Raw genomic sequence first — 56,509 nt, 5'->3', positions numbered from 1 at the left:
GCCATGGCCTCGCGCGCGGCCGCGGCGAAGCGCTCGGCCTCGGCGCGGCCCGGCTCCGGCGCGGGGCGGGGCGCATCGAGGCGCGGCTCCTCGGGAAGGGCGAGGCAGACCGGCGCCTCCTCCCGGCGCCACCAGCGGCGGCGGGCGGCGGGCGCGCCCTCCCGCTTGTGACGGCGCCGGCCGCGCCGCCCGCCCCAGGTGGCACGGGCGCACGAGACGCAGAAGGCGTTGAAGGAGGACACGAGCAGATAGACGTAGAGCGCCGCCACGAACGCCCACCACACCAGCTTCAGCAGCGCGCCGGTGATGAGGATGGCGCCGCGCCCCAGCGTCTTCAGGATGGCGAGCGTCTGCGGGCCCTTGGCATCGGCGAGCCGCGCCACCCGCCGGAGGTCGTTGCCGTTGTCGGCGATCCGCAGGCCCTCCAGGGCGGCGCGGGTGCCGGCCTTGGACTGCACCACCGCCACGTCGTCCAGCATGCGGGTGAGCGAGGCGAGGCGGTCGGAGCGCACCACGCCCTTCAGCGCCGGCCCGTCCACCGCGCCCGGCGCCTTCAGGAGGCGCCGCAAGGCGACGAAGTCGACGCTCTGCCGCACCGCGCGCATGAAGCTGCGCCCCAAGGCGGCGGAGAGCTTGCCGGTGCGCTTGGCGACCTTCACGAGGGTGATGCCGGCGCGCAGCGGCAGGCTCGCACCCACGGTGGCATAGGTGCCCGCGGTGACGGCGATGCCGACGGCGGACAGACCGAGGATCAGCTCGTCCGCGTCCTCGCCGTGGGCCAGCTTCCAGCCCTCGCGGCCGGCGTCGCGGATGTCGCCCCACACCATGAGGTCGCCGGTAGCGGCGCCCGCGAGCCCGGCAAGGTCGGACGGCTCGCCGGTCAGGAAGCCCATGCCGAACTCTTTGGCGCCCCGGAGCGTGCTTGCGAGCGCGCCGTTGGCCGCGGCGACGCGCTCCCGCAAGGCGGGATCGATTGTGATCCCGCGCGCATCGGCGAGCGCGACGAAGGAGGTGGCGAGGGCGATGTCGTCGGCCGCGAGCGCGCTCTCGGTCTCCTTCGCCACGCGCGCGGCGTCGAGGTCCGCGAGGCCGAGATCGGCGACGGCGGCGGGATCGTCGCGCGCCTCCACGAGGCGCACGCTCTGCTTGGCCAGCGGCACAAGCCAGGGCGCAAAGCCCAGGAGAGCCGCCAGAACCGTGAACAGCGCGAAGATGCGGGCCATCTGCCTCTTATGTCCGGTCCCCGAGCCCGGCGGCGTGTGCCAAGGGTGGCGTGTGCCGAGATCGTGTATTCGCCCCCGGCGACGGACCCGTCTTCCTGCGTTAGACTGGAAGAAAGGTCAGAAGCCGCATCCGGGCCAGCTTGATACTTAGGGTTTCTGCTGGCGGGCACAAGCGGTCGCGTGCCAATGTTGGAGGAGCGTCATGATCCCTTCCACCATCCAGCCGGCGTATGCCCGCCCCGAGACCGCCTTCGGCGGCGTCGCGCTGCGGGTGCGGCGCATCTCCGCCGCGGACCTCGTCGACTGCCTCCGGGCCGGGGTGTCCGACTTCCTGCGCCATCCGAGCCAGTTGATCTTCCTGGCGCTGATCTATCCCATCGTCGGGCTGTTCCTCGCCCGCCTGTCGTTCGGCCAGGACGTGCTGCCGCTGCTGTTCCCGCTGGTGGCGGGCTTCGCGCTGCTCGGGCCGCTCACCGCCGTCGGCCTCTACGAGATGAGCCGGCGCCGGGAAGAAGGGCTGCCCACGGGCTGGGACCACGTCTTCGCGCTCGCCCGCTCGCCGGCGATCCTCTCCATCGCCGCGATCGGCTGCATGCTGGTGGCGACCTTCCTGCTTTGGCTGGTGGCGGCGCTGGAGATCTATCGGGCGACGCTCGGCAGCTACGTGCCGCCCACGCTCGCCGCATTCGCGCGGGAAATCCTCGCGACCCGCGAGGGCTGGATGCTGATCCTGGTCGGCAACGGCGTCGGCCTCGGCTTCGCTCTGTTCGCCATGTGCCTGTCGGTGGTCTCGCTGCCGCTGCTGGTGGACCGCAACGTGAGCACCGCCACCGCCGTGCGCACCTCGTTCTCGGCGGTGCGGGCGAACCCGGTGGTGATGGCGCTGTGGGGGCTGATCGTGGCCGTGCTCCTGGCGCTGGGCAGCCTGCCCTTCTTCATCGGCCTCGCCGTGGTGCTGCCGGTCCTCGGCCACGCCACCTGGCACCTCTACCGGCGCCTCGTGGTGTGATACGCCGCCCGCCGGACGAACCGGCGGGCTGTGGTTGCCGCATCAGGCGGCCAGGCCGCGCATGAGCTCCAGGGCCTGGCGCTCGAACAGGCGGCGATAGAGGCCGCCCTCCTTCGCCACCAAGGCGTCGTGGTCGCCCTCCTCGATGATCCGGCCCTTGTCGAACACCAGCAGCCGGTCGAGCGCGCGCACCGTCGAGAGGCGGTGGGCGATGACCAGGGTGGTGCGCCCCACCATCAGGCGCTCCATCGCCTCCTGGATCAGCGCCTCCGATTCCGAATCCAGGCTGGACGTGGCCTCGTCCAGGATCAGGATCGGCGCGTTCGCGAGGAACGCCCGGGCGATGGCGACGCGCTGGCGCTCGCCGCCGGAGAGCTTCACGCCCCGCTCGCCCACCAGCGTGCCGTAGCCGCGCGGCAGCTTCTCGATGAAGCCGGCGGCATTGGCGAGCTCCGCCGCCCGGCGGATCTCCGCGAAGGAGGCGTCGGGCCGGGCGTAGGCGATGTTCTCGGCCAGCGAGCGGTGGAACAGGATCGGCTCCTGCTGGACCACCGCGATCGCCCGCCGCAGCGCGCCCTGGGAGACGTCGCGCACATCCTGCCCGTCCACCGTGACGCGGCCGTCCGTGACATCGTGTAGCCTTTGGATCAGCTTCACGAAGGTGGACTTGCCGGAGCCGGAATGGCCCACCAGACCCACCCTCTCGCCGCCCTCGATGACGAGCGACAAATCGCGGTAGAGCGGGTCGCTGTGGCCGCCATAGTGGAAGGTCACGTCCTCGAACGCGATGCGTCCGTCCGTGACCTTCACAGGCCCGGCGCCAGGCCGGTCGGCGATGGCGGCGCTCTGCTGGTGGATCTCCACCAGTTCCTCCAGGTCGTTCACCGAGCGCTGCAGATTGTGCACATGCATGCCGATGTCGCGCAGGTAGGAATGCACCACGAAGTAGGTGGTGAGCACATACGCGACGTCGCCCGGTCCGGCGCGGCCCTCCCACCACAGCCACAGGGCCATGCCGATGATCACCGCCCGCAGGCCGAGCAGCGCCACGAGCTGCGCCGTGCCCGCCCAGGTGCCGGCCATCCAGGTGCGGCGGGTGCGGGCGTTCCACTTGCCGAGCACGCGGTTGAGGCGGTCCTCCTCGCGCGCCTCGGCGCCGAAGCCCTTCACCACCGCATTGCAGCTCACCGCGTCCGCGAGCACCCCGCCGACGCGGGTGTCCCAGGCGTTGGACAGCCGCGCCGCCGGCGCGACATAGTTCAGCGACAGCACGAGCGTGAGCACCACGAACCCTGCCGCGCCGAGCGCCACCGCAAGGCCCATCACCGGCCAGTGCCAGCCGAGCAGGAGCGCCGAGCCCACCAGCGCCACCGCCGAGGGCAGCAGCGCCACCAGCAGCGTGTCGTCGAGCAGGTCGAGCGACCACATCCCGCGCGAGATCTTCCGCACGGTGGAGCCGGCGAAGGTGCTGGCGTGCCAGTCCGCCGAGAAGCGCTGCACCCGGGCGAACGCTTCCGACGCGATGTCGGCCATCATACGTAAGGTGAGGCGCACCAGCGCGACGAAGGAGAGGTGGCGCGCCGCCACCATCACCGCGCCGAGCGCCAGCATGGCGAGGAAGGCGTCCATGGCCGCGGCATAGGCGGCGGCGCGGTCGCCGGTGGACGCCACCGCCTCCACAAGGCGGCCGGCATAGACCGGGACGAACACCTCCGCGAGCGTCGAGACCAGGACGCAGGCGCCGGTCGCGCCGATCAGCGCCGGCCGGCGGCGCCAATGGCTCCAGAGAAAGGCGAAGACGGCGCGGGTGGAAACCCCGCGCTTGTGGGTGCGATAGAGCGACATGACGTGTTTCCGGCCGCGCGCGATGCGCGAAGAGCCGGCCTTCGGAAGACGGAGGAATGCGCGACGCAGGCGCCGCGGGCGGGCGAGCGGTCCAGGCGGGGATGTCGGCTGAAGGCCGTCCGGCCGGGCGCACAGGCGCCGGCGAGGGACCGCAGGGGCGGCTCAGCTAGCCGTTGGCGGCCACAGGGAGGGCGCCGAAGGCGGACATGCGTTCGTTCATGGATCGCCCCTCCTCTTGCTGTTGCGGCGGCGGTTCATTGTGCCCTTCGGCGGGAATGCGGGCAAGGGCCTCGCCTTCCCCCCGGCGCGACGCCGAAGTGACGCGGCGCGCGGGCCTTTCATGGCGGCGCATGTGGGGGTAAGGTCGCGGCGCTTTTTAGGAGAGGCTCGGGCGGAACCATGGCGCACGCGGACATTCCCCACTTCTGCAACGACCTCGGCGTCACCGTCATCGAGGTGGGCAGCAAGGAATTCATGTGCATCGGCGCGAAGCCGCCCTTCGACCACCCGCACATCTATTGCGACCTCGGCGACGACACCGAGATCGTGTGCCCCTATTGCTCCACCCTCTACCGCTACAACGCCGCTCTGGCGGCCGGCGAAGCCAAGCCCGAGGGCTGCGTGTGGCATGGCGCCGATGCACCGAGCGCCGCGGCCTGAGCCGAAGGCCGCTCCCCACGATCCGGCCGCACCGGCCGGCACCGGCCCAAGGGCCGGGATCTGCGAGACCGGCCTGAGCGCCGGCATGGACCAAGCCGGCACCGACATGGCCGTCATTCCCTTCCAGCCCCGCCGGCCGCTTGCGGCCCGCAGCGCCGTCATCGTCGGCGGCGGCATCGGCGGGCTTGCCTGCGCCTTGGCGCTGCGGCAGGCCGGCATCGCCGTCCAGGTGCTGGAGCAGGCGCGCAAGCTGAGGGAGGTGGGCGCCGGGCTCCAGCTCTCCCCCAACGCCACCCGCATCCTGCGCGACCTCGGCGTGCTGGAGCGCATCGAAAAGGCGGCGGTGGCGCCGCGCGCGCTCCTGGTGCGCGACGGGCGGACCGGAACGACCCTGTCGCGCTCGAACTATGCCCCCGCCGCGCGGCGCTGGGGCGCCCCCTTCCTGGTCATCCACCGCGCCGACCTGCAGGACGCGCTCGCCGCGGCGGCGCAGGAGGCGGGCGCGGCGGTGGCGCTCGGCGTCGACCTGCGCAGCATCGAGCGCACGGCCTCAGGCGTGCGGGCCGTGGTGGGCCAGGGCGACCAGCTGGTCGCCCATGGGGCGGACGTGCTGATCGGCGCCGACGGCGTGCGCTCGGCCGTGCGCTCCCATCTCGGCTTCGCCGCGCCGCCGGTATTCGCCCGCCGCGTCGCCTATCGCGCCACCATCGAGATGCCGGACGGCCACCCGCCCGAGGTGCATCTGCACCTGGGCAAGAATGCCCATGTGGTGGTCTATCCGGTGCGTGGGGGCAAGGCGCTGAACCTTGTCGCCATCGTCAAGGAGGAGCGGGCTGTGACGCGCTGGAGCGCGCCGGGCGATGCCGGCTTCGTCCATGCCGCCTTCGAGGGCTGGAACCCGGACCTGCGCCGCCTGATGGCGCGCGCCGGCCACTTCCTGTGCTGGGGCCTCTACGACATCGACCCGCTGGCGCGCTGGGGCGAGGGACGGGTGACGCTTCTGGGCGACGCGGCGCACGCCATGCTGCCCTTCCTCGCCCAGGGCGCAGCCCAGGCGATCGAGGATGCGGCGGCGCTGGCCGGCGCCCTCACCCGCGAGACCCAGGCCGAGCCCGCCCTGCGGGCCTACGAGGCCGCCCGGCGCGAGCGCACCGCCATGATCCAGGGCGCGGCGCGGCGCAACGGAGTAGTTTACCACCTCTCCGGACCGCCGCGCATGGCGCGTGACCTGGTGCTGCGCCGCACCGGCGGCGACAGCCTGCTCAAGCGCTACGGCTGGATCTACGGGGTCTGAGCCGCGGCGAACGCCGCCGGGCCGCGGTCGTGCGGCGCGTCGAGGTCGAGCGCGGGGCCGACCGGCACGATGCCGGTGGGATTGATGGTCTTGTGGCTCTCGTAATAGTGCCGCTTGATGTGGGTGAAATCCACGGTCGGCCGCACCTGGGGCAGCTGATAGAGCGCCCGCAGATAGCCCGACAGCGCCGGATAGTCGGCGATGCGGCGGATATTGCACTTGAAGTGTCCCACATAGACCGCGTCGAACCGCACCAGGGTCGTGAACAGCCGCACGTCCGCCTCGGTGAGCACGTCGCCGGCCAGGTAGGGCTGGCGGGCGAGCCGCTCTTCCAGCCAGTCGAGGCGGCGGAACACCTGGGCGACCGCCTCCTCGTAGGCCGCCTGCGTGGTGGCGAAGCCCGAGCGGTAGACGCCGTTGTTCACGTCCGGATAGACGAGGTCGTTCACCGCGTCGATCTCGGCCCGGAGCGGGGCGGGATATAGGTCGATCGCCACGTCGGTCACCGCCGCGAAGGCGGAATTTAGCATCCGGATGATCTCGGCGGATTCGTTGCTGACGATGGTGCCGCGCGCCTTGTCCCACAGCACCGGCACGGTCACCCGGCCGCTATAGGTGGGATCGGCCGCGGTATAGACCTCGTGAAGGCGCGTCTTGCCGAGGATCGGGTCCGGCGCGGCGAAGGTCCAGCCCTCCTTGCCCATGAACGGGTCCACCACGCTCACCGAGATGGCGTCCTCCAGTCCCTTCAGCGCGCGCACGATGAGCGTGCGGTGCGCCCAGGGGCAGGCGAGCGACACATAGAGATGGTAGCGCCCCGCTTCGGCCCGAAACCCGCCCTCGCCGGTGGGGCCGGGCCCGCCGTCGGCGGTGACGAAATTGCGGAAGCGCGAGGCCTGCCGCTCGAACCGGCCGCCGGTGGACTTGGTGTCGTACCACTGGTCTTGCCAGACGCCGTCGACGAGCAGGCCCATGGGATATCCTTTTTTCCGCACGGCGCGGGATCGGCGCCGAGGGTTGAGATGGCGACCCGGCGCCGGAAATGCAACGCGTGAAAGGCTCGCGAAAATCCGGCTTGCGTGGATGCAATGCGCGCCCGTCCGTCATCGCCAGCGTGAGGAGCAAGCCGGACCATGACGGCGGCGAGACGGCGGCCCGCCGGGCGCTGTGACCGGGAATGCGCCCCGTGGGAACCTGCGCACGGCGCCGCGCTTGTGCTAGAAAGAGGGCAAGTCGTTTCATCCGAGGAGGCAGAAATGCCGCAGACCCCCATGACCGTGCTGCCCGCCGTGTCCGTAGCCGAGCCGTCCGGTCCGCGCCTGACGCGCACCGGCACCGAGCGCTGGCACGAGGTCGTCGATCCCGTCTGGGCGCGCCTGCGCAACGAGGCGGACGAGGCCAGGGGCCGCGAGCCGCTGATGGCGAGCTTCCTCACCGGCGCCATCCTCGGCCAGCCGAGCCTGGAGGCGGTGATCGGCGAGCGCATCGCCGCCCGGCTCGACCATCCGGACATTCCGGGCTCCGCCATCCGCGCCGCCTTCTTCGAGGCGACCAACGACGACAAGACCATCGCCCAGGCGCTGCGCGCCGACATCATGGCGGTGGTGGACCGCGACCCGGCGGCCACCCGCACGCTGGAGCCGGTGCTCTATTTCAAGGGCTTCCACGCGATCCAGACCCATCGCCTCGCCCACTGGCTGTGGACCCACGGCCAGCAGAACTTCGCGCTCTATCTCCAGAGCCGGGCCTCGGCGGTCTATGCGGTGGACATCCATCCGGCGGTGCCCATGGGGCGCGGCATCTTCTTCGACCACGCCACCGGCATCGTCGTCGGCGCCACCAGCGTGATCGAGGACGACGTGTCGATCCTCCAGGGCGTGACGCTGGGCGGCACGGGCAAGGAGAGCGGCGACCGCCATCCCAAGATCCGCCGCGGCGTGCTGATCGGCGCCGGCGCGAAGGTGCTGGGCAACATCGAGGTGGGCCGCTGCGCCCGCGTGGCTGCAGGGTCCGTGGTGCTGAAGCCGGTGCCGCGCAACACCACGGTGGCGGGCATCCCGGCCAAGGTGGTGGGCGAGGCGGGCTGCGCCGAGCCGGCGCGCTCCATGGACCAGATGTTCGAGGACAACATCTTCGCCGGAGCGGATATCTGAGCGTTTTTTAGCGCCGCGCCCTTGAACCGGGCGGCGCGGCCCGCCACAAGGCGGGCCGGTGCATTCCAGGAGGAAGCGATTTGGACAAGACGGAACTCGAGCGCGTGCAGCGGTACCTGCGGACCCTGTTCGGCAATCCGCAGATCAAGGTGACCGCGCGCCCGAAGAAGAAGGACAGCGCCGAGGTCTATCTCGGCGAGGAGTTCATCGGCGTGCTCTTCAAGGACGAGGAGGACGGCGACCTCTCCTACAACTTCCAGATGGCCATCCTGGACGCCGACCTGGAGTGATCCGGCCGAATTGACCGAGGCTTTCCGCGGCGCCGCGCCTGCGTTGCATCCTGGAGCCCGTATCCAGGATGACCGAGGCGGGGGCGCCGTGGCTTTTCCGGCGCGCGTTTTTCCGGCGGAGCCCTTCGGATGGAGCCCTTCGGGCGGCCGTGAGGCGTCCGGCGTGCCGGCTCAGGCCGCCTTGACCGCAGGCAGGCCTTCCAGGGCCTCCTTGGCGATGGGCGAGAGGCCCTCGCCGCCATGGGCCACGCGCTCGGCGATCTTTGCGCGCATGCGCGGGTCCCAGAACTTGGCGATGTGGGTGCGGGTCTGCACCACGGCCTCCTCATGCTTCAACTGCGCGAAGGCGGTGGCGATCTGGTTGGCCATGTAGACCAGCTTGTCCTCGGTGCTATGCGACATGGGTTTCCTGCCCCTCGTGCGGCCCGAGCGCGACGCGCTGCGGATGGGTGAAGATCTCGAAGCCGTCGGCGCGCACCACCGCGCAGAGCGTGATGCCGGCCGCCTCGGCGGTGCGGATGGCGAGCGAGGTGGGCGCCGAGACCGCGGCGATCACGCCCACGCCCAGCACGCTGGCCTTCTGCACCATTTCGATGGAGACGCGGCTTGTGAGCAGCAGCAGGCCGCGGCCGGGGTCGAGGCCGAGCCGGGCCGCGGCGCCCACCAGCTTGTCGAGGGCGTTGTGGCGGCCCACGTCCTCGGCGAGCGCGATGAGCCCGGCGCCGGGTTCGTAATAGGCCGCGCCGTGCACCGCGCGGGTCTCGTGGTTCAGCGCCTGCGCCGGCGCCATCGCGGCCATGGCCGCCAGGACCTCGGCGGACGTGAAGCGCGTCGCGGCGGTCACGTGGGCCGCCGGCTTCACCGCCTCGGCAAGGCTCTCCACCCCGCACAGGCCGCAGCCCGTGGGGCCAGCCAGCGCCCGGCGGCGGGCCGCGAGGCGCGCCATCTTCTCCGGCGCGATCCACATGCGCGCCTCGATGCCTTCCTCCACCACGATCACGTCGAGGCTCTCGATCTCGGCCGCCGCGCCGACGATGCCTTCCGTGAGCGAGAAGCCGAGGGCGAAGTCGGCGATGTCGGTGGGGCTCGCCATCATCACCGCGTGGGTGGTGCCGTTGAACGTGAGGGCGACCGGCGTCTCCTCCGGCACCGCGCGCATTCCCTCCGCCACCGCGCCGTCGCGCAACTGCGCACGCGCCACCCGCCGTGCCGGCGGAGGCGTCGGCAGATCGTCGGGCAGGGGGCAGGCGGGTTCGTCGGTCATGGGTTCGGCTCGTGGGCCTCAGGATCGAACAGCGTATCAAGTTTCACGTGGGAGCGCCCCGTCCGCATTGGAAGGGCATCTTCCGCATCGCTTGCCACTCCGGCGCTCCTCCCCTCTCCCCTTGCGGGAGAGGGGGCGCGAACGGGGAGACCGGTTCGCGCCGGAAGCGTTGCCCGCCTGGACAGCCTCGGTGTCCTCCCGCCTCACTCCGCCGCGATGCGGCGGCTCTTGCGCGAGAGGTCCTCGTAGTCCTCCTGCCACTGGGTCGGGCCGTTGGAGGGCGAGATCTGCACCGCCGTCACCTTGTATTCCGGGCAGTTGGTGGCCCAGTCGGAATAGTCGGTGGTCACCACGTTCGCCTGCGTCACCGGGTGGTGGAAGGTGGTGTAGACCACGCCGGGCGAGACGCGGTCGGAGATCACCGCCTTGAGCGAGGTGGAGCCGGCGCGGCTGTCCAGCTTCACGAAGTCGCCGTCGCGGATGCCGCGGTTCTCGGCGTCGTGGGCGTGGATTTCCAGCACGTCCTCCGCATGCCAGGCGGTGTTCGCGGTGCGCCGGGTCTGGGCGCCCACATTGTACTGCGAGAGGATGCGCCCGGTGGTGAGCAGCAGCGGGAAGCGCGGGCCGGTGCGCTCGTCGGTCGGCACATACTCGGTGAGGATGAACTTGCCCTTGCCGCGCACGAAGCCGTCGATGTGCATGATCGGCGTGCCCTCCGGCGCCTTTTCGTTGCACGGCCACTGCACCGAGCCCAGTTCGTCGAGCTTCGCGTAGCTCACGCCCCTGAAGGTGGGGGTGAGCGTGGCGATCTCGTCCATGATCTCGCTGGGGTGCTGGTAAGTCATGGGGAAGCCGAGCGCGCTCGCGAGCATCTGGGTCACCTCCCAGTCCGCATAGCCGTTCTTCGGCGCCATCACCTTGCGCACGCGCTGGATGCGGCGCTCGGCGTTGGTGAACGTGCCGTCCTTCTCCAGGAACGAGCAGCCCGGCAGGAAGACGTGGGCGTAGTTGGCGGTCTCGTTCAGGAACAGGTCCTGCACCACGAGGCATTCGAGGGCGGCAAGGCCGGCCGAGACGTGCTTGGTGTCGGGATCGGACTGGAGGATGTCCTCGCCCTGCACATACATGCCCTTGTAGGTGCCTTCGACCGCCGCATCGAACATGTTGGGGATGCGCAGGCCCGGCTCGTTGTCGAGCGGCACGCCCCACATGGCTTCGAAGGCGGCGCGGGTGGCGTCGTCGGAGATGTGCCGGTAGCCGGGCAGCTCGTGCGGGAACGAGCCCATGTCGCACGAGCCCTGCACGTTGTTCTGGCCGCGCAGCGGGTTCACGCCCACGCCGTTGCGTCCCACATTGCCGGTGGCCATGGCGAGATTGGCGATCGCCATCACCGTGGTCGAGCCCTGGGAATGCTCGGTGACGCCGAGGCCGTAATAGATCGCGCCGTTGCCGCCGGTGGCATAGAGCCGCGCCGCGCCGCGCACGAGGGCCGGATCGACGCCGGTATATTTCTGCACGGCCTCGGGCGAGTGGCGCTCGTCGGCGACGAAGGCGGCCCACTCCTGGAACTCGTCCCAGTCGCAGCGCTCGCGCACGAACTGCTCGTTCACGAGGCCTTCAGTGACGATCACATGGGCCAGCGCCGTGACGATGGCGACGTTGGTGCCGGGCTTCAGCGGCAGATGGAAGGCGGCCTCGACGTGGGGCGAGCGCACCGCGTCGATGCGGCGCGGATCGACCACGATCAGCCTGGCGCCCTGGCGCAGCCGCTTCTTCATGCGCGAGCCGAACACCGGGTGGCCGTCCGTGGGATTGGCGCCGATCACGAGGATGACGTCGCTTTCCTCGACGCTGTCGAAATCCTGGGTGCCGGCGGAGGTGCCGTAGGTCTGCAGCAGGCCGTAGCCGGTGGGCGAGTGGCAGACGCGGGCGCAGGTGTCGACGTTGTTGTTGCCGAAGGCGCCGCGGATCAGCTTCTGGACCAGATAGGTCTCTTCATTGGTGCAGCGCGAGGAGGTGATGCCGCCCACCGCGCGGCGGCCGTACTTCTCCTGGATGCGCTTGAACTCGGAGGCGGCGTACTGGATCGCCTCCTCGTAGCTCACTTCCTTCCACGGCTCGTGGATGGACGAACGGATCATGGGCTTGAGGATGCGGTCCTTGTGGGTGGCGTAGCCATAGGCGAAGCGGCCCTTCACGCAGGAATGGCCGCGGTTCGCCTTGCCGTCCTTATAGGGCACCATGCGCACCAGCTCGTCGCCGCGCATCTCCGCCTTGAAGGTGCAGCCGACGCCGCAATAGGCGCAGGTCGTCACCAGCGAATGCTCGGGGGTGCCGATGTCGTACATGGCCTTTTCGTTGAGCGTCGCGGTCGGGCAGGCCTGCACGCAGGCGCCGCACGACACGCACTCCGACGACAGGAACGGCTCGTCCATGCCGGGCGAGACGCGCGAGCCGAAGCCGCGGCCGGAGATGGTGAGCGCGAACGTGCCCTGCACCTCCTCGCACGCGCGGACGCAGCGATTGCAGACGATGCACTTCGACTGCTCGTAGGTGAAATACGGGTTGCTCTCGTCCTTGCCGAGCTTGGTGTGGTTCTCGCCCTCGTAGCCGTAGCGCACCTCGCGCAGGCCGACGACGCCGGCCATGTCCTGAAGCTCGCAATCGCCGTTGGCGGAGCAGGTGAGGCAGTCGAGCGGGTGGTCGGAGATGTAGAGCTCCATCACCCCGCGCCGGATCTGCTTCAGGCGCTCGGTCTGGGTCTTCACGACGATGCCGTCCATCACCGGCGTGGTGCAGGAGGCGGGCGTGCCGCCGCGGCCCTCGATCTCGACCAGGCACAGCCGGCAGGAGCCGAACGCCTCGATCATGTCGGTGGCGCACAGCTTGGGGATCTGGTTCCCCACCTCCATGGCCGCACGCATGATGGAGGTGCCCTCGGGCACCGTCACCGTCATGCCGTCGATGGTGAGGGTGACGAGCTTCTCCGACTTGGAGACCGGGGTGCCGTAGTCGATTTCATGGATGAGGGACATCGGGCGTTCCTCTCAGGAATGGGTGAGGCGCGCGGTGCGCCGAGAATGGAAAAGCGGCCAGCGGCCACGGGCGACCTGCCCCCTCTCCCCTCGCGGGAGAGGGTTGGGGTGAGGGGGCTTAGCCGCGTGCGAGAACATCTCCGGCCGTGCGCAAGCGGCGCCGTACCCCTCACCCGCCTCGCTCCGCCCGGCACCCTCTCCCGCAAGGGGAGAGTGGATCACCCGCGACTGTCGCATGAGGAGCCGGCCCATCGCCCTCACTCCGCCGCCTGCGGCAGCTTCGGCGCGGCGCCGAAGTCTTCCGGGAAGTGGTTGAGGGCGCTCAGCACCGGGTAGGGGGTGAAGCCGCCGAGCGCGCACAGCGAGCCGAGCTTCATGGTGTTGCAGAGGTCGCGCAGCACCACGAGGTTGGCGTCGCGCCGTTCGCCGGCGATCACCTTGTCGATCGTCTCGACGCCGCGGGTGGAGCCGATGCGGCAGGGCGTGCACTTGCCGCAGCTCTCATGGGCGCAGAATTCCATGGCGAACTTCGCCATGTGCGCCATGTCCACCGTGTCGTCGAACACCACGATGCCGCCATGGCCGATCAGCGCGTCCTTGGCCGCGAACGCCTCGTAGTCGAACGGCGTGTCGAACTGCGAGGTGGGAAGATACGCCCCGAGCGGCCCGCCCGCCTGCACCGCGCGGACCGGACGCCCGGAGGCCGTGCCGCCGCCGATGTCGTAGATCAGCTCGCCCAGAGGAATGCCGAAGGCGGTCTCGAACAGGCCGCCATGCTTGATGTTGCCGGCGAGCTGGATCGGCATGGTGCCGCGCGAGCGGCCCATGCCGAAGTCCTTGTAGAACTTGCCGCCCTTCTCAAGGATCACCGGCACGGTGGCGAGCGAGATCAAATTGTTGATGACGGTCGGCCGGCCGAACAGGCCCTTGTGCGCCGGCAGCGGCGGCTTGGCGCGCACCACGCCGCGCTTGCCCTCCAGGCTGTCGAGCAGCGCGGTCTCCTCGCCGCACACATAGGCGCCGGCCCCGAGCCGCATCTCCATGTCGAAGTCGACGCCCGAGCCAGCGATGTTCCTGCCGAGCAGCCCCGCCTGGCGGGCGATGGCGATCGCCTTCTCCATCACCGCGTAGGAGAGCGGATATTCCGAGCGGCAGTAGACGAAGCCCTTGGTGGCACCCACCGCGAGGCCGGCGATGGTCATGCCCTCGATCAGGCAGAATGGGTCCGCCTCCATGATGAGGCGGTCGGCGAAGGTGCCGCTGTCGCCCTCGTCGGCATTGCAGACGATGTAGCGCTGGTCGGCCGGTGCCGCGGCGACGGTGCGCCACTTGATGCCGGTGGGAAAGCCCGCGCCGCCGCGCCCGCGCAGGCCGCTCTCGAACACCTCTTCCACGGTCGCCGCCGGGCCGAGCGCCACGGCGCGCTCGAAGCCCTTATAGCCGCCATGGGCCTTGTAGTCGTCGAGCGAGAGCGGATCGATGATGCCGCAGCGGGCGAAGGTGAGCCGCGTCTGCTTCTTGAGGAACGGGATCTCCTCCACGAGGCCCACGCACAGCGGGTGCGGCGCGCCGTTGACGAAGCCGGCCTCCAGCAGGCTCTCCACGTCCGAGGGCTTCACCGGGCCGTAGCCGACGCGGCCGGCCGGGGTCTCGATCTCGATCAGCGGCTCCAGCCAGAACAGGCCGCGCGAGCCGTTGCGCACGATATCGTAGGTGACGCCACGGGCCGCCAGCGCATCCTTCAGCTTGCCGAACACCTTGTCGGCGCCGCAGGCGATGGCGGTGGCGTCGTTGGGAACGAAGATGCGGGGGGTCTTCACCGGGCCATCTCCTTCGCGCCGTCACGGGCGATGTCGTGAGCGATCTCGTCGATGGCGGCCGTGTCGAGGCGGCCGAGGAGCTGGCCGTTCACCATGGCGGAGGGCGCGCAGGCGCACAGGCCGAGGCAATAGATGGGCTCCAGCGTCACGCGGCCATCCGCGGAGGTCTCGCCCATGGCGACGCCGAGCTTCTCCTCCGCATAGGCGGCGAGCGCCGTGCTGCCCATGGACTGGCAGGCCTCCGCTGCGCACAGCTTCACCACGTGGCGGCCGGCCGGCTCGCGGCGGAAGTCGTGATAGAAGGTGACGACGCCCCACACCTCGGCGCGCGAGAGATTGAGCGTCTCGGCGATCATCGGGACGGCGGGCTCGGGCACGAAGCCGAAGGTTTCCTGGAGCGCGTGGAGGATCGGCATCGCCGCGCCGTCCAGATGGCGATGCTCCTGAATGACCTGCGCTGCGCGCTCGGTGCTCCACGGTTCATGGACCGCCATCGCTTCCACCCTTTTGAAACCGGGAGCCGCGCCGCGCGCTGCCCCTTTTTGTGATCGTTTCAAAAGAGGATCGCACAGCGGGACGCGGGATCAAGCCAGCTGTGGGATGTTGCGATAGAACATCTCTATCGACCGTGCCCGCCGCGCGGAGGTAAAATTACGTGGTTCCTCGTCTCGGGCTGCGGCGAAATGGGCAGTTTAGGGTCGTTCTTGGTATTTCAATCGCGTTTCTCTATGCATCGCCGGTCTCAAGACCCGTTTCCGGCGCCATCAATGCTGCAGTGCAGCAATTGCGGGATCGGTGAGGGTGGAGGCTTCGAGCTTCGGCGCGATGCGGCGCGCCTCGGCCACCAAAGCGGCGGTGATCGGCGTGGTCGGCTCGCGGTGCGGCACCACCAGGCCGATGGAATGAGAGATGTCAGGCTCGACGATGGGGATCGAGCGCACCAGCGTGGTCAGCCCCAGCGAATCCGCCAGCATCGCCGGCATCACGCTCGCCCAGTGGCCGGTGCGCACATGGGTGAACAGCACGATCATGGAGTTGGATTCGAGCGTCGGCTTCGGCGGGCCGCCGGCGGCGGTGAGCAGGCTGTCGACGATGCGGCGGTTCTGCATGTCGGGCGTGAGCAGCGCCAGCGGCAGCTCGGCCACCTCCGCCCAGCTCACCTGCTCGCGATCGCCGAAGCGCGCGCTGGCCGAGGTCACGAGGCGATAGCGCTCGCGGTAGAGCGGCACCGTGTTGACCTTGCCCAGCGGCTCGTTGTCCAGATAGGTCAGTCCGGCGTCGATCTCCAGATTTTCCAGGTGGTTGAGGATCTCGATGGAGGTCCGCGAGATGACCGTGAAGCGCACGTCCGGATGGCGCTCGCGGAACGGCGTGGTGAGCGCCGCCACCATGGGCAAGGCGGTGGGGATGGCGGCGATGCGTAGCGGGCCGGACAGTCCGCGCTTCAGCGCATCGATGTCCTGCCGCATGGCGCGGTGGTCGGCCACGATGCGGCGCGCCCATTCCAGGGTGCGCTCGCCCTCGGGCGTGAAGCCGAGAAAGCGTGAGCCGCGCTGCACCAGCAGAACGCCAAGCGTGTCCTCCAGCTGCTTCACGCCGGCGGACAAGGTTGGCTGGGTCACGCCGCAGGCTTCGGCGGCGCGGCCGAAATGACGCTCACGAGCGAGGGCGATGAGATATTCAAGCTTGTCGATCATCGCCGCATATCAAGGCGTTCGCAGGCGGCGCGCAACTGGAGATCGTCGCCGCGGTGCCGCAGGGCGTTAACCGCGCCGCAACCATGTTGAGCGAAGCCGGCCGCGCCGCCGGGCCGGGGGCGGAGGCGGCGATGGCGTTCCCCGGCAAGGAGAATTCCCGCCGGCGCCGCTGCGATGTCTCAGAACGTTACAATTGCCGGCTTGCCGCCGCCCGATCCTCACCGCCAAAACGCCATGACGTGGCTGCGCAATCCCTTGGCCGGAGATCGGCGATGCGGGCGCGCGAGGCTTCGGGAAAGCGGGAAGATCTTGGCGGAGGAGTCATGATGAAGCGACATGCCGTGCGGGCGGCGCTGGGCGCCGCATTTCTTGCTATCGGTTTCGCCTATGCTGGCGCAGCGAGCGCCGCGCCGTTCTCGCCGGGAACGGTCGCCGCGGCCGAGCGGGCGGCGCCTGCCGCCGCCGAGACCGTGCGCTGGGTCTGCGGTCCCTATCGCTGCTACTGGCAGCCGGGCGCGCGGGTCGTGGTGCCCGGCTACGCCGCGGGATGGCGCGCGCCGCGCTATCCCTGGTGCTACTGGTCCAAGGTGCGGGGGCCCTATGGCGGCTGGCGCTGGGTTCAGGTGTGCCGTCGCTGAGGAGCGGCCGAGTGTTCGGACGGCGGATATTTGCGGGGCGGCATCGGCGGATGCCGCCCTTTCTTGCTTCCAATCGCGCAACCGTGAACGGAACCATGGGAACCAAAGGGGGTTATTAACTTTTTATTTACGTCTCCATTCGGAGCGGTGGCCGAATCTGGAGGATGTGAGTCGCAGAGGTTTGTGCCATGCCCAGCTTGGCTCATGGATCCGTCCTGATCTCTCTCGTGGCGTGCCTGTTCGCCGCCGTCCTGATGGCGACCCCGGCCATCGCTTTGCTCAACGCGCCACACAACGCGCCGCCGATGCACGTTCCGGGCATCACCAGCCACGTGTCGGCCCTGGCGTGAGGCGCGCGGGCCAACAGGGCGGAGCGAGTGTCCGCATAGGTGGATTCGCCGAGGTGAAGGCTTCATCCGGTCGTAATCTGCTGCGCCCGCGGCTTCAGGCGGCCGCCTGAAGCCGACGTTTCGTACCGCATTGCTGCGAGCGGCATCGTCAGGGGAGGGCGGGCGGATGGGTCATCTGCGGATCATGGTCGCCGCCCTGGTCGCCTGCGTCGCCTGGCCGGCGAGCGCAGGGGCGCAGGAGAGCGCCTTCGAGTTCAACCGCCAGGAATGGCTGCGCCGCTCCGGGGCGCCGCCCGCGGCGGGTGTCCGGCCGAGCCCGGCCGCTGCCCCCGCCGCGGCGCGCCAGGCCTCCGCGCCGCAGGCCTATGCCGCGCCGACGGACTTCTTCTCCGCGCTGTTCGGCCCGCGCTTGCCGTCGAACGATGGCCGCACCTCCATCACGATCACGCCGGGCGGGCGTTCCGGCGAGGGCTATGGAGAAGGGATCGAAGGGCCGATGCGCGGCGGGGTGGGCAGCTACGCCTTCTGCGTGCGGACCTGCGACGGGCGCTATTTCCCGCTCCAGGGACGGGCGGAGGCGGGCGGCGAAGCCGCGGCGCTGGCGCAGTGCAGCGGCTTCTGCCCGGCGGCCAAGATGGACGTCTATTATACCTACGCCTCGGACAAGGCGATCGACGGTGCCGTCAACGCCAAGGGCAAGACCTATACGTCGCTGGCCACCGCCTTCGTCTATCGCGAGCGGCTCGTTCCCGACTGCACCTGCACCGCCGATGGCCGGGCGGGCGGCATGCGCTATGTGGACGTCACCCAGGACCCCACGCTCCGGCGCGGCGACATCGTGATGACCGCAGCCGGCGCCAAGGTGTTCGCCGGCTCTGCGAAGGCGAGGCCGCCCTATCGCGAACGGGACTTCGTCTCGCCGGACCGGTTCCCGGAGCTCGGCTCGGCGATGCGCAAGCGGATCGCCGAGTTGACCCAATTGTAGGAAGAGGGCCCCGCGTGGCCGGGGCGCAGGCACAGAGCCGCGGGCGACGCTCAGCTCGCGCGCCCGCCGCCGCTCCCTGCGGCCCGGTCGCTGCGGTCAGGCGCCCTTGCGCTTGCGGGTGCGCGCGGCGGCAACGATCTCTGCGTCCTCGCTCGGGGCGGCTGCGGCCTCCGCCTCCGCGCCATCGGACGCCAGCAGCGCGCGGATACGGTCTGCGAGGCTTGATCCGCCGTCCGCGCTGCCGATGAGCGCCGGCAGGGGCGAGGCCGCGCCCTCCATGCGGGCGGTGAGGGCGACGACCCGCGCGGCGAGATCGGCGAGCGCGTCCTTGACCGGCCCGAGGTCGGCGGGCGGCGGCGGCGCCTCGCTCGGCCCGGTGACGGAGCGGGCGCGCACCAGCGCGTCCTCCATCAGCGAATGGTCGGCGCGCAGGCGATCGAGGTCGGCGGCGATGCGGCGGGTTTCCGCTTCGGCATCGGCGAACTCGCTGGCGCGGCGGTGCTCGAAGGCGTGGACCACCGAGCGGGTGGCGTCGAGATCGGTGCGCGCCGCCCCAAGCTCGCTTGTGGTGCGCTCCAACTCGGTGGAAAGCCGGGCAATCTCCTCGCCCCGCGCAGCGCCGAGCGCCTTCGCATCCGCAAGCTCGGCCCGGACGCGCTCCAGCTCGGCCGACAGGCGCGCGGTGCCGTCGCGCTCGGATTCCAGCGCGGTGGTCGTGGTCTCCAGGCGGTGCGTGGTGGCGGTGAGATTGGTGGTGAGGAGCGCGGCTTCCGCCTCCAGGTCGGCCACGCGGCCCAGCTCCTGGGAAAGGCTCGCTTCGCGATCGGCGAGGGTCGCCGTCAATTCGGCGACGCGGGCATTCAATTGCGCCACCGCGGCTTCCTGGGCGGCGATGGTCTCGCGCGCGGCCGAAAGGTCCTGGTCGAGGCCGGCGCCGCGCGCCGTCAGGTCGCTCACCTGGTCCTGAAGCTCGCCGATCAGCACGGCCCGCTCCGCGCTGACGGCGGCCGCGCTGTCACCGGTGCGGCTGAGGTCGGCGACGATCTGCTCCAGCTCGAAGGTGCGCTGGCGCTGGGTCTCGATGGTTGCGGCGTGGGCGACGATGGTGGCGCGCAGCTCGTCCACCTGCAGTTCCAGCCGCCTTTGGCTGAGGGCGAAGAAGGCGCGCTGCTGGTCCTTGTCGGCCTGGATCTCGAACAGCGAGACCGGCACCGCCGCCTCGACGCGGCGCGTTGTGAGGCGCACGGCGCGGTGCCAGACCGCCGGCAGCACGAGCAGAGCCACGAGCGTCGCGAGGAGGACACCCAGAAGGAAATACAGGATCTGCTCGATCACCCGCGCACGCGCCCTTATCGCTCCACGAGGGCTCTTTCATGCCACGCCGCGCTGGCGCCCGCCAGAGCGGCGGGCGGGTCCTGGCTCAGAAAGGGTTCCAGGTGGGGGTGGAGGTAAATTTGAGGTAGCCGAGATTGGCACCGAGGCGCACGCCGACGCCCGAGCGGATCGGCACCACCACGATGCCGTCGGCGCCGAGCGCCGTCATGCCGAAGCCGGCCACCAGATAGGCCGAGCCCGAAATCCCGCCGAAGCGGCGGAAGATGTCGTCCACGCTGCGCATGTTGTAGACCAGGATCATGGTGCGGGCGCCGTCGCCGCCGAAGTCCCAGCCCACCGACGGACCCTGCCAGTAGACCTTCAGGTCGCCGGCGTTGCGGGTGTAGAGCACGCCTTCGCCGTAGCGCAGCCCGCCGATGAAGGCGCCGGCGCCTTCCTGGCCGAGGATGTAGCCGTTGGGCTGGCCCCACTGGCTCACCGCCTTCTCGATCGACAAGGCGAGCCCGCGCGAGATCGAGCCGAAGAAGGAATGGCCCTTGCTGACCAGTTCGTTGGTCGAATAGGTCTGCGGCGTCGGCTGCTGCTGGGCGGCCGCCGGGCCGATGGCGGCGAAGGCGAGGCCGAGCGCCACGAGCAGGGTGGCGGGGCTCAGGCGGAACGGGCGCAGGCTCTGGACCAGGGACATGGCGGCTCCAACGGTGGGCATCGCCGGGGCGCGCGGCGCGCCTCGAATCGAAGAACATTGTGGCACGTAGTGTGACGCCCGTGAGGCGCCGTGCGGGTTTTGCCGTCCTATCGCACAGCAATCACCATCGCCGATACGGATTATCGCTCCCTTAACCGGGTGCCGCCGGGATATCAGGCCGGCGCGCGGCCCGCACCCCAGACCAGGAAGCCGTTGACCTTGAACCCGGCATCCTTGTGCCCGTAGGTGAGCGCCGAGCCGTCAGGGCGGGTCACCCGGCCGCCGGCGGCGTTCACCAAGGCATGGCCAGCGGCGGTATCCCACTCCATCACCGTGCCGAAGCGCGGATAAAGGTCCACCTTGCCCTCCGCCAAGAGGCCGAACTTGAGCGCGGAGCCGGCGGGGATCATCTCCGCCACCTCGTGCCGGGCGACGAAGGCGTCGGTGACGGGATCGCCGTGCGAGCGGCTGGTGGCGACGCAGATCGGCCCTTGCGGAACCTGACGGCAGCCGATCGGCTCCCAGTCCTGCGCATCCACCGGCGCGCCGGGGGCGCGGATCGCGCGGAAGGCGGCACCGGGCCGGCCGGCATAGAGCAGCGCCAGCGCGGGGGCATAGACGATGCCGAGCACCGGCCGGCCATCCTCCACCAAAGCGATGTTCACGGTGTATTCGCCGTTTCCGGACAGGAACTCGCGGGTGCCGTCCAGCGGGTCCACCAGGAAGAAGCGGGCGCCGGGCTCCACCTGCGCCCCCGCGGCCATGGCCTCCTCGGCGACCACCGGCACGCCCGGCGCGAGGCGCGCGAGGTGGGCGCAGATGATGGTCTCGGCCTCCCGGTCCGCCTTGGTGACGGGGCTGCGGTCGGCCTTCTCCTCGGCGGTGAAGCCCTCCGCCTCGATGCGGCGGATGGCGACGCCGGCGTCGAGCGCAGCGGCGGCAAGGCCCGCCAGCAGCGGGGAATCCGTGGGAAGGGGCGCGCGGGGCGGCGGGAGGGGCTCGGTCATGGGCGCCTCGTAGCACCCTTGCCGGATCGCGTCGACGGCGCTCCGGGGCCACCAAGGGTGGTGGTTTGCCTGCCGCACCGGCTCCGTTGTATCAGAGCCGACCTTGCCCTTGAGGATTCGGGCGGACGCCGGCCGCTCTGGGACCGGGCGCCGCGCCGGTCCGCCACCCCGCGGGAGCCGCCATGTCCACCAAAGCCGCAGGCCCCGCGCCCGAGGTTTCCGCGCTCGATCTCGCCGCGCTGCTGTGCTCGCGGGTCTGCCACGACGTCATCAGTCCGGTGGGGGCGGTGGTGAACGGGGTGGAAGTGCTTGAAGACAAAGACGCTGCCGACATGCGCGAGGTGGCGCTCGATTTGATCGCCAAGAGCGCGCGGCAGGCGTCGGCGCGGCTCCAGTTCACCCGCCTCGCCTTCGGGGCGGCGGGGTCGGTGGGAGCGCGGCTCGATCTCGGCGATGCCGAGCAGGTGGTTCGGGGGATGATCGAGGACGAGCGCACCCGGGTGGACTGGCAGCTGCCGCGCGAGCTTCTGCCGAAGAACCGCGTGAAACTGCTGCTGAATCTGGTTCTGCTCGCCACCACCACCATTCCGCGCGGCGGGGCCATCGTGGTCAATCCGGTGGGGGCGGGGGACGCGATGGGGTTCCGGCTCGTGTCGACCGGCGTCAGCGCAAGAATTCCGCAGGGAATAGAGGCGCTTATCGGCGGAGCGACGCCGGAAGGCGGGCTGGATGCCCATGTGGTCCAGCCCTATTATGCCGGCATGCTGGCGCGCGAATGCGCGATGGCGGTGGGGTTCGTGCAGGACGGCGACACGGTGACGCTCACCGCCGCCTGACGGGACGGAATTGATGCGGCTTTTCAGGCTTCTGGCGCTGATGGTCCTGGTCGCGGCGGGGCTTCATCTCGGCTCCATGCCGGCGCGCGCCCATGGCGGATGCCCGCACGCCTCCGCGACAGCCGCGGAAGGCGGGACCAGCGCCGAATGGCCCCCTGAAGCGGCGCAAATCTCCCATGGTGGTCCAGCGGCGGTCCCGTTCGTCGCCCCGGCCGCCATCCGGCGCGCGCCGGCGGATGCGTCCGCGCCGTCGACGCCGGACACCGCAATTTCAGGCACCGCCCAGGCCCTGGTGGCCGTGACGTTTCCCGCCCCCGCCGGCGATTGCGGCCGCGACGGCGCGGGCTGCTGTCGCATGCCCGCCTGCGGCGCCGTGTGCCACACGCTCGTCCCGGCGGACGCGATGGTCCTGCCCGATCCTGCGAGGGTCGTCCGGCTGGTCCCGCGCGAGGCGCCCGATCCGGCGGCGCACCCGGCCGAGGTGGCGCTGCCGCCGCCCCGCGCGCGCGGCTGACGGCCCGCGGCGCCGGCCTTTCGGGCGCCGGATCGTTCCCTGTCATTTTTCGAGGAGAGACCCCATGCGGTCCCCCATGCCTCCGGCGCGCCGTGGTGCCGCCGCCCGTCTCGTTGCCGGCCTCGTCGCTGGCTCCCTTGCCCTCGGGCCGTCAACGGCCTTCGCCCAGGCGGCGATGCCGGGCCACGACGGCCATGGCGGCGGCCACGCCGCCGCGGCGCCCGCCGACAGCCCGTCCACCGCCGCCTTCAAGGCGGCGGGCGCGCGCATGCACCAGGACATGGACATCGCCTATTCGGGCGATGCCGACATCGACTTCGTGCGCGGGATGATCCCGCACCATGAGGGGGCGGTGGCGATGGCGAAGATCGAACTCGGCTTCGGCAAGGACCCTGAGATCCGCAAGCTGGCCGAGGCCGTCATCAAGGCCCAGGAGGAGGAGATCGCCTTCATGAAGGCGTGGCTCGCCAAGGCCGAGAAGGCCAAGGCCGGCAAGTAGGCCAGCAGGTAGGCCGGCAAACAGGCCGGCCGAAACAAAAGCGCCCCACCCGGAAGGGTGGGGCGCTTTTGTCGTGCGAGGGAAGGCGCGGAGGGATCAGACGGCGATGCGCTCGGTGCCGAGCATCGGTTCGCGCAGCACGTAGCCGCGGCCCCATACCGTCTCGATGTAGTTCTTGCCGGCGGAGGCGTTCGCGAGCTTCTTGCGCAGCTTGCAGATGAACACGTCGATGATCTTCAGTTCGGGCTCGTCCATGCCGCCGTAGAGATGGTTGAGGAACATCTCCTTGGTGAGGGTGGTGCCCTTGCGGAGCGAGAGCAGCTCCAGCATCTGGTATTCCTTGCCGGTCAGGTGCACCCGGTTGCCTTCCACCTCCACCGTCTTGGTGTCGAGGTTGACGATCAGGTCGCCGGTCTGGATCACCGACTGGGCATGGCCCTTCGAGCGCCGCACGATGGCGTGGATGCGCGCCACCATCTCGTCCTTGTGGAACGGCTTGGTGAGGTAGTCGTCGGCGCCGAAGCCGAAGCCCTTCACCTTGTCCTCGGTGTTGGCGAGGCCGGAGAGGATCAGGATCGGCGTCTTGACCTTCGCCACCCGGAGCGAGCGCAGGACCTCGAAGCCGGACATGTCCGGCAGGTTGAGGTCGAGCAGGATAATATCGTATTCGTAGACCTTGCCGAGGTCGACCCCTTCCTCACCGAGGTTGGTCGTATAGACGTTGAAGCTCTCGGTCTTCAGCATCAATTCGATGCCCTTGGCCGTCGCACTGTCGTCCTCGATGAGCAAGACGCGCATGGCAATCCCTTTCCTCGCAACTGCTCGAAAGACGGCCTGGGCCGCCTTTCGCGTGCTCGGGCGACGGGTGATTCGCGTTAGGTCTGTAGAATCGTTAACAGAAACCGATTCTCTTCCACAAGGGTGTGCGGAAAAATCCTTGTGCACGGGAGTCAAGACTGACTCTGTTCCAAGCACTTAAGTCTTTCCGCACGCCCCCCTACGCGATCAGCCCCCGCCCGAGTTCCCCCGGACGCCGGCCGGGCGGCGCAACACGCGTCACCCGACCCTTGCAGCCATGATTAACGAAGGCGGTAAACGATTGGTTGCCGTGGCGGAGGTTCCGGCAATTTTCTTCATTTCTCTGCGGCGGCGGTAACCAACGGGCAACCGCAATGGGACATTCTCTGCAGGATCGAGGGTCCAAAGCGCCTGCCGCGGCCTTCTCCTGCAGCGTGTCCGGAGTTGACGGTGATGAAGTCGCGAGAGCCTTTGATCCGCGCCAAGAGGTTCCAGATCGACGACAAGCGCCGCCGCCTGGCGCAGATCGACATGATGATCAGCGAGTTCGAACGCATGGCGCTCGACCTCGACCGCGACATCGCCGCCGAGGAACGCCGCTCCGGCATGACCGATCCGCGGCACTTCGCCTATCCGCCGCTCGCCATGGCCGCGCGCAACCGCCGCGACAATCTGACTCACTCGGTGGGCGAGCTGAAGACCCAGCGGGAGGAGGCGAGTGCCGCCCTCGCCGAGGCGGAGGCCGACCTCGCTCTGGTGGAGGCGGCCGGCGAACTCGACCGCTCCGCCAAGGTCGAGGCGCGCCCGCGCCGTGCGGCCTGGCGGACTGCCGAGGCGGTCCGTCCCTAAACGCCTGGTTGCAGGGCGCGAGAGTAGGTAGCGACGTAGCGAAGTTGCGGTGCAACAAGGGAAATTTTCTATTTTAAGGCCTCGGTTCCCCCATTTGGCGTGACGACAAGCGGCAACTGCGCCGCTAGAGTTGCCGGCGACCAACGGAACACGAGGTCGCCATGGCGCTCACCCGCGAGGTCCAAGATCTGATTGCGCGGGTCGCGGAGGACGACCGGCGCGCGTTGGCCGAACTTTATCGCCTGTCGGGCGCCAAGCTCTATGGCATCGTGCTGCGCCTTCTGCGGCGGCCGGACCGTGCGGGCGAGGCCATGCGGCTCGCTTTCCTGCGCATCCATGCCTGGGCCGCCGACTATCAGACCTCGGACGATCCCGTTGCCTGGCTGGTGGCGATCGCCCGCGCCAGCGCGCTCGATGTCGCCCGCTCGCGCGACGAGACCGTCGTCTTCGAGCCGTTCGACGCCCCGCAGGGCGCGGTCGATCCGCTCCGGCGCGAGCGCAGCCCCGCATTGCGGCGCCTTCTCGGCGCGCTCGGCGCGCTCTCCGAGGAACGGCGGCGCATGGTGCTGCTCGCTTATAACGACGGCTGGAGCCGGGAGGCCCTTTCGGTCTATTTCGACGCGCCCGTGGCCACCGTGAAGGCCTGGCTCGCCCGCAGCGGCAGCGAGATCGCGACGTGCCTCGCCCGTCGCCCGTGACGCCGAAGGCGAACGAAGACGATCGCGCGCTCGCGGCCGAGTATGTGCTGGGCACGCTCGACCGCGCCGGGCGCGAGGCGGCGCGCGAACGCCTGCGCACCGATGCCCAGTTCGCGGGCCTGGTGCGCAACTGGGAGCGCCGGCTCGCGCCGCTGCACGAATTGTCGGTGCCGGTCACGCCGCCGCCCGCGCTGCTCGCCTCCATCCTCGCCGCACTGCCGCCGCCCACAGCGCCTGCCGCGCCGGAGCCTGCGCCGGCGCCCCCAGTTCGGTCGGCGCCGCCTGCATCCACGGCAAGAGGCGGGGCGCCGGCCCCGGTTCCCCAAGGCCCCCTCGCCCGGCAGGGCGCCCCGCCTCCGCCGTCGGTGGCGGTGGTGTCCGAAGCGGGCAGCCGCGCCGCCCTCGCGGCCGTGCCGGCGCCGCCGCCGCTGGACCGGACCGCGGCGCTCAAGGCCATGAGCGAGGCCATCGAGGCGGAATGGGAGGGCCTCCTGGCCGGCCTTGACCAGCTGGAGGCCGAGCTGCGCGCGGCACCCGCCGCCGCGCCGTCCGGCGGCACCGCCGCCGCGCTCGCGCCCCGTGCCGCGCCCGCTGTCCGGCTCATGTCCGCGCCTGCCGCGGCGCCGCCGGCGCAAGCGCTGGGGCAGGGGGCGAAGCCAGGGCGCGATGGGCCGGCCGCGCCCACACCTTCGCCCACACCTGCGGCCTCACCTGCGCCCGCACCGGCTGCGGCACTCCCGCCCGCGCAGGACACAGACCGAGCCGGCGCCGCCGGCGCCGCCTCCGCGCCGGAGCCGCTGCGCGCGGCGCGGATCGGTCTGCTTGGCCGCATCGCCGCGCGCTGGTCCCGCTCCGCTCCCGCGGCTCCGCCGCCGCCTGCCGCCGCCGCTCTCGCCCCGCCGCCGGCTGCGGAGGGGGCGCCCGTCCAGCCCGAGGCGCCGGACGCCCCTCCGGCGGCGGGCAAAGCCCCGGAAGGCCGTTGCTCCGTTCTCGCGCCGCCGGACGCGGGCGAAGCGCTCTCAGGCACAGCACCATCCGGAATGGCGCCGCCTCCTGTTTTCACGCCGCCGGCTGTCGACGGGACCACGCAGGCGCCGGCCTCTCCCGCCTTCGCCGGCGCAGGCCTAGGGGCTCCCGTTCTTGTCCCCCCGGCTCCAGACCTTCCCGTCCCTGCCGATCCGCCGTTGCCGGAGGCTGCGCGCGCGGAACCGCAGATCGCGGTTGCGGCGGCGGCGGAGGCCGTTCCGGCGGGCGCCGGGGCGCTGGAGGATGCCGCCGCCTCGCTGCCGCAAGACCCGTCGGCGGTCGGTCCGGCGGCGGAAGCGCCCGCAGCGGCCTTGCAGGACGAAGCCGAGCCGGCCCGCCGGCCGACGCCGGACGCCGCCATCTGGCGTGCCGCGGCGGCCTTTCTCGCCATCATCGCCGTCGGGCTCGGCGGGCTCACGGCGTATCGCCAATGGGTGTGGCCGCGCGTGGGGGACTATGTGGCGGTGCTGCAGGCGCAGGCGGCGCCCGCCGTGACGGTGCGGGTCGATCCGGAGAGCGGGGTGGTGTTCGTGCGGGCCTTCGCGCCGCCGCCGCCGGAGGGCATGGCCTATCATCTGTGGCTGCGGCCGAAGGGCGAGCAGGCGGTGCGGCTTGGCTCGTTCTCGGCGGGCCTCGCGGTGCGCACGCCCGCCCTCGGCGCGGTCGACCGGGGGGCGCTCGGCAGGGCGACCCTGGCCGTCACGCTGGGTCCGGCCCAGGGAACGGCAGCGGGGGATGCGCCGGGTCCGGTGCTCTTCGAAGGGCGCCTCGCGCCGGAATAGGCGGGCGGTGTCAGGCGCAGGCGTGGGCGGCGTTGATCTCGAAGACGGGGGTGCCTGACGGCGAGAAGGTGATCACCCGGTTCCGGCCGAGGCGCTTGCCCTCGTAGAGCGCATGGTCGGCCTGCTGGATCAGGTCCTCCATGTCGCCGCACGCGATCTCATGGCCCGGCAAGACGGCCGGGACGAAGCTCGCCGTGCCGATCGTCACGCTCACCGGGATCTCCCGGCCCCCGATCGGCGGCATCTGCGACTGCGCCACCGTGCGCAGGCGCTCGGCCACGATCCGCGCCGTGCCCGTATCGGCGCCCGGCAGCACCACGCAGAATTCCTCGCCGCCGTAGCGGCCGATGAAGTCGCCGGCGCGCAGGGCCGAGCGGGCGCATCGGGCGAACGCCCGCAGGACATCATCGCCCATATGGTGGCCGAACCGGTCATTGACGGACTTGAAATGGTCGAGGTCCACCATCAGCACCGAGAGCGGCCGGCGCTTGACCTGCGCCTCCTCGAGCAGCATCCGCGCGCGCTGCAGCGTCATGCGGCGGTTCACGAGGCCGGTGAGCGCATCATGAGATGCCAGCCGGTCGAGCACCATGAACAGCGAGCCCATTCCCCAGGCGACGGCGAGGCAGATCGCCAGCATCAGCAGGACGGCCTGGGGATTGCCGCTCATGGCCGCGTCGGGGGAGAGCGCGCCGCTCAGCACGCCGGCGGCGCGCGCCAAATGGAGCAGGGCGAAGCTGCACATCAGAACGGCGGCGATCGTCCGCGAGACGACCGGGACGCCGGCCTCCGACTGCAGCAGGATGACGCAACCCATGCCGGCCCAGGCGGCGACGATCAGCGAGACGATGGCGATGCGCGCCGCGGCCTGGTCGCCGAAGGCGAACGTCGCGGCCAGCAGCGCGGTGCCGAAGCCGGCGGCCGCGGTCACCAGCCACAGGTGCGGCGTGCGCCCGTCGAACACGCGCACGCCCGAGAGCACCAGGCCGAGGCCGAGGAAGATCAGCCCGTTTCCGGCCAGGGCCGACAGCTCAAGCGGAACGGAGGCGCGCAGGAACACCATGAAGCAGCCGGCGCCGAAGCACAGGCTGGCGCCGGCCCAATGGGACAGCGCCTCCGATTCCGCCCGCACGCAGGCAACCGCCTGCATCGCCCCCACCAGCAGACTCAGGAGGGTCGCCGTCAGGAAGAGCGTGGGAACATCAAGCATCATCGCGTCCAGGTTGCTTCATCGCCCATGTCGCCCGCTGGGATTGCCAAGCTAAACGAAACGCCGACGGCGGCAATGGGGAACCGCTGCCTCAGCCGGGGGGTGGCAGTGTCGCAGGCGGCCGGCGGAACGCGGCTCTGGATCATCACCGGGACGGCGGGATATCAGTCTCAAGGCGGCACGGCCCTGCGTCCGGCCGTCCGAGGAGACCTGCCATGGCCGACCCCACAATGCCCCGTCCCGTCGACCGGGCGCTCGATCCCGGCTTCCGCTTCGGCCAGTCGACCGAGCCGAACTATTCCGGCGCCGCCTCGTTCCTGCGCCGGCGCTACGCCCGCGACGGCGGTGGCGCCGAGGTGGTGGTGTGGGGCGTGCCGCTCGACGTGACGGTCTCCAACCGGCCCGGCACCCGCTTCGGCCCGCGCGCGCTGCGCGCCGCCTCCACCATCCTCGACGGCGATCCCTATTACCCGTTCGGCTTCGACCCGTTCGCGGCGCTCGACGTGGCGGATGCGGGCGACTGCGTGTTCGACTACGGCCTGCCGGCCGGCATCCCCGCCGCCATCGCCGCGCAGGCGGCGGCGCACTATGCCCGCGGCAGCCATCTCGTCACCCTCGGCGGCGACCACTTCCTGACCTATCCCCTGCTCAAGTCGCTGACCGAGCGGCTCGGCGGGCCGGTGGCCCTGGTGCAGTTCGACGCCCACCAGGACACCTGGGACGATGCCGGCGACCGGGTGGACCACGGCACCATGATCACCCGCGCGGTGAAGGACGGCCTGATCCTGCCCGAGCGCTCGGTGCAGGTGGGCATCCGCACCCACGCGCCGCAGAGCTACGGCATCGAGATCATCGATGCGCTCACCGCCGGGGAGATGGGCCCGGCAGCGCTCGCCGCGCGCATCTGCGCCCGCGTGGGCGATGCGCCCTGCTACCTGACGTTCGACATCGACGCGCTCGACCCGGCCTTTGCCCCCGGCACCGGAACGCCGGTCTGCGCCGGGCTCTCGACGCGCGAGGCGGTGTCCTGCCTGCGGCGCCTCGGCGCCTTGAATCTCAAGGGGTTCGACGTGGTCGAGGTGTCCCCGCCCTACGACCATGCGGAGATCACGGCGCTCGCCGGCGCGACGCTCGCCAGCGCCTATCTCTGCCTTCTCGCCGAACGCAAGGGAAAGGGATTCAGCCCCGCGCCCTAGCGCCCGCTACGCGGCCTTGGGGTTGCCGCGTGTCGCTCCGGAACGCTTGTGCACTGCGGCGTGATGTGCGAGACCGCCGCCGTTCCTGAACCGGAGGCGGATGTGAGCGGACACCGGATCGCGCCGGCGCATTATGCCTTCCCCGTTCTGGCGCTCGGACTGGCGCTTGCGCTCATCGTCTGGCCGGACCTCGCGCCGGAGAACCATGGGCCCGCCGCCACCGCGCTGAGCCTTCTGGCGACCGTGCTGCTCGCCGGGGCCGCCTTCGCCACCGTGGCCCATTCGGACGTGGTGGCCTCGCGCCTAGGCCAGCCGTTCGGCACGCTGGTGCTGACGCTATCGGTGACGGTCATCGAGGTGTCGGTGATCGCCTCCCTGATGCTCTACCAGGAGAACAACCCGACGCTCGCCCGCGAGTCGGTGCTCTCGGTCATCATGATCGTCACCTCGGGCATCGTCGGCCTGTGCCTGCTGCTGGGCGGCTTCAAGCACCGCGAGCAGGAGATCGCGCAGCAGGGCGTCACCGGCTATCTCTCGGTCATCATCGCCCTCGGCGTGATGCTGCTGATCCTGCCCAACGAGACCCACGCCCACACCCGCGGCACGTTCACGCCGTTCCAGCTGGTCTACATGGCGTTCGTCTCGATCGGGCTTTATTGCCTGTTCCTCTACATGCAGACGGTGCGCTACGCCGAGCACTTCGGCGCCCAGCAGCCCGGCCACGGGAGCGGGATGCCGGACGGGAGGCGCTTCACCGTCGCCCTGGTGATGCTGCTGCTCAGCCTCGGCGCGGTGGTGGCGCTCGCGCGCCATGTGGCGGCGGGGGTGGAGACCTTCCTCGGCCAGTTCCAGCTCGCCGATCCGGACGCGGTGAAGGGCGCGCTGCTGGCGGCGCTGGTGCTGATGCCGGAAGGCATCAGCGCGGTGCGGGCGGCGGCGCGCAACCATCTCCAGCACAGCCTCAACATCGCGCTCGGCTCGGTGCTCGCCACCATCGCGCTGACCATTCCGGCCATGGCGGCGATCAGCATCTATATCGGCAAGCCCATGGTGCTCGGCCTCGATCCCGAGGACCGCACGCTCATGGTGCTGACCTTCGTGCTGTGCATCCTCTCGTTCGGCACCGGGCGCACCAATGCGCTCACCGGCATCGTCCATCTCATCGTGTTCGTGGTCTATGTGATGCTTCTGTTCGTGCCCTGAGACTGCGCGCGTGTCGCCGGTGGACAGGGCCAAGGCGAGGTGGCATGTTCCCGGCCGACGTCGCAAGCGAGGCGAAAGCGCTGTGAAGACCCTTCTGCTCTATATCTTCACCTGGTGGGAGAAGCAGACCGTGGGCACCTGGTGGTGGACCCGGCGGTTCGGCGAGCATGTGGGCGACGACGCCTTCGGCAACCGCTACTACCGCACCAAGGGCGGCGCCATCGACCCGGCGCTCGGCTTCGAGCGCCGCTGGGTGATCTATAACGGCTATGCCGATGCCTCGACCATTCCGCCCGGCTGGTGGGGCTGGATCCACCACCGCGTGGACACGCCGCCCAGCGACGAGAGCTACGCGCCGCGCGACTGGCAGAAGCCGCATCGCCGCAACATGACCGGCACCCCGGGCGCCTATCGCCCCAAGGGCTCCGTGCTCGCCGGCGGCATGCGGCCGCGCGTCACCGGCGACTACAAGGCCTGGACGCCGGGCGAATAGGACGGTGGTGCGGATTTCCTATCGTCTCATAGCGACACGTCGTTCGGCGGCATCGTTTGCCGCGGTGGCTCTTGCGGCCGCCGCCGGCATCGGCCTCGCGTCCCCTGCGGCCGTCGCGCAGACCCAGCGCCAGGGCATCGAATCCCAGCAGGCCCCGCCGCCGCCGGGCGGCCTCGTGCCGCGCCAGCCCGTGCAGCCGCGCCCGCAGGCCGCGCCTCCGGCCCAGCCGGCGCCGCCCGCCGCCGGCCCGCAGGTCGAGACCTCGCCGGACGGCGACGTGGTGGTGGTGCAGCCGCCCTCGGTGAAGATCGCCAACGGCTTCGCCGTGTTCGCCGGGCTCGACAAGATCACCGGCCGCATCCGCACCTTCGACGTCGCCATCGGCGAGACGGTGCAGTTCCCCAACGAGCACGGCCTGCAGGTGACGCCGCGCGTGTGCTACACGCGCCCGGCCACGGAGCAGCAGAACACCACCGCCTTCGCCGAGGTGAACGAGGTGACGCCCAAGGGCGAGGCGCGGCGCATCTTCACCGGCTGGATGTTCGCCTCCAGCCCGGGCCTCCACGGCGTGGAGCACCCGATCTATGACGTCTGGCTGGTGGGCTGCAAGGCGCCCATCCCCGACACCGCGGCGGGCCAGCGGTAGAAGTCGCCCTCGGTCTGGAGCGCCTGGTCGAGCAGGCGATGATACTGGCGCCGGGAGACCTCCAGCGCGCCGAAGCTCTTCAGGTGGCTGGTGACGAACTGGGTGTCGAGCAGGCGGAAGCCGCCCGCCCTGAGCCGGCCCACCAGGTGCACCAGGGCCACCTTCGAGGCGTCGCGCTCGCGGTGGAACATGCTCTCGCCGAAGAACGCGCCGCCGAGCCGCACGCCGTAGAGCCCGCCCACCAGCCGCCCGTCGCGCCAGGCCTCCACCGTGTGGCAGCGCCCGCGCTGGAACAGCTCGCCATAGAGCCGGCGGATGCGCTCGTTGATCCAGGTCTTCTCGCGCCCCTCCTGCGGCTCGGCGCAGCCGTCGATGACGCCGTCGAAGTCGGTATCGACGCGCACCTCGAACTTGTCCGAGCGCACCGTGCGGGCGAGCCGGGAGGACACCTGGAAGGCGTCCAGCGGGATGATGCCGCGCCGCTCGGGCTCGATCCAGTAGAGGCCCGGATCGTCCGCGCTCTCGGCCATGGGGAAGATGCCGCAGGCATAGGCCTTCAGCAGCACGTCCGGGGTGATCTCGACGATCTGGTCTGACAGGCGGCTCATGGCCTCAAGACTAGCATCAATTCGCGCGACATCATGGCGGCGGGACGCCCCGCGTGGTCACCCCTTGGCGAGGAAGGCGCCGATGCGCGCCACCGCCTCGTGCATGTCGGCCGCCGCTCCGGCATAGGAGATGCGCAGATACTGGTGGCCGCGGAACGGGTCGAAATCCACCCCCGGCGTCAGCGCCACATGGGCGGCGTCGAGCAGGCGCGTGGCGAAGTCGAGGGAATCGGACGTGAAGTCCGAGGCGTCGGCGTAGAGGTAGAAGGCGCCGTCCGCCGGCAGGAAGCGCGTCAGCCCCACCTTCGGCAGGCCCTGCGTGAGGATGCGCCGGTTCTCCACATAGCTCTGCTTGATGGCCTCCATCTCGGCGCGGCCCTCGAAGGCGGCGTCGGCGGCGATCTGGGAGAGCGTCGGCACGGAGATGGAGAGGTTCTGCTGCAGCCGCTCCATGGTGCGCACCAGAGCGGGCGGCACCACCATCCAGCCCACGCGCCAGCCGGTCATGCAGAAGTATTTGGAGAAGGAATTGATGACCGTGACGTCGTCGCCGAACTCCGCCGCCGTCACCGCCGGAAAGGCATAGTCGAGGCCGTGATAGATCTCGTCCGAGATGAAGGCGATGGACAGCTCCCGCGCGCAGTCGATCAAAGCGGCGAGCGCCGCGCGGTCCATCATGGTGCCGGTGGGGTTGGCCGGGCTCGCCACCAGCACGCCGGCGAGCGGCGCCTGCCTGTGCGCCCGGCGCAGCTGCTCCGGGGTGAGCGCGTGGCGGTCCTCCGCATGGGTCTCGATCAGCACCGGCTCGCAGCCGAGCGCGCTGAGCACGTGGCGGTAGGGCGGATAGCCCGGGGCGGCGATGGCGACCCGGTCGCCGGCCTCGAACAGGCCGAGAAAGGCGAGGATGAAGCCGGCCGAGGAGCCGCTCGTCACCACCACCCGCTCCGGGTCGAGCGCGTGGCCGTAGGCGTCGGCATAATGGCGCGCGATGCGGGCGCGCAGCGCCGGGATTCCGAGCGCGGTGGTGTAGCCCACCTGGCCGGCGGCCAGCGCCGCGGCGGCGGCATTGCGGGCCACCAGCGGGGCAGGGGCGGCGGGCTGGCCCACCTCCAGGTGGATCACCTTGCCGCCCGTGGCCTCGATGCGCGCGGCGCGCGCCATCACGTCCATGACCATGAAGGGGGCGACGGCGCTGCGCCGGGAGGGGGTGACGGGGCGCGGGCCGGGAGCATGCATCGGCGTTCACTTCCTTGCGGGCGGCGGCACGGCGCGCGCGGGGCGCCGTCTTGCCGCCGCAATCTGTCTGTCCGTAGGCGAGGTCGCTCCAACGTGACGACGGGCGCATTGACCCGGCGCCATGCGGAGGCCAGTGTCCCCTCTCGTAGCGCGCGGGCTGCCGGGCGCCAAGGCGGACGTGCGGTCCGCGGCGTCGGGCGTGGGGTTCAGGCGGCACCGGACCTCGCTCAACCGCCTGTGGCGCTCCGGCGCGCGGGCCCTGGACCCATAAAGCTCCGGCCTCGGGGCGGAAACGGAACGGACGAAGCACGCTTCCATGATCGGCCTGCGTTCTCCTTCTCCTGCGCCGGGCGCGGCACGCGCCGGCCTGCGCGCCTTCGCCCGCATCCTGTGCGCGGCGTCCCTCGCGGCGCTGCCGCTGCATGAGGCGGCGGCGCAGTCCGGCACCTCGCAGCCGAAGGGGCCGCCGACCATCCGCGACACCGAGATCGAGGCGCTGATGCGCGACTATACCCGCCCGGTCCTCAAGGCGGCGGGCCTCGCGCAGCAGAATGTCGAGGTGGTGCTGATCTCCGACCGCTCGTTCAACGCGTTCGTGGCGGACGGCAAGCGCATCTTCGTCAATACCGGCGCGCTGATGGATTCCAAGACGCCGAACCAGATCATCGGCGTGCTGGCGCACGAGGCGGGCCATATCGCCGGCGGCCATCTCGCCCGCATGCGCGAACAGATCGCCGGGGCGCAGACCATGGCCATCGTCGCCATGCTGCTGGCGGGCGCGGGCGTCGCCGCGGGCGCGGCGGCGGGTGTCGGCGGGCGCGACATGGGCAGCATTGCCGCGGCCGGCATGACCGCGCCGCAGGAGATGATCCGCCGCTCGCTGCTCACCTACCAGCGCGGCGAGGAGCAGGCCGCCGACCGCTCCGCCGTCTCCTATCTCAATGCCACGCAGCAATCGGCGCGCGGCATGATCGAGACCTTCCAGCGCTTCCAGGACGACCAGTTGTTCCTGAGCCAGCGCATCGACCCCTACCTCCTGAGCCATCCCATGGCGCGCGAGCGCATCGCCGCGCTGGAGGCGCTCGCCAAGGCGAGCCCCTATTACGACGCCAAGGACCCGCCGGCGCTCCAGGAGCGCCACGACATGATGCGCGCCAAGCTGGTGGGCTTCATGGAGCGGCCGGACGCGGTGGCGCGCAAGTATCCGCTCTCGGACACGTCGCTGCCGGCGCAATATGCCCGCGCCATCTCGGCCTATCGCTACGGCAATGTGAGCGGCGCCATCGCCCAGATCGACGCGCTGATCGCGCGCCAGCCGAACAACCCCTATTTCTACGAGCTGAAGGGGCAGGCGCTGCTGGAGAGCGCCCGCGCCCCGGAATCGATCGCGCCGCTGCGCAAGGCGGTGGCGATGACCAATGGCGCGCCGCTGATCCGCGCCATGCTCGGGCAGGCGCTGGTGCAGTCGGGCAACCCCTCCTACAACGAGGAGGCGCTGCGCGAGTTGATTCTCGCCACCCAGCGCGATCCGAACTCGGCCGGCGCCTGGCGCTCGCTCGCCATGGCCTATGGCCGCAAGGGCGACGTGGCCAATGCCGACCTCGCCGCGGCGCACGGCTATTTCGCCTCGGGCGACTTCAAGATCGGGCGCGAGATCGCCGCCCGCGCGCGCCAGCGCTTCCCGCCCGGCACGCCGGGCTGGCTCAAGGCCGACGACCTTGTGAACTTCAAGCCGCCGAAGTCGGCGCAGAACAACCGATAGACCTTATCTCAAGCCGATGGAGAGTTTCATGCTTGCCCGCCTGGGCCGTCTTTGCCGCAACGCCGTGCTGGTCACGGCCACCGCGTGCGTCCTCGTTTCGCCCGCGCGCGCCTTCACCGATGCGGAGAAGACCGAGATCGGCACCATCGTGCGCGAATACCTGCTCAAGCACCCCGAGGTGCTGGAGGAGGTGGTCTCGGTGCTGGAGGCCCGCAACCAGGCCGCACAGGCCGAGCAGGCCTCCAAGGCCGTGAAGGAGCTGAGGTCTGTGCTGGTCGACGGCCAGCGCGGCGTGGTGGTGGCGAACCCCAAGGGCGACGTCACCCTGGTCGAGTTCTTCGACTACAATTGCGGCTACTGCAAGCGCGCGCTCGCCGACCTCCAGGAACTGGTGAAGGCGGACCCGAACCTGCGCGTGGTGCTGCGCGAGTTCCCGGTGCTCGGCCAGGGCTCGGTGGAAGCCGCCCAGGTGGCGGTGGCGGTGCGCATGGTGGCGCCGGAGAAGTACATGGCGTTCCACCAGGCGCTCATGGGCATGCGCGGCCAGGCGGACCGCGCCAAGGCCTTCGCCGCCGCCAAGCAGGCCGGCATCGACGTGGCGGCGCTGGAGAAGCAGGCCTCCTCGCCCGAGCTGAACGCCACCTTGGACGAGAGCATGAAGCTCGCCCAGGCGCTCGGCCAGAGCGGCACGCCCTTCTACGTGATCGGCGAGCAGGTGGTGATGGGCGCCCAGGGCCTCGACGTGCTGAAGGCCGCGGTCGCCGACGCCCGCAAGCAGGCGAAGGCGGGGAAGTAGGACAGGCCGGCAAGTAGGACGGGCCGGGACGTCGCCCGGACGCCGGCCGGCGCGCGCGCCGGCCGGTCTCAGATCAGTCCGTGGTCCATCATGAAGCGGGCCTTGCCGCGCACATAGGTGGGCCGGCCGCGGTTAATGAGCTCGCGCAGCACCGTGGCGCTCTCGTCCTTCGGCATGCGGTCGAGGATCGCCACCATCTGGTGCTCGGTGAAGATGTCGCGCTGGAGCAGGTCCTTCTTCACCAGCGGGCAGTCGAGCAGGCGGTGGAACAGGCCGAACCCCTCGTGGATCTGGCTGTGGGTGGTGACGGCGCGCATGATGGCGTCGATCAGCGTCGCCTTCACCAAAGCGGCCTCGGGCCGCGCGTCGGCGCCGAGCGGCAGCCGGGGCGCAGGGGGCGTGCGCGTGTTCGACCCGCCATCATCGTCGCCATCGGTGAACAGGCTCGCCAGCGAGGCGGCCGACCCCAGTGCCGGAACCATGCCGGTGATCTGGAAGTGGCGCGGCAGATAGCGCATGTGGTCGACGATCTCGGCGAGGCTCATGGCGGCGAGGCGGTCGGCCAGCTTTTCGGCGCCATAGACCGTGTCGAAGCGGTAGCCGCAGCGCCGGAGCGTGTTGCTGAGCCGAAGCTCGCCTTTCTTGATGACGTAGGGCCGCAGGTCGTACGGCCGGTAGCGCTGCCAGAAGCGCAGGATCTTGGAATCCGCGAACGCCGCGCCGGACAGCGACAGGGCGTAGGAGCCGAGATGGTGGCTGTGGGCGTGGTTCTCCAGCGCCCCCACCACGTCGTAGGGGCTCGCCGCGAGCTTGCGCGTGAAATCGTCGAGGGCGGGGCCGGCGAGGTAATAGACGCTGTCGTTCAGGTAGATAACGCGCGCGGGCCGGAAACCCTGGGCGTGCAGGTGCAGCGTCGCAGCGCGATAGGCGCCGAAGTCGCGGCCGATATTGCGGCGGACGATGATGCGGTGAACCTTGGCGGCGAGCAGCGCCTTCATCTGCGCATCGGGCGCGCCATTGCACACCACGATGGTATTCACCGAGGCGGCGGAAAGACTGTCGAGCAGCGCGAGGAAGTCGGCGCTCAGGCCGAACTTCACATACTTCACGACGATGGCGAAGACATCTCCTTGGGCGGGACGGCAGATCTCGTCGGAGATGATCTGCGGCGTGCGTTCCTTGATGATCTTCGGAAGTTGCGACAGCTTCTTCGTCGCGACGTACCACGCGAGGCGCGGACGATCCAGTTTGATCTTCATAGAGTTCCGCCGCCCGCCGCACGGCCTGCCCAGGATTCACTGTATAGTTTCAGCCGTATACTCCCGGCTGTACAATCCTGGCAGTACCGATCCAGTTTATACGGCTTATCCATAGGTAGCCGGACAGGGAAAAGCAAGGGACGACCCCGGCGGGACATGTCCCCGGTGGAATTGCTCCCGCCCCTCAGTGCGGGCGGTCGATCAGCCGGCCGCCAGCACTGCCGCGACGTTCCGCTGGTGCACTGCCTCGTAAGGCGGGAAATGGCGGATGGCGCCGGTGGCGAATGCCGCCGCGGCGAAGGCGCGAAGGTCCAGCGCCGCCAGTTCCGGCGCGCGCCGCAGGCGCAGCAGGCGCTCCACATAGAGCACGGTGGCGTCGATCAAGGCCGGCGGGTAGCCGCCCGAAGCGATCACGTCCGGCGCGCCGTGGTTCGGCAGGATGCGCCCGGCACCCAGCGCCGCGAGGCGCTTCAGGCCCGCGAGGTGGGCGTCGAGCCGCTCCGGCTCGTCGACATATGTAACGGGGTCCTCCAGCGTGTCGCCCGCCAGCAGCAACCCGTCCGGCAGCAGCGCCACCGTGCCGTCGCGGCTGTGGATGTCCATCTGGATCAGCTCCACCGGCAGGGTGCCGACCGTCAGCGACAGGCGGTCCTCGAACAGCCGGTTCGGCAGCACCAAAGGCTTGATCGGCGGGTCGCCGCCTTCGAGCCGCGCGCGGTTGGCGCGCAGCAGCGCGTCGGTCGCGCGGTTGGCGATGATCTCGCAATCGGCGAACGCTTCGTTGCCCGCCACATGGTCGTCGTGCCAGTGGCTCAGCACCACGCGGATGCGCCGCGCGCCCTTCTCCTCCAGCGTGCGGCGCACGATGCGGGCGTGGGCGAGGGTGATGTGGGTGTCGTAGACCAGGGCGTCGTCCCCATGGATCACCGCATAGGAGGCGATGCCGAGGGCGAAGGCGCCATCGTCCAGCCAGTTCTCCTGCGACCCGTGCAGGCGCACGCCGGGGATGCGCCCGTCATAGAAGGCGAGCACGCCGGGCGCCGGCTCCAGCACGCGAAGGGTGGAGCCGGGCACGATGGGCGGCGCCCCGTTCACTCCGCCGCTTCGAGCGTGTGCCCCAGCCGGTGGGACAGCGTGTGCAGCAGCTCCTTCGCCGCGTCGGCGATCACCGTGCCGGGCGGGAAGATGGCTTCGGCGCCGAAGGCCTTCAGCGCGTCATAGTCCTGCGGCGGCACCACGCCGCCCACCACCACCATGATGTCGCCCCGGCCCTCGGCTTCCAGCGCGGCCTTCAGCGCCGGAACCAGGGTGAGGTGGCCGGCGGCCAGCGACGAGATGCCGACCACGTGGACGTCGTTCTCCACCGCCTGCCGGGCGGCTTCCTCGGGGGTGGCGAAGAGCGGGCCGATGTCCACGTCGAAGCCGAGGTCGGCGAAGGCGGAGGCGATCACCTTCTGGCCGCGGTCGTGGCCGTCCTGGCCCACCTTGGCGACCAGGATGCGCGGGCGCCGGCCCTCGGCGTGCTCGAACGCCTCCACCAGCCGCTGCACCTTGCCCACCTTGTCGGTCATGGCGGAAGCCTCCCGCTTGTAGACGCCGGAGATGGCGCGGATCTCGGCGCGGTGGCGGCCGAACACCTTCTCCAGCGCGTCGGAGATCTCGCCCACGGTGGCCTTGGCGCGTGCGGCGTCGATGGCGAGCGCCAGCAGGTTGCCGTTGCCGGCGGCGCCGTTGGTGAGCGCCTCCAGCTTCGCCGCCACCTCGGCGGGGCTGCGCTCGGCCTTGAGGCGGTTCAGCTTGTCGATCTGCGCGGCGCGCACGGCGGAATTGTCCACCCGGAGCACGTCGATCAGCCTGTCCTTCACCGGCTTGAACTTGTTCACGCCCACCACGGTCTGCGCCCCGCCGTCGATGCGGGCCTGGGTGGTGGCGGCGGCCTCCTCGATGCGCAGCTTGGGGATGCCGGCCTCGATGGCCTTCGCCATGCCGCCCAACGCTTCCACCTCCTGGATGTGCGCCCACGCCTTGGCGGCGAGGTCGGCGGTGAGCTTCTCCACGAAATGGGAGCCGCCCCACAGATCGATCTGCCGGGTGGTGCCGCTCTCCTGCTGCAGCAGGATCTGGGTGTTGCGGGCGATGCGGGCCGAGAAGTCGGTCGGCAGCGCCAGCGCCTCGTCGAGCGCGTTGGTGTGCAGCGACTGGGTCTGGCCCTGGGTCGCCGCCATCGCCTCGATGGCCGTGCGCATCACGTTGTTGAACACGTCCTGCGCGGTGAGCGACCAGCCGGAGGTCTGGCAGTGGGTGCGCAAGGGAAGGGACTTCGGGTTCTTCGCCCCGAGGTCGGTCATCAGGCGCGTCCACAGCAGGCGGGCGGCTCTGAGCTTCGCCACCTCCATGAAGAAGTTCATGCCGATGGCCCAGAAGAAGGACAAACGCGGCGCGAACACGTCGATCGGCAGGCCAGCCGCCGCGCCGGCGCGTCCGTATTCGACGCCGTCCGCCAGCGTATAGGCCAGCTCCAGATCCTGCGTCGCCCCCGCCTCCTGCATGTGGTAGCCGGAGATGGAGATCGAGTTGAAGCGCGGCATCTCCTTCGAGGTGAAGGCGAAGATGTCGGAGATGATGCGCATGGAGGGGGCGGGCGGATAGATGTAGGTGTTCCGCACCATGAATTCTTTGAGGATGTCGTTCTGGATGGTGCCCGAAAGCTTGGAGGCGGGCACGCCCTGCTCCTCCGCCGCCACCACGAACAGCGCCAGGATCGGCAGCACCGCGCCGTTCATGGTCATGGACACGCTCATCTGGTCCAGCGGGATGCCGGAAAACAGCGTGCGCATGTCGTAGATGCTGTCGATGGCGACGCCTGCCATGCCCACGTCGCCGGCGACGCGCGGGTGGTCACTGTCATAGCCGCGGTGGGTGGCGAGGTCGAAGGCGACCGAGAGGCCCTTCTGCCCGGCGGCGAGGTTGCGGCGGTAGAAGGCGTTGGAGTCCTCCGCCGTGGAGAAGCCGGCATATTGCCGGATGGTCCAGGGCTGGGTGGCGTACATGGCCGCATAGGGCCCGCGCAGGAACGGCGCGAGGCCGGGCCAGGTGTCGATGAAGGAGAGGCCCTCGATGTCCGCCGGGCCGTAGAGCGGCTTCACCGGAATGCCCTCGGGCGTCATCCAGGCGGGCGCGGCCGCGGACGGCGCGGCGGTCTCCGGCGCGCGCCAGTCGATCTCGGCGAAGTTGGGGATCCGGCTCATCTTCTGTTCCTCGACATCGGCAGCGCCTGCGCGCAGATGGCGCCGTGAGGCGCCTCAACCTTGCGGATCGGGCGCGCGCCGGTCCGGCTCACGCCCGTCCGCCTCACGCCCTTTTGGCGAACCAGGACCCCGAGCAGTTCGGTTCGGGCGAGGACCAGTCGCCCGAAGCCTGGTCGCCTTCGGCGAGGCCGGTGGCCACCACCTTCCCGCCATTGTGCGAGAGCGTCATCTTGACGATGCCGACCTTGCTGATGCCGCCTGCGGCATTCACCGGCCAGTATCCCGCATAGGTGACTTTGCCACCCTTCACGTTCAGCTTGAAGTCGTAATTCTTGCCGCAGCTTCCCGTCTCGGCGGAGGTGCGCACGCTCCAGGTGCCGTCGAAGCGCATGGCGTTGTCGGCGAGCGCCGTCGCCGGGGCTGCCAGAAGCGCCGCCAGCGCGAGGCTGGCGGCCGAAAGCCCGAGCCTGCGCAGGCGCCGCGTCGTGTCGTGCATCGCCCGTTTCCCCGTCATCTCACACCCCCGCCGCCGCCTGCGCCCGCTTCAGCGTCTCCAGCGCGTCGCAGCCGGCGAAGATGAAGCCGCCGACGCCCGCCGCCTCCAGTTCCTTGACGAGGTCGGCCGGCCTGCCGGCGAGCCACACCGCGGACGCGCCCGCCGCCTTCAGAGCCTGCGCGGCCACGGCCGCATCCGTGCCGTAGACCTCGTCGGACGAGGCGAGACAGGCAAAGGGCGTGCCGGAGGCCTTGAAGCCGGCGATGAGCGCGTCGAGGTCCGCGAAGCCGTCCGGCACCGCCGCCTTCAGCCCGCCCGCCTCGAAGAAGTTCTTGGCGAAGGTCGCCCGCGCCGTGAAGGCGGAGACCGGGCCGAGCGTGGCGAGGAACACCGCCGGCGGCGTCGGCGCGGCCTCGGCCTTGTCGCGCAGCGCCTCGAAGGCTTCGGAAACGCGCGACGGCGCGAGCGCGCCATCCGCCACCGGGGCGGGCTCAGCCGCGAGCGGCGCCAGCACCTCGGGCATCTCCTGCGCGAGGATGGGAAATTCCGAGGTGCCGGTGATGGGCGCCTTGCGGGTCGCCACGTCCGCGTCGCGGCGCGCCTTCACCTCGGCGATCTCGGCCTTGAGCCAGCGGTCCTCCAGCACGTCGCCCATGCCGCCGCGCTGTTCGATGGTGCGGAACAGGTCCCATGCGGCGGCGGCGAGGCCGTCCGTGTGCGCCTCCACCGCCCCGGCGCCGGCGCCGGGATCGGCCACGCGGTGCACGTTGCTCTCCTCCAGCAGCATCACCTGGGTGTTGCGGGCGAGGCGGCGGGCGAAGGCATCCGGCAGGCCCAGCGCCTGGGTGAAGGGCAGCACGGTGACGCTGTCCGCCCCGCCGACGCCGGCCGCGAACGCGGCGACCGTGCTGCGCAGCAGGTTCACGTAAGGGTCGCGCCGGGACATGGAGCGCCAGGAGGTGGTGGCGTGCAGCTTGAGCGGGATCGCCGCGAGCCCGCATTCGCGCACGGCGGCGCCCCACAGCAGGCGGATGGCGCGGAATTTGGCGATGGTGGCGGTCTGGTTCACGTCCGCCACCAGCGCCGCCTCGATGCGGGCGGCCGCCTCGCCGAGCGGCACGTCCGCCTCGGCGAAGGCCTTGAGATACGCCACCATGGTGGCGAGCACGGCGGCCAGCTCCTGCGCGTCCGAGGCGCCGGCGGCGTGATAGACCGCCCCGTCCGCCCGCGCGAACGGGCCGGTGAAGCCGCGCGCCTTGAGGATCGCGGCGGTCTCGGCGAAGCGCTTGGCGAGCAGCGGCCAGGCCATGGGCAGGGTGCCCCGGGCGGCGAAGTCGCCCAGCGGATCGAGGCCGAACGACACGGCGAGGCCCTGCGGGTCGAAGCCGCGCGCCTCGGCGAAGTCGGCGAAGGCGAGGGCATCCTCGCGCCCGGTGAAGGCGCCGCTTTCGATGCGGGTCTCGATCAGGTCGGCCAGCACGTCCTTCAGCACCACGGCGAGGTCGGCGCCGTCCGGCAGGCCGAAGCCGTGGGCATGGGGCGAGGACTGGTAGACCAGCGTCAGGCCCGAGGCGCCGCCGTCGAGATCCTCCAGCGCCTGGGCATTGGCGTCGGCAAGGTCGCCCTGGTCGACGCGCATGGAGACGATCCACGGCGCCCCCGCCGGGCGGCCGGCCACCACGGGTGCGTTGGGCTTGCGGGCGGGCAGCGCGTCGAGGGCGAGACCCTCATAGCTGCGCGTGACGAGGCGCCGGTCATAGGGCGCGCCCTTCAGCACGCCTTCCACCAGCTTCAGCCAGTCCTCGCGGCTGGCGGCGGGCAGGTCTGTGGCGAAGGGCAGGGCGGTCATGTCAGTGTCCCCGAACGAAAAGGAGGGCGCGCGCGCCCCGGCCGACTGCAACGCAGCGCAGCGCAGTGGAAGGAGAGCCGGGGCCCAGCGCAAGACTGCGCCGAAGGCGACGATAACCGTGACGCCGGCCGATAGTGCCCGCTGCGCGGGAGTCGTGCGCTGGACCCCGGCTCTGCGCTCCGGCTGCGCCGTCGCTGGTCCGGGGCACGGCGGCCCCCGGCGCCGTCACAGGTGCTCGCGCGCCAGCAGCGCGCGCTCCTCGTCGACGATGAAGTCGCGGATCACCGGCACGTCGTCGCGCTGCTGCGAGAGCAGGAGCTGGAACACCATGTTGGAGCCGTGCAGGAAGCCCAGCTCCACCGCCGCGAGGTAGAATTCCCACATGCGGCCGAAGCGCTCGCCCATCATGGCGTCCACCTCGGCGCGCTTGGCCATGAAGTTCCGCCGCCAGGCGCGGATGGTCCAGTAATAGTGCAGGCGCAGGATCTCGCAGTCGTCCACCCACAGGCCGACGCGCTCGGTGGAGGCGAACACCTCGGACATCGCCGGCACATAGCCGCCGGGGAAGATGTACTTGCGGATGAACGGTCCGGTGGTGCCGGGCGGCGACATGCGGCCGATGGCGTGGATCATGGCATAGCCGCCCGGCGCCAGCAGGTTGCGCACGGTGGTGAAATAGTCGTCGAAGTGGGAGACGCCCACATGCTCCATCATGCCGATGGAGACCACCCGGTCGAACTTGCCCTGAAGGTGGCGGTAGTCGATCTCCTTGAAGTCGATCCGGTCCGCGACCCCCGCCGCCTGCGCGATGCGCCGGCTCTCGGCGAGCTGCTCGGGCGAGACGTTGATGGCGGTGACATGGGCGCCGCACTTCGCGAGATAGATGGCGAGCCCGCCCCAGCCGGAGCCGATCTCCGCCACCGTCATGCCGGGCGTGATCTTCAGCTTGGCGGCGATGTGGCGGAACTTGTTGCGCTGCGCGTCCGCCAGCGGCTCGTCCGGCTCGCGGAAATAGGCGCAGGAATAGGCCATGGTCTCGTCCAGCCACAGCCGGTAGAAGGCGGCCGGGTGGTCATAGTGGGAGGAGACGTTCTCCTTCGCCTTGCCCACCGGGTTCGCCTGCTGGAACCGGCGCACCGAGCGCCACGCCCGGCGCAGCGCCTGCTGCACCGGATGGGCGGCGAGGCCCTTGCGGTTCACCGAGAACAGATGGAGCAGCTCGAACGCGCCGGCGCCGTCCTCGAAGGTGAGGCGCCCGTCCATATAGGCTTCAGCCGCGACCAGCTCCGGATTGAAGAACAGCTCCTTCTCCAGCTTCTTGTCGTGCATGCGCACGGTGACGGACGGCCCGTCCACCCCCGAGCCGAACACGTGGCGCTGGCCTCCCGCGTCGACGACGGTGAGCTGGCCCTTCTCCACGAAGCGCTTCAGGAGGTTGGAGAGAAGACGCATCAACAGGCTCCGATGGTCGCCGCCACGGGGGCGGCACGATGGGGAGCCTTCCTCTTAGCCGAAATGCCGCCGCGTCTCACCCCGGGGAGGAGGGAAGGGGCGGGGAGGGGCATCGGCGGTAGCACCGTGTCCCGGACGCATCGAGCGGCAGCGGAATGCGAGCCGGGACCCAGCGCAAGAGCCCGCCGCAGGCGGCACGATGGCGTCCGGCGGTGCGGCAGTCTCGGCGGGGCAGGGTTTTGCCTGCTGCGCAGACGCTTCCCCTGGACCCCGGCTCGGCGCTCCGGCTGCGCCGTCGCTGGGCCGGGGAACGGTGCCCCCCAACTGCCGTCGGCCTCCGCCCAACGGCCGTCGCCCCCCCAACCGCCGTCGCCCTCCGGCTTGACCGGAGGGCCCATGCGGCCTCGGTCGCCCCGCGCCGCGCCATGGATGCTCCGGCGAGGCCGGAGCGTGACGGCGGGAAAGGCGGAGCGGGTCATTGGAGATGGCGCAGGGTTTTGCCTGCTGCGCAGACGCTTCCCCTGGACCCCGGCTCGGCGCTCCGGCTGCGCCGTCGCTGGGCCGGGGAACGGTGCCGTCCAACCGCCGCCGCCCTCCGCCCAACGGCCGTCGCCCCCCCAACCGCCGTCGCCCTCCGGCTTGACCGGAGGGCCCATGCGGCGCCCATCGCCCCGCGCTACGCCATGGATGCTCCGGTCAAGCCGGAGCATGACGGCGCGCGGGGTGGGAAGGACGGGGCGCATCGCTAAGGCCTTACGCGAATTCCATGATGACCGCGTCCACCGCGAGGCTGTCGCCGGGCTTGGCGTGGAGCGTCTTCACCACGCCGTCGCGCTCGGCGCGCAGCACGTTCTCCATCTTCATCGCCTCGACGATGGCGAGCACGTCGCCGCTCTTCACCGCCTGGCCGGCCGTGACCGCGATGGAGACCACGAGCCCGGGCATGGGGCAGAGCAGCTCCTTGCCGCCGCCCGCATTCTCCTTCTTGGGCATGAGGGCGGCGAGCGCCGCCGAGCGCTCGGTGTAGGTGCGCGCGAGCGTCGCGACGCCGCGGTGGGCGAGGGCGACGCCGTTGGAGATCGGGCGCACCTGCATGGCCACCTGGTCGGCATCGATGGTGCCGGTCCACACCGGCTCGCCCGGCTTCCAGGTGGAGCGCACGAGGTGGGCGTGGCCGAGCGTGCCGTCCTTTTCGAACATCTGCACCCGGAAGCCGCCGTCCACCGGCTCCACCTCGCACGGGGTGGAGATGATGTCGTGCTCTCCCGCCGTGAGGTTGACGATGCGGCGCCTGGCGATGTTCCAGGTGATGCCGGAGGTCTGGCCGGTGATCTTGCGCTTGCGGATGTTCTGGATGTGGTCGATCACCGCCGCCACGGCCGAAAGGGCGTGCACCAATTCGCCCTCCGGCGCGCGCGCCTGGAACCCTTCCGGATATTCCTCGGCGATGAAGCCAGTGGAGAGGCGGCCCTCCTGCCAGCGCGGATGCGCCATCAGCGCCGAGAGGAAGGGAATGTTGTGGCCGATGCCGTCGATGCCGAAGGCGTCGAGCGCGTCCGCCTGCGCCTCGATGGCCATGGCGCGGGTGGGGGCGTGGGTCACGAGCTTGGCGATCATGGGATCGTAGAAGATGGAGATCTCCCCGCCCTCATAGACGCCGGTGTCGTTGCGCACGGTGATGGGGCCGATCCGGCCCTCCTTGGGCGGGCGGTAGCGCACCAGGCGCCCGGTGGAGGGCAGGAAGTTGCGGAACGGGTCCTCCGCATAGATGCGGCTCTCCACCGCCCAGCCGGAAAGCTTCACGTCGTCCTGGGTGATCTTGAGCTTCTCGCCGGCGGCGACGCGGATCATCTGCTCCACGAGGTCGATGCCGGTGATGAGCTCGGTGACCGGATGCTCCACCTGGAGGCGGGTGTTCATCTCCAGGAAGTAGAAGCTCTTGTCCTGGCCGGCGACGAACTCCACCGTGCCCGCGCTGTCGTAGCCGACCGCCTTGGCGAGCGCGACCGCCTGCTCGCCCATCTTCCTGCGGGTGGCCTCGTCGAGCAGCGGGGAGGGCGCCTCCTCGACCACCTTCTGGTTGCGGCGCTGGATCGAGCATTCGCGCTCGCCCAGATAGATGACGTTGCCGTGCTTGTCGCCCAGCACCTGAATCTCGATGTGGCGCGGGTCGACGATGAACTTCTCCACGAACACGCGGTCGTCGCCGAACGAGGACTTCGCCTCCGAGCGGGCGCGGTCGAAGCCGTCCTGCACCTCGTCGCGGGAATGGGCGATGCGCATGCCCTTGCCGCCGCCGCCGGCGGAGGCCTTGATCATTACCGGATAGCCGATCTCGTCGGCGATCTTGGCCGCCTCTTCCCCGCTCGCGATCTCGCCGAGATAGCCCGGCACGGTGGACACGTTCGCCGCCGCCGCCGCCTTCTTGGACTCGATCTTGTCGCCCATGGCCTCGATGGCGTGGGGGTTCGGGCCGATGAAGACGATGCCGTGCTCGGCCAAGAGCTTCGGGAACGAGGCGCGCTCGGAGAGGAAGCCGTAGCCCGGGTGCACCGCCTCGGCGCCGGTCTTCAGGCAGGCTTCGACGATCTTCTCGGCGATCAGGTAGGACTGCGCGGCCTGGGGCGGGCCGATATAGACCGCCTCGTCCGCCATCTCCACATGGAGCGCGTCCTTGTCGGCCTCGGAATAGACGGCCACCGTCTTGATGCCCATCTTGCGCGCCGTCTTGATGACGCGGCAGGCGATCTCGCCCCGGTTCGCGATCAGGATCTTGGTGAACATGGCGTTCGTTCCTTTGCGCCAGTGGCGCGCGTAATCTTGGATCGGGTTCTTCGGCGCGGCGCTTTCGTTCCTGCGCCGTCATCCCCCGGACAAGCCGGGGGATGACGGAGGCTCACAACGGCGCGGCGGTTTCTGGCAGCGAGCTTCGGCCCCAGCCCCTCACACCGGCATGTTGTCGTGCTTCCTGTGCGGCTGCTCCAGCTTCTTGGTGCGGAGCATGGCGAGGGCGCGGGCGAGGCGGCGGCGGGTGGAGTGGGGCATGATCACCTCGTCCACGAATCCGCGCTCGGCCGCGACGAAGGGCGAGAGGAAGCGCTCCTCGTAGTTCTTCGTGTGCGCGGCGATCTTGGCGGGGTCGTTCATGTCCTGGCGGAAGATGATCTCCACCGCGCCCTTGGCGCCCATCACCGCGATCTGGGCGGTGGGCCAGGCATAATTCACGTCCGCGCCCACATGCTTGGAGGCCATCACGTCATAGGCGCCGCCGAACGCCTTGCGGGTGATGACGGTGACCAGCGGCACGGTGGCCTGCGAATAGGCGAACAGCAGCTTGGCGCCGTGCTTGATGAGGCCGCCATATTCCTGCGCCAAGCCGGGCAGGAAGCCGGGCACGTCCACGAAGGTGACGATCGGGATCTCGAACGCGTCGCAGAAGCGCACGAAGCGCGCCGCCTTGCGGGAGGCGTCGCTGTCCAGCACGCCCGCCATCACCATGGGCTGGTTGGCGACGAAGCCCACCGTGCGGCCTTCGACGCGGGCGAAGCCGGTGACGATGTTCTTGGCGTAGGCGGCCTGGATCTCGAAGAAGTCGCCCTCGTCCACGACCTTCAGGATCAGCTCCTTGATGTCGTAGGGCTTGTTCGGATTGTCCGGAATGAGCGTGTCGAGGCTCTCGTCGATCCGGCCCGGATCGTCGAACGATGGCCATTCCGGCACGCCCTCGAAATTGTTGGAGGGCAGGAAGTCGATGAGCCGGCGCGTCTCCAGCAGCATCTCCACGTCGTTGTCATAGGCGCCGTCCGCCACCGCCGACTTCGTGGTGTGGACCTTGGCGCCGCCCAGCTCCTCCGAGGTGACGGTCTCGTTGGTCACCGTCTTCACCACCTCGGGGCCGGTGACGAACATGTAGGAGGTGTCGCGCACCATGAAGACGAAGTCGGTCATGGCCGGCGAATAGACGTCGCCGCCGGCGCACGGGCCCATGATGAGCGAGATCTGCGGGATCACGCCCGAGGAGGCGACGTTGCGCTTGAACACGTCGCCATAGCCGCCGAGCGCCGCCACGCCCTCCTGGATGCGGGCGCCGCCGGCATCGAACAGGCCGATGATGGGCGCGCGGGTCTTCAGCGCCATGTCCTGGATCTTGGTGATCTTGCGCGCATGCTCCTCGGAGAGCGAGCCGCCGAACACCGTGAAGTCCTTGGCGAACACGAACACCTTGCGCCCGTTCACCGTGCCCCAGCCGGTCACCACGCCGTCGCCAGGGATGCGCTGCTCGGCCATGCCGAAATCGGTGCTGCGGTGCTGCACGAAGGTGTCGTATTCCTCGAACGTGCCGCGGTCGAGCAGCAGGTCGATGCGTTCGCGGGCGGTGAGCTTGCCGCGCTGGTGCTGCGCCTCGATGCGCTTCTGGCCACCGCCGAGATGGGCGACGCCACGCCGGCTCTCAAGCTCTTCGAGCACTTCTTTCATGACGCCCACTCCCTTGCACGCGACCGCGGATGCGCCGTGCGCGCCTGGCATGCGCGACGGGCCTTCCTTGGCTAACAAGAAGCGGGGCCGGCTTGAATATGTAAAAGTTTTGTGTTGTGAATTGTGAAATTATCACAAACGCATCGCCTTGCGGCAAGTGAAGCGGTGTTTTATTACCTATAGTAGCGGGATACGGCCTCAGCCATGCGCCAGAAGGTCTATGCGGGTCACGCGGTGCGGCGGCTGCGCGAAAAGCTCGGGCTCAAGCAGAGCGAGCTGGCGCAACGCCTCGCCGTCTCGCCCTCCTACATCAACCAGATCGAGAGCAACCAGCGCCCGCTCACCGCCTCGGTGCTGATCGCCATCTCGCGCACCTTCGACGTCGACATCACCTCGTTCGGAGCCGAGGACCTCGACCGGCTGGTCGCCGACCTGCGCGAGGCCGCCGCCGACCCCCTGTTCCGCGACCTCGACCTCGGCCTGCAGGACGTGAAGGCGGTGGCGAACCTTTCGCCCGCCTTTGCCCACGCCTTCCTGCGCATGCACGTGGCGCTGCGGCGCACGGCGGAATGGCGCGCCTCGCTCGACGACATGCTGACCGCCGGCATCGCCCCCGGCGACGAGGCCAAGCTCGTGCCCTACGAGGAGGTGCGCGACTATTTCCACTACGTCGACAATTACGTGGACAGCCTCGACCGCGCCGCGGAGGCGGTGGCGCTCACCCTCGGCATCCTGGAGGGGGTGCCGCCCGAGCAAGCCTTCACCGCCCATCTCGCCGCCCGCCACCAGGTGAGCGTGGAGACCGGCCACGCCGATCCCGCCGAGCCGTTGTCGAGCTTCGACCCCAGGACCCGCCGGCTGGTGCTCTCGGGCACGCTGGCGCCGGCTTCGCGCGCCTTCCGCCTCGCCGCCACCATCGCCCAATTGGAGCATGCCGAGCTGGTGGCCTCCACCGTCGCCTCGGCCCGCTTCCGCGGCCAGACCGCGGCGGAGATCTGCAAGCTCGCGCTCTACAATTATTTCGCCGGCGCCCTGATGCTGCCCTACCGCCGCTTCCTGGACCTTGCCCGCGCGCGCCGGCACGACCTCGACCGGCTGGTGCTCGACAGCGGCGCCAGCCTGGAGCAGGTGTTCCATCGCCTCTCCACGCTCCAGCGGCCGGGGGCGAAGGGCGTGCCGTTCTATTTCGCCAAGGTGGACCGCGCCGGCAACATCACCAAGCGCCACTCGGCGACGCGCTTCCAGTTCGCGCGCCACGGCGGCGCCTGCGCCGCCTGGAACGTGCACGAGGCGTTCGAGATGGCGGGCCGCACTTTGGTGCAGGTGGGCGAGATGCCGGACGGGGTGCGCTACATCTGCCTTGCCCGCTCGGTGTCGATTCCGGCAACGCGCCACGGCCAGCCGGCGCGCGCCTATGCGCTGGGCCTCGGCTGCGAAGCCTCCTTCGCCCACGACATCGTCTATGCGGACGGGCTCGATCTGAAGGCGGCGCCGGTGGCGAAGCTCGGCGTCTCCTGCCGCATCTGCCCGCGCCGCGACTGCGATCTGCGCGCCTTCCCGCCGCTCGACCGCGACATCCGCATCGACGAGAACGTGCGCGACATCGTTCCGTTCACGTTCTCATGACGCAATTAGGTCATTGTCCCGCTCGGTAAAAGTCGCGCTTGCGCATAGGAAACGCCACGAGGTGCTTGCTACACTTCGTTTTATCGGCTCGGACTGGAGCCGTAGGGAGCAATCCATGAGGATATGGAGCACGGTCGGTCTCGTAGCCGGCCTCTTGGCGGCAGCCTCCAGCATTGCTGTGGCTGCGCCGGGGTTCACGACGGCCAACGTCAACATGCGCACCGGGCCGGACACCGAGTTCCAGAGCATCGGCGTGATCCCCGAGGGAACGCCGGTGGACATCGAGGGCTGCCTCGACGACCAGTCCTGGTGCGACGTGCTCTGGGGCGACTATCGCGGCTGGGTGTTCGCGGAATATCTCGGCTTCCAGCAGCAGGAGCAGAGCGAGGTGGTGACCTCCCTCCTGCCCGACGTGGCGCTCGCGGCGGTGGGCATCCCGGTGGTGACGTTCGCGGTGAACGACTACTGGAACCGCTATTATGTCGGCCTGCCCTGGTATGCCGACCGCTATCGCTGGAACAATTACGTCTGGCGGCCGCGTCCCGGCTGGCCGGTGCCGCCTCCCGGCGTGCGTCCGCCCGGCTGGTGGCGCCCCGGCTACGCGCCCCCGCCCGGCATGCGTCCCCCGCCGCCTCCCGGCTGGCGCCCCGGCCCCGGCTGGGGCTATCCCGGCGGTCCCGGTCGTCCCGGCGGACCGGGTGGTCCTGGCGGTCCCGGCTGGGGTGGTCCTGGCGGTCCTGGCGGACCGGGTGGCCCCGGTTATCCCGGCGGTCCCGGTCGTCCCGGTGGGCCCGGGGGTCCTGGCGGTCCCGGTTGGGGTCCTGGTGGTCCCGGCGGACCGGGCGGACCGGGCGGTCCCGGCATGCCCGGCGGCCCCGGCCGTCCCGGCGGACCCGGTGGCCCCGGTGGTCCCGGCGTGACGCCTGGTGGTCCGGGTGGCCCTGGCGGACCGGGTGGTCCCGGCATGCCCGGCGGTCCTGGCCGTCCCGGCGGACCTGGTGGCCCCGGCGGTCCCGGCGTGACGCCTGGTGGTCCTGGCGGTCCCGGCGGACCGGGTGGTCCCGGCATGCCCGGCGGTCCTGGCCGTCCCGGTGGCCCCGGTGGCCCCGGCGGTCCCGGCGTGACGCCTGGTGGTCCGGGTGGCCCTGGCGGACCGGGTGGTCCCGGCACGCCTGGCGGTCCTGGCCGTCCCGGTGGACCCGGCGCGCCCGGTGTGACGCCTGGTGGTCCTGGCGGCCCCGGCGGACCGGGTGGTCCCGGCACGCCTGGCGGCCCTGGCCGGCCTGGCATGCCTGGAGCGGTTCCCGGTGGTCCGGGCGGCGGGCTCACCCCGCAGCAGCAGTACCACCAGCAGCGCCAGCAACTGCAGCAGCAGCAGTATCAGCAGCGTCAGCAGCAGATGCAGCAGCAGAAGCAGTTGCAGCAGAACCAGCAGCGTCAGCAGCAGCAGATCCAGCAGCAGCAGATCCAGCAACGCCAGCAGCAGATGCAGCAGCAACGCCAGCAGCAGCAGCTTCAGCAGCAGCAGATCCAGCAGAGGCAGCAGCAGCAGCGTCAGATCCAGCAGCAGCAGATGCAGCAGCGTCAGCAGCAGCAGATCCAACAGCAGCAGAGGCAGCAGCAGCAGCGTCAGATCCAGCAGCAGCAGATGCAACAGCGCCAGCAGCAGCAGATCCAACAGCAGCAGCGCCAACAGCAGCAGCGTCAGCAGCCGCAGCAGCAGAACCAGCAGCGCCAGCAGCGTCCGGCCTGCCAGGGTCCGAACTGCCCGCCGCCGCAGCGGCCCTGAGGCCGCCGCCATCCTCTCCGGCGGACGGGAGCTTCCCGCCCGCCGGACCGGCCCCGGACGCTTCTGCCGCGCGGCCGGCCATCGACGAACGGCGCGCGCCGGGCTATGGCGGGCGCCATGCCTGACGTTTCCCCGCCTGACGCTTCCCCGCCTGTCGCATCGCCGCCGGTCCTGCGCTTCGCGCCGTCCCCCACCGGCCTCCTGCATGTGGGCAATGCCCGCACCGCGCTCCTGAACGCGCTGATCGCCCGGCGCCGGGGCGGCACCTTCATCCTGCGCCTCGACGACACCGATGCTGCGCGCTCGCGCGCCGAATTCGCCGACGCCATCGCCGCCGACCTCGACTGGCTGGGCATCCCCCCCGACATCCGCGTGCGGCAGTCCGACCGCCTGGGGCTCTATGCGGAAGCGGCCGAGCGGCTGAAGGCGGCCGGCCGGCTCTATCCCTGCTACGAGAGCGAGGAGGAGCTGGACCTCAAGCGCAAGCTCCAGCGCGCCCGCGGCCTGCCGCCGGTCTACGATCGCGCCGCCCTGCGCCTCACCGAGGCCGAGCGCTCCCGCTTCGCCGCCGAGGGCCGCGCGCCGCACTGGCGCTTCCTGCTCGCCCATCGCGACGTCGCCTGGGATGACGGCGTGCGCGGGCCGCAGCGCGTGGATACGGCGAGCCTGTCCGATCCGGTGCTGGTGCGTGCCGACGGCTCCTTCCTCTACACGCTGCCCTCGGTGGTGGACGACATCGCGCTGGGCGTCACGCAGGTGGTGCGTGGCGAGGACCACGTCACCAACACCGCGGTGCAGATCGAGATCATCGAGGCGCTGGGCGGAACGCCGCCGCTGTTCGCGCACCACAATCTTCTGACGTTGCCGAGCGGGGAGGGGCTCTCCAAGCGCCTCGGCCATCTCTCGCTGTCGGCCCTGCGCGCCGACGGCATCGAGCCGCTCGCGCTGGCGGCGGCCGCGGTCCTCGTGGGCACCGCCCACGCGGTGCAGCCGGTGGCGAGCCTCGACGAGCTGGCGGCGGTGGTGGACCTCGCTTCCATCTCCCGCGCCCCGGCGCGGTTCGATCCGCAGGAACTGGCCGGCCTCACCGCCCGCACCCTTCATGCGATGCCGTTCGCGGCGGCCCGCGCGCGCCTTCTGGCGCAGGGCATCGAGGGGGGCGAGGCGTTCTGGCTGGCGGTTCGCGGCAATCTCGCGCGGTTCGAGGACGCCGCGCACTGGTGGCGCGTGTGCCGCCAGCCGCTCGCGAACGCGGCCGCGCCCGAGGATGCGGCCTTTCTGGCGGACGCCGCGGCGCTGCTGCCGCCGGAGCCGTGGGGCGAAGCCACCTATGGCGCCTGGATCGCCGCGCTCAAGGCGGCGAGCGGGCGCAGCGGCAAGGCGCTGTTCCAGCCCCTGCGGCGCGCGCTGACGGGCGCGGACAAGGGGCCGGAACTGGCCGGCCTGCTGCCGCTGATGGGCCGGGCGCGGGTGGATCTGCGTCTGCGCGGTAGTGAAAAACCGCTCTGAGCCGGCCCATCCCCCGGGGCGGCCGGCGGGTGCGGACGGCCGCCCGCGTCAATGGCGGCGTGGTGGACATCGCGCGTCGCGGCGTTATCCTCAGCAGGCTACCGCGCCAGGATGTCGCGCTGCCAGCGGTGGTCCGATTCAAATCGTTGCAATCTCGGGTGGCGAGCTCGCGCCGGTCCTCGTTGGAGCGCCAAGCGGCGGAGCATGCCCCCTGTCGGGGCCGGCCGGCATTTTGCCGGAAAAAGGCCGGACCGAAACCCGCGGCGCCTGACGTTAACCAAGCGTGAGCGTAACCATTCCTTGACTTTGTACACCAATGGGCAAGGATTAACCGTAATATCCATTGCTGGTGCGCGGGAGGATTGCGTGCTTCCCCGGGCTCCAGTTCTCTGGGCTCTTGTTCACCTTGAGTTCTAGGGACATTGGAGTGGAAAGGAATGGTTGAGCAGACCGGCGATCTCTCCTGGGCGGCGCTCAATCAGGCCATCGACGCCGTGGTTTTCATCGACCAATCCAACTGCATCACCTATTTCAATCCTGCCGCTGAACGCATGTTCGGCTATACGCCCGGGGAGGTCCTGGGGCACAATGTGCGTGTGCTGGTGCCGCCGGAGCTGCGCGACAGCCATGACGGCCTCGTCGATGCGAACCGGCGGGCCGGCACGGATGGCCTCGTCGGCCTCAGCCGGGAGGTGGCGATCCAGCGCAAGGACGGGAAGCGCATATGGGGCCTGCTCTCGCTCAGCCGGGCGCAGGTGGGAGACGCAGTGAACTACGCCGCCTTCATCCGCAATGTGACCGAGGAGGTCGCAAGCCGGACCGAACTTTACATCCTCTCCCTGGTCGCCAACGAGACCGACCGGGTGGTCCTCGTCACCGATGGCCAGCAGCGCATCATCTATGTAAACCGCGCCTTCACCCAGGTTTTCGGGTATAGCCGCGAGGAAATCGCGGGCCACAGCCCGCTGTCGTTCCTGGTGGGCGAATTCGGCGATGCCGTCATCGAGAACCGGCTTCGGCAGAAGGTGCGCGAGCGCGTCCCGTTCTCGGAGGAGCTGCTCTGCCGCCACAAGACGGATCGCCAAGTGTGGGTTTCCGCCGCCATCAGCCCGGTTTACGATCGTGAACGCAACGAACTGAGGAACATCGTCGCCGTGCTCACGGACATTACCGAGAGCAAGCAAATCGATACGCTCCAGCGCGAGGTGCTGGCGGCGGCGACCGCCGACGTGCCGCTGACCCATGTCGCCGAACTGATCTGCCGCAAGGTGGAGGCGATCCTGCCCGGCGTCGTCTGCTCGATCATGTCGGTGAGCAAGGACGGCCGCCTGCATCCGCTCGCCGCGCCCAGCCTGCCGGAGGAGTATGCGGCGGCCCTGGAGGGCCTGCCCATCGGCCCCGACGTGGGCTCGTGCGGAACCGCCGCATTCCGCGGCGAGCCCGTGATCGTCACCGACATCGCCACCAGCCCACTCTGGGAGCCCTACCGCCACCTGCCGCTGCCGGCGGACCTCGTGGCCTGCTGGTCGATCCCGGTGAAGAACCGCACCGGGCAGGTGGCCGGTACCTTCGCGCTCTATTTCCGCGAGCGCCGCGCCCCCGGCCCCTGGCACGAGCACATCATGGAGCGCTGCGTGCCGCTGTGCGCGCTGGCGCTGGAGCGCAACGAGGCCGAGGACCAGATCGCCCGCCTGTCCTCGCTCGACGCGCTCACCGGCCTGCCGAACCGCAGCCGCCTGCTTGCGACCCTCGCCTCCACCATGGCCGAGGTCAGCGAGACTGGCGAGACGGTGGTGTGCCTGATCCTCGACGTGGACCACTTCAAGGACGTCAACGACACGCTCGGCCATTCCACCGGCGACCAGATCCTGCTGGAGTTCGCGCGCCGCCTCACGGTGCAGCTGCGCGGGGCGGACATGGTGGCGCGCATCGGCGGCGACGAGTTCGCGGTGCTGCTGCGCGGCTGCGCGGCGGAGGAGGCGGCCCTCATCTCGGAGCGCCTGCTGGAGGTGCTCTCCACGGCCCCGGTGGCGGTGCAGGGCCTGCACCTCACCATGAGCGCCAGCATCGGCATCGCCATCTATCCGCTCCACGCGGCAGACGCCGAGACCGTGCTCAAGCACGCGGATGCCGCGCTCTACGAGGCCAAGCGCGACGGGCGCGGCAAGTTCCACTTCTTCACCGAGGACCTCAACCTCAAGGCCCAGAACCGGCTGGTGCTCGGCGTGGCGCTGCGCGAGGCGATCATCCACCGCCAGCTTCGCCTCGTGTTCCAGCCCCAGGTTTCGATCAAGAGCGGCGCGCTCCACGGCGTCGAGGCGCTGACGCGCTGGAGCGATCCGGTGCACGGCGAGGTGCCGGCG

Annotated in this window: 48 protein-coding genes and 1 pseudogene (1 of these 49 running past the window's edge); 25 read left to right on the top strand and 24 right to left on the bottom strand. The window is 70.4% G+C overall.

What is annotated here, in order from left to right:
* Positions 1-1,223 (bottom strand): hypothetical protein (locus tag D9R14_RS19050; protein WP_121624930.1); only part of this gene is annotated, 1,223 nt, incomplete at its 3' end.
* A 202-nt stretch (positions 1,224-1,425) separates the two neighbouring features.
* Here D9R14_RS19050 and D9R14_RS19045 point away from each other — a divergent pair.
* The gene (locus D9R14_RS19045) at positions 1,426-2,232 is read left to right on the top strand and encodes a DUF2189 domain-containing protein (protein ID WP_121624929.1); all 807 of its coding nucleotides are present in this window, start codon (positions 1,426-1,428) and stop codon (positions 2,230-2,232) included.
* Between the two features lie 42 nt (positions 2,233-2,274).
* On the opposite strand, the gene D9R14_RS19040 is transcribed toward D9R14_RS19045, so the two are convergent.
* On the bottom strand, positions 2,275-4,077 hold the full coding sequence (locus tag D9R14_RS19040; protein ID WP_121624928.1) for an ABC transporter ATP-binding protein: 1,803 nt from the start codon (positions 4,075-4,077) through the stop codon (positions 2,275-2,277).
* Between the two features lie 399 nt (positions 4,078-4,476).
* Here D9R14_RS19040 and D9R14_RS19035 point away from each other — a divergent pair, with 399 nt between their 5' ends.
* Positions 4,477-4,737 (top strand): zinc-finger domain-containing protein, encoded by a 261-nt coding sequence (locus tag D9R14_RS19035; RefSeq protein ID WP_121624927.1) that lies wholly within the window; start codon positions 4,477-4,479, stop codon positions 4,735-4,737.
* 85 nt (positions 4,738-4,822) lie between these two features.
* Entirely contained in the window at positions 4,823-6,031 is a 1,209-nt protein-coding gene (locus tag D9R14_RS19030) for an FAD-dependent monooxygenase (RefSeq protein ID WP_245420895.1), read from the top strand.
* Here the strand turns inward: D9R14_RS19030 and D9R14_RS19025 are convergent.
* Complete coding sequence (locus tag D9R14_RS19025; RefSeq protein WP_121624926.1) at positions 6,019-7,005, bottom strand: glutathione S-transferase family protein; 987 nt, start codon at positions 7,003-7,005, stop codon at positions 6,019-6,021. The two genes, D9R14_RS19030 and D9R14_RS19025, sit on opposite strands and share 13 nt — an antisense overlap.
* A gap of 297 nt (positions 7,006-7,302) precedes the next feature.
* Between D9R14_RS19025 and cysE the strand changes: the two genes are divergently transcribed.
* Complete coding sequence (gene cysE, locus D9R14_RS19020) at positions 7,303-8,184, top strand: serine O-acetyltransferase (protein ID WP_121624941.1); 882 nt, start codon at positions 7,303-7,305, stop codon at positions 8,182-8,184.
* Between the two features lie 80 nt (positions 8,185-8,264).
* Positions 8,265-8,474: a DUF3126 family protein gene (locus tag D9R14_RS19015; protein ID WP_121624925.1), complete on the top strand. Its 210-nt coding sequence runs from the start codon at positions 8,265-8,267 to the stop codon at positions 8,472-8,474.
* Between the two features lie 171 nt (positions 8,475-8,645).
* On the opposite strand, the gene D9R14_RS19010 is transcribed toward D9R14_RS19015, so the two are convergent.
* The 6 genes from D9R14_RS19010 to D9R14_RS18985 all read right to left on the bottom strand — a co-directional run bounded on the left by D9R14_RS19010 (position 8,646) and on the right by D9R14_RS18985 (position 16,290).
* Positions 8,646-8,876 (bottom strand): formate dehydrogenase subunit delta, encoded by a 231-nt coding sequence (locus D9R14_RS19010; RefSeq protein ID WP_121624924.1) that lies wholly within the window; start codon positions 8,874-8,876, stop codon positions 8,646-8,648.
* Positions 8,866-9,738 carry a formate dehydrogenase accessory sulfurtransferase FdhD gene (gene fdhD, locus D9R14_RS19005; protein WP_121624923.1) on the bottom strand — a complete coding sequence of 291 codons (873 nt, stop codon included), beginning with the start codon at positions 9,736-9,738 and terminating at the stop codon, positions 8,866-8,868. Before fdhD ends, D9R14_RS19010 begins: the two co-directional genes overlap by 11 nt.
* A 203-nt stretch (positions 9,739-9,941) precedes the next feature.
* Complete coding sequence (gene fdhF, locus D9R14_RS19000; protein ID WP_121624922.1) at positions 9,942-12,773, bottom strand: formate dehydrogenase subunit alpha; 2,832 nt, start codon at positions 12,771-12,773, stop codon at positions 9,942-9,944.
* Between the two features lie 257 nt (positions 12,774-13,030).
* Positions 13,031-14,593, bottom strand: a complete 1,563-nt coding sequence (locus D9R14_RS18995; RefSeq protein ID WP_121624921.1) for a formate dehydrogenase beta subunit — start codon at positions 14,591-14,593, stop codon at positions 13,031-13,033.
* Positions 14,590-15,087: a formate dehydrogenase subunit gamma gene (locus D9R14_RS18990; protein WP_121624920.1), complete on the bottom strand. Its 498-nt coding sequence runs from the start codon at positions 15,085-15,087 to the stop codon at positions 14,590-14,592. The genes D9R14_RS18995 and D9R14_RS18990 overlap by 4 nt, the downstream gene beginning before the upstream one ends.
* Before the next feature lie 270 nt (positions 15,088-15,357).
* A complete protein-coding gene (locus tag D9R14_RS18985) occupies positions 15,358-16,290 on the bottom strand; it encodes a LysR family transcriptional regulator (RefSeq protein ID WP_121624919.1) in 933 nt (310 codons plus the stop codon).
* Between the two features lie 323 nt (positions 16,291-16,613).
* Here D9R14_RS18985 and D9R14_RS18980 point away from each other — a divergent pair, with 323 nt between their 5' ends.
* The 3 genes from D9R14_RS18980 to D9R14_RS23300 all read left to right on the top strand — a co-directional run bounded on the left by D9R14_RS18980 (position 16,614) and on the right by D9R14_RS23300 (position 18,263).
* Complete coding sequence (locus tag D9R14_RS18980) at positions 16,614-16,928, top strand: hypothetical protein (protein ID WP_121624918.1); 315 nt, start codon at positions 16,614-16,616, stop codon at positions 16,926-16,928.
* A gap of 188 nt (positions 16,929-17,116) precedes the next feature.
* Complete coding sequence (locus D9R14_RS23205; protein ID WP_170168682.1) at positions 17,117-17,278, top strand: hypothetical protein; 162 nt, start codon at positions 17,117-17,119, stop codon at positions 17,276-17,278.
* A 166-nt stretch (positions 17,279-17,444) separates the two neighbouring features.
* Positions 17,445-18,263, top strand: a complete 819-nt coding sequence (locus D9R14_RS23300; RefSeq protein ID WP_184759548.1) for a DUF2865 domain-containing protein — start codon at positions 17,445-17,447, stop codon at positions 18,261-18,263.
* Positions 18,264-18,359: 96 nt separating this feature from the next.
* Here the strand turns inward: D9R14_RS23300 and D9R14_RS18970 are convergent, their stop codons facing one another.
* From D9R14_RS18970 to cysQ, 3 genes are all read right to left on the bottom strand, one after another.
* Positions 18,360-19,598: a coiled-coil domain-containing protein gene (locus D9R14_RS18970; RefSeq protein WP_121624917.1), complete on the bottom strand. Its 1,239-nt coding sequence runs from the start codon at positions 19,596-19,598 to the stop codon at positions 18,360-18,362.
* An 85-nt stretch (positions 19,599-19,683) separates the two neighbouring features.
* Positions 19,684-20,283, bottom strand: coding sequence for a DUF1134 domain-containing protein (locus tag D9R14_RS18965; RefSeq protein WP_245420893.1), 600 nt, complete (start codon positions 20,281-20,283; stop codon positions 19,684-19,686).
* A 173-nt stretch (positions 20,284-20,456) separates the two neighbouring features.
* Entirely contained in the window at positions 20,457-21,239 is a 783-nt protein-coding gene (cysQ, locus tag D9R14_RS18960; protein WP_394010350.1) for a 3'(2'),5'-bisphosphate nucleotidase CysQ, read from the bottom strand.
* Between the two features lie 233 nt (positions 21,240-21,472).
* On the opposite strand from cysQ, the gene chpT reads away from it, so the two are divergent.
* The 3 genes from chpT to copM all read left to right on the top strand — a co-directional run bounded on the left by chpT (position 21,473) and on the right by copM (position 23,139).
* Positions 21,473-22,126, top strand: a complete 654-nt coding sequence (chpT, locus tag D9R14_RS18955) for a histidine phosphotransferase ChpT (protein ID WP_121624915.1) — start codon at positions 21,473-21,475, stop codon at positions 22,124-22,126.
* Between the two features lie 13 nt (positions 22,127-22,139).
* Positions 22,140-22,640: a hypothetical protein gene (locus tag D9R14_RS18950; protein ID WP_121624914.1), complete on the top strand. Its 501-nt coding sequence runs from the start codon at positions 22,140-22,142 to the stop codon at positions 22,638-22,640.
* A gap of 64 nt (positions 22,641-22,704) precedes the next feature.
* On the top strand, positions 22,705-23,139 hold the full coding sequence (gene copM, locus D9R14_RS18945) for a CopM family metallochaperone (RefSeq protein ID WP_245420892.1): 435 nt from the start codon (positions 22,705-22,707) through the stop codon (positions 23,137-23,139).
* Between the two features lie 96 nt (positions 23,140-23,235).
* On the opposite strand, the gene ctrA is transcribed toward copM, so the two are convergent.
* Positions 23,236-23,937, bottom strand: coding sequence for a response regulator transcription factor CtrA (gene ctrA, locus D9R14_RS18940; RefSeq protein ID WP_121624912.1), 702 nt, complete (start codon positions 23,935-23,937; stop codon positions 23,236-23,238).
* Between the two features lie 453 nt (positions 23,938-24,390).
* Here ctrA and D9R14_RS18935 point away from each other — a divergent pair, with 453 nt between their 5' ends.
* The 3 genes from D9R14_RS18935 to D9R14_RS18925 all read left to right on the top strand — a co-directional run bounded on the left by D9R14_RS18935 (position 24,391) and on the right by D9R14_RS18925 (position 27,292).
* Entirely contained in the window at positions 24,391-24,786 is a 396-nt protein-coding gene (locus tag D9R14_RS18935; protein WP_121624911.1) for a flagellar export protein FliJ, read from the top strand.
* A gap of 161 nt (positions 24,787-24,947) precedes the next feature.
* Positions 24,948-25,484 carry a sigma factor-like helix-turn-helix DNA-binding protein gene (locus D9R14_RS18930; protein WP_121624910.1) on the top strand — a complete coding sequence of 179 codons (537 nt, stop codon included), beginning with the start codon at positions 24,948-24,950 and terminating at the stop codon, positions 25,482-25,484.
* Positions 25,463-27,292 carry an anti-sigma factor domain-containing protein gene (locus D9R14_RS18925; protein ID WP_147453067.1) on the top strand — a complete coding sequence of 610 codons (1,830 nt, stop codon included), beginning with the start codon at positions 25,463-25,465 and terminating at the stop codon, positions 27,290-27,292. Before D9R14_RS18930 ends, D9R14_RS18925 begins: the two co-directional genes overlap by 22 nt.
* A gap of 10 nt (positions 27,293-27,302) precedes the next feature.
* Here D9R14_RS18925 and D9R14_RS18920 read toward each other — a convergent pair whose 3' ends face one another.
* On the bottom strand, positions 27,303-28,502 hold the full coding sequence (locus tag D9R14_RS18920) for a GGDEF domain-containing protein (RefSeq protein ID WP_147453066.1): 1,200 nt from the start codon (positions 28,500-28,502) through the stop codon (positions 27,303-27,305).
* Positions 28,503-28,717: 215 nt separating this feature from the next.
* On the opposite strand from D9R14_RS18920, the gene speB reads away from it, so the two are divergent.
* The 4 genes from speB to D9R14_RS23560 all read left to right on the top strand — a co-directional run bounded on the left by speB (position 28,718) and on the right by D9R14_RS23560 (position 32,040).
* Positions 28,718-29,698: an agmatinase gene (gene speB / locus D9R14_RS18915; RefSeq protein ID WP_121624907.1), complete on the top strand. Its 981-nt coding sequence runs from the start codon at positions 28,718-28,720 to the stop codon at positions 29,696-29,698.
* Between the two features lie 102 nt (positions 29,699-29,800).
* Entirely contained in the window at positions 29,801-30,901 is a 1,101-nt protein-coding gene (locus tag D9R14_RS18910) for a calcium:cation antiporter (RefSeq protein WP_245420891.1), read from the top strand.
* 82 nt (positions 30,902-30,983) lie between these two features.
* Positions 30,984-31,394: an NADH:ubiquinone oxidoreductase subunit NDUFA12 gene (locus D9R14_RS18905; protein WP_121624905.1), complete on the top strand. Its 411-nt coding sequence runs from the start codon at positions 30,984-30,986 to the stop codon at positions 31,392-31,394.
* Positions 31,395-31,458: 64 nt separating this feature from the next.
* A complete protein-coding gene (locus D9R14_RS23560) occupies positions 31,459-32,040 on the top strand; it encodes a DUF2155 domain-containing protein (RefSeq protein ID WP_342634798.1) in 582 nt (193 codons plus the stop codon).
* On the opposite strand, the gene aat is transcribed toward D9R14_RS23560, so the two are convergent.
* Positions 31,977-32,648, bottom strand: coding sequence for a leucyl/phenylalanyl-tRNA--protein transferase (gene aat / locus D9R14_RS18895; RefSeq protein ID WP_121624903.1), 672 nt, complete (start codon positions 32,646-32,648; stop codon positions 31,977-31,979). The genes D9R14_RS23560 and aat overlap by 64 nt on opposite strands.
* 57 nt (positions 32,649-32,705) lie before the next feature.
* The gene (locus D9R14_RS18890) at positions 32,706-33,884 is read right to left on the bottom strand and encodes a pyridoxal phosphate-dependent aminotransferase (RefSeq protein ID WP_121624902.1); all 1,179 of its coding nucleotides are present in this window, start codon (positions 33,882-33,884) and stop codon (positions 32,706-32,708) included.
* A gap of 316 nt (positions 33,885-34,200) precedes the next feature.
* On the opposite strand from D9R14_RS18890, the gene D9R14_RS18885 reads away from it, so the two are divergent.
* On the top strand, positions 34,201-35,646 hold the full coding sequence (locus tag D9R14_RS18885) for a M48 family metalloprotease (protein WP_121624901.1): 1,446 nt from the start codon (positions 34,201-34,203) through the stop codon (positions 35,644-35,646).
* 28 nt (positions 35,647-35,674) lie between these two features.
* Positions 35,675-36,442 carry a DsbA family protein gene (locus D9R14_RS18880; protein ID WP_245420890.1) on the top strand — a complete coding sequence of 256 codons (768 nt, stop codon included), beginning with the start codon at positions 35,675-35,677 and terminating at the stop codon, positions 36,440-36,442.
* A 68-nt stretch (positions 36,443-36,510) separates the two neighbouring features.
* Here the strand turns inward: D9R14_RS18880 and D9R14_RS18875 are convergent, their stop codons facing one another.
* The 8 genes from D9R14_RS18875 to D9R14_RS18840 all read right to left on the bottom strand — a co-directional run bounded on the left by D9R14_RS18875 (position 36,511) and on the right by D9R14_RS18840 (position 49,222).
* Positions 36,511-37,701, bottom strand: coding sequence for a rhamnan synthesis F family protein (locus D9R14_RS18875; protein ID WP_121624899.1), 1,191 nt, complete (start codon positions 37,699-37,701; stop codon positions 36,511-36,513).
* A 201-nt stretch (positions 37,702-37,902) separates the two neighbouring features.
* Positions 37,903-38,796, bottom strand: coding sequence for an MBL fold metallo-hydrolase (locus D9R14_RS18870; protein WP_121624898.1), 894 nt, complete (start codon positions 38,794-38,796; stop codon positions 37,903-37,905).
* The gene (gene scpA / locus D9R14_RS18865) at positions 38,793-40,949 is read right to left on the bottom strand and encodes a methylmalonyl-CoA mutase (RefSeq protein ID WP_121624897.1); all 2,157 of its coding nucleotides are present in this window, start codon (positions 40,947-40,949) and stop codon (positions 38,793-38,795) included. Before scpA ends, D9R14_RS18870 begins: the two co-directional genes overlap by 4 nt.
* 103 nt (positions 40,950-41,052) lie before the next feature.
* On the bottom strand, positions 41,053-41,445 hold the full coding sequence (locus tag D9R14_RS18860; RefSeq protein WP_121624896.1) for a hypothetical protein: 393 nt from the start codon (positions 41,443-41,445) through the stop codon (positions 41,053-41,055).
* A gap of 19 nt (positions 41,446-41,464) precedes the next feature.
* Positions 41,465-43,294, bottom strand: coding sequence for a methylmalonyl-CoA mutase subunit beta (locus tag D9R14_RS18855; protein ID WP_121624895.1), 1,830 nt, complete (start codon positions 43,292-43,294; stop codon positions 41,465-41,467).
* Between the two features lie 225 nt (positions 43,295-43,519).
* Complete coding sequence (locus tag D9R14_RS18850) at positions 43,520-44,746, bottom strand: SAM-dependent methyltransferase (RefSeq protein ID WP_121624894.1); 1,227 nt, start codon at positions 44,744-44,746, stop codon at positions 43,520-43,522.
* 753 nt (positions 44,747-45,499) lie between these two features.
* Positions 45,500-47,530, bottom strand: a complete 2,031-nt coding sequence (locus D9R14_RS18845) for an acetyl-CoA carboxylase biotin carboxylase subunit (protein ID WP_121624893.1) — start codon at positions 47,528-47,530, stop codon at positions 45,500-45,502.
* 159 nt (positions 47,531-47,689) lie between these two features.
* Positions 47,690-49,222 carry an acyl-CoA carboxylase subunit beta gene (locus D9R14_RS18840; protein ID WP_121624892.1) on the bottom strand — a complete coding sequence of 511 codons (1,533 nt, stop codon included), beginning with the start codon at positions 49,220-49,222 and terminating at the stop codon, positions 47,690-47,692.
* A gap of 204 nt (positions 49,223-49,426) precedes the next feature.
* Between D9R14_RS18840 and D9R14_RS18835 the strand changes: the two genes are divergently transcribed.
* The 5 genes and pseudogenes from D9R14_RS18835 to D9R14_RS18820 form a co-directional block, all read left to right on the top strand.
* Positions 49,427-50,848, top strand: coding sequence for a helix-turn-helix domain-containing protein (locus D9R14_RS18835; RefSeq protein ID WP_121624891.1), 1,422 nt, complete (start codon positions 49,427-49,429; stop codon positions 50,846-50,848).
* A gap of 115 nt (positions 50,849-50,963) precedes the next feature.
* Positions 50,964-51,197 (top strand): annotated as a pseudogene (locus D9R14_RS23600) (SH3 domain-containing protein); the annotation flags it as partial.
* A gap of 939 nt (positions 51,198-52,136) precedes the next feature.
* Positions 52,137-52,637, top strand: coding sequence for a hypothetical protein (locus D9R14_RS23195; RefSeq protein ID WP_170168678.1), 501 nt, complete (start codon positions 52,137-52,139; stop codon positions 52,635-52,637).
* Positions 52,638-52,754: 117 nt separating this feature from the next.
* Entirely contained in the window at positions 52,755-54,146 is a 1,392-nt protein-coding gene (locus D9R14_RS18825) for a glutamate--tRNA ligase (RefSeq protein ID WP_121624938.1), read from the top strand.
* A 437-nt stretch (positions 54,147-54,583) separates the two neighbouring features.
* On the top strand, positions 54,584-56,509 hold the 5' portion of the coding sequence (locus tag D9R14_RS18820; protein WP_121624889.1) for an EAL domain-containing protein. Its footprint extends 624 nt past the window's final position; the window shows 1,926 of its 2,550 coding nt (coding positions 1-1,926); the start codon lies at positions 54,584-54,586; its stop codon lies off the right edge, out of view.

It is taken from the genome of Xanthobacter tagetidis, from assembly GCF_003667445.1.
Classification (GTDB): Bacteria; Pseudomonadota; Alphaproteobacteria; order Rhizobiales; family Xanthobacteraceae; genus Xanthobacter; species Xanthobacter tagetidis.
This window is presented reverse-complemented; position numbering and strand designations above follow the sequence as displayed.

Excerpts from the sequence above, each read along its gene's own strand:
- D9R14_RS19045 (WP_121624929.1), top strand. The coding sequence starts at position 1,426 with ATGATCCCTTCCACCATCCAGCCGGCGTATGCCCGCCCCGAGACCGCC.
- D9R14_RS19040 (WP_121624928.1), bottom strand. The coding sequence starts at position 4,077 with ATGTCGCTCTATCGCACCCACAAGCGCGGGGTTTCCACCCGCGCCGTC.
- D9R14_RS19035 (WP_121624927.1), top strand. The coding sequence starts at position 4,477 with ATGGCGCACGCGGACATTCCCCACTTCTGCAACGACCTCGGCGTCACC.
- D9R14_RS19030 (WP_245420895.1), top strand. The coding sequence starts at position 4,823 with ATGGACCAAGCCGGCACCGACATGGCCGTCATTCCCTTCCAGCCCCGC.
- D9R14_RS19025 (WP_121624926.1), bottom strand. The coding sequence starts at position 7,005 with ATGGGCCTGCTCGTCGACGGCGTCTGGCAAGACCAGTGGTACGACACC.
- cysE (WP_121624941.1), top strand. The coding sequence starts at position 7,303 with ATGACCGTGCTGCCCGCCGTGTCCGTAGCCGAGCCGTCCGGTCCGCGC.
- D9R14_RS19010 (WP_121624924.1), bottom strand. The coding sequence starts at position 8,876 with ATGTCGCATAGCACCGAGGACAAGCTGGTCTACATGGCCAACCAGATC.
- fdhD (WP_121624923.1), bottom strand. The coding sequence starts at position 9,738 with ATGACCGACGAACCCGCCTGCCCCCTGCCCGACGATCTGCCGACGCCT.
- fdhF (WP_121624922.1), bottom strand. The coding sequence starts at position 12,773 with ATGTCCCTCATCCATGAAATCGACTACGGCACCCCGGTCTCCAAGTCG.
- D9R14_RS18990 (WP_121624920.1), bottom strand. The coding sequence starts at position 15,087 with ATGGCGGTCCATGAACCGTGGAGCACCGAGCGCGCAGCGCAGGTCATT.
- D9R14_RS18985 (WP_121624919.1), bottom strand. The coding sequence starts at position 16,290 with ATGATCGACAAGCTTGAATATCTCATCGCCCTCGCTCGTGAGCGTCAT.
- D9R14_RS18980 (WP_121624918.1), top strand. The coding sequence starts at position 16,614 with ATGATGAAGCGACATGCCGTGCGGGCGGCGCTGGGCGCCGCATTTCTT.
- D9R14_RS23205 (WP_170168682.1), top strand. The coding sequence starts at position 17,117 with ATGCCCAGCTTGGCTCATGGATCCGTCCTGATCTCTCTCGTGGCGTGC.
- D9R14_RS23300 (WP_184759548.1), top strand. The coding sequence starts at position 17,445 with ATGGGTCATCTGCGGATCATGGTCGCCGCCCTGGTCGCCTGCGTCGCC.
- D9R14_RS18965 (WP_245420893.1), bottom strand. The coding sequence starts at position 20,283 with ATGTCCCTGGTCCAGAGCCTGCGCCCGTTCCGCCTGAGCCCCGCCACC.
- chpT (WP_121624915.1), top strand. The coding sequence starts at position 21,473 with ATGTCCACCAAAGCCGCAGGCCCCGCGCCCGAGGTTTCCGCGCTCGAT.
- D9R14_RS18950 (WP_121624914.1), top strand. The coding sequence starts at position 22,140 with ATGCGGCTTTTCAGGCTTCTGGCGCTGATGGTCCTGGTCGCGGCGGGG.
- copM (WP_245420892.1), top strand. The coding sequence starts at position 22,705 with ATGCGGTCCCCCATGCCTCCGGCGCGCCGTGGTGCCGCCGCCCGTCTC.
- ctrA (WP_121624912.1), bottom strand. The coding sequence starts at position 23,937 with ATGCGCGTCTTGCTCATCGAGGACGACAGTGCGACGGCCAAGGGCATC.
- D9R14_RS18935 (WP_121624911.1), top strand. The coding sequence starts at position 24,391 with ATGAAGTCGCGAGAGCCTTTGATCCGCGCCAAGAGGTTCCAGATCGAC.
- D9R14_RS18930 (WP_121624910.1), top strand. The coding sequence starts at position 24,948 with ATGGCGCTCACCCGCGAGGTCCAAGATCTGATTGCGCGGGTCGCGGAG.
- D9R14_RS18920 (WP_147453066.1), bottom strand. The coding sequence starts at position 28,502 with ATGCTTGATGTTCCCACGCTCTTCCTGACGGCGACCCTCCTGAGTCTG.
- speB (WP_121624907.1), top strand. The coding sequence starts at position 28,718 with ATGGCCGACCCCACAATGCCCCGTCCCGTCGACCGGGCGCTCGATCCC.
- aat (WP_121624903.1), bottom strand. The coding sequence starts at position 32,648 with ATGAGCCGCCTGTCAGACCAGATCGTCGAGATCACCCCGGACGTGCTG.
- D9R14_RS18890 (WP_121624902.1), bottom strand. The coding sequence starts at position 33,884 with ATGCATGCTCCCGGCCCGCGCCCCGTCACCCCCTCCCGGCGCAGCGCC.
- D9R14_RS18885 (WP_121624901.1), top strand. The coding sequence starts at position 34,201 with ATGATCGGCCTGCGTTCTCCTTCTCCTGCGCCGGGCGCGGCACGCGCC.
- D9R14_RS18880 (WP_245420890.1), top strand. The coding sequence starts at position 35,675 with ATGCTTGCCCGCCTGGGCCGTCTTTGCCGCAACGCCGTGCTGGTCACG.
- D9R14_RS18875 (WP_121624899.1), bottom strand. The coding sequence starts at position 37,701 with ATGAAGATCAAACTGGATCGTCCGCGCCTCGCGTGGTACGTCGCGACG.
- scpA (WP_121624897.1), bottom strand. The coding sequence starts at position 40,949 with ATGAGCCGGATCCCCAACTTCGCCGAGATCGACTGGCGCGCGCCGGAG.
- D9R14_RS18860 (WP_121624896.1), bottom strand. The coding sequence starts at position 41,445 with ATGCACGACACGACGCGGCGCCTGCGCAGGCTCGGGCTTTCGGCCGCC.
- D9R14_RS18855 (WP_121624895.1), bottom strand. The coding sequence starts at position 43,294 with ATGACCGCCCTGCCCTTCGCCACAGACCTGCCCGCCGCCAGCCGCGAG.
- D9R14_RS18850 (WP_121624894.1), bottom strand. The coding sequence starts at position 44,746 with ATGCGTCTTCTCTCCAACCTCCTGAAGCGCTTCGTGGAGAAGGGCCAG.
- D9R14_RS18845 (WP_121624893.1), bottom strand. The coding sequence starts at position 47,530 with ATGTTCACCAAGATCCTGATCGCGAACCGGGGCGAGATCGCCTGCCGC.
- D9R14_RS18840 (WP_121624892.1), bottom strand. The coding sequence starts at position 49,222 with ATGAAAGAAGTGCTCGAAGAGCTTGAGAGCCGGCGTGGCGTCGCCCAT.
- D9R14_RS18835 (WP_121624891.1), top strand. The coding sequence starts at position 49,427 with ATGCGCCAGAAGGTCTATGCGGGTCACGCGGTGCGGCGGCTGCGCGAA.
- D9R14_RS23195 (WP_170168678.1), top strand. The coding sequence starts at position 52,137 with ATGCCTGGAGCGGTTCCCGGTGGTCCGGGCGGCGGGCTCACCCCGCAG.
- D9R14_RS18825 (WP_121624938.1), top strand. The coding sequence starts at position 52,755 with ATGCCTGACGTTTCCCCGCCTGACGCTTCCCCGCCTGTCGCATCGCCG.